Origin of the sequence: Treponema zioleckii (assembly GCF_014737315.1) — a bacterium.
GTDB lineage: Bacteria > Spirochaetota > Spirochaetia > Treponematales > Treponemataceae > Treponema_D > Treponema_D zioleckii.
The window spans coordinates 1-57671 of sequence record NZ_JPUF01000014.1 but is presented as its reverse complement, the minus strand read 5'-3'; the positions used below and the strand labels follow the sequence as shown (position 1 = coordinate 57671).

Annotated in this window: 48 protein-coding genes, 1 tRNA gene and 2 pseudogenes (1 of these 51 running past the window's edge); 12 read left to right on the top strand and 39 right to left on the bottom strand. The window is 36.8% G+C overall.

The features are described from left to right. The 6 genes in view from JI65_RS05495 to JI65_RS05470 are tightly spaced (at most 9 nt apart) and all read left to right on the top strand, a layout consistent with a single transcriptional unit that may run on beyond the window. Positions 1–681, top strand: partial view of a midas domain-containing protein gene (locus tag JI65_RS05495; protein WP_191014379.1) — the end only. 2490 nt of this gene lie to the left of the window's left edge; the window shows 681 of its 3171 coding nt (coding positions 2491–3171); its start codon lies beyond the left edge, outside the window; the stop codon is at positions 679–681. Then, complete coding sequence (locus JI65_RS05490; protein ID WP_191014378.1) at positions 681–1571, top strand: hypothetical protein; 891 nt, start codon at positions 681–683, stop codon at positions 1569–1571. Before JI65_RS05495 ends, JI65_RS05490 begins: the two co-directional genes overlap by 1 nt. A 6-nt stretch (positions 1572–1577) precedes the next feature. Continuing rightward, positions 1578–3113 carry a 6-hydroxymethylpterin diphosphokinase MptE-like protein gene (locus JI65_RS05485; protein WP_191014377.1) on the top strand — a complete coding sequence of 512 codons (1536 nt, stop codon included), beginning with the start codon at positions 1578–1580 and terminating at the stop codon, positions 3111–3113. A 9-nt stretch (positions 3114–3122) separates the two neighbouring features. Beyond that, positions 3123–4685: a motility associated factor glycosyltransferase family protein gene (locus JI65_RS05480; protein ID WP_191014376.1), complete on the top strand. Its 1563-nt coding sequence runs from the start codon at positions 3123–3125 to the stop codon at positions 4683–4685. Next, the gene (locus tag JI65_RS05475) at positions 4675–5259 is read left to right on the top strand and encodes a hypothetical protein (RefSeq protein WP_191014375.1); all 585 of its coding nucleotides are present in this window, start codon (positions 4675–4677) and stop codon (positions 5257–5259) included. Before JI65_RS05480 ends, JI65_RS05475 begins: the two co-directional genes overlap by 11 nt. Continuing rightward, positions 5201–6418 (top strand): hypothetical protein, encoded by a 1218-nt coding sequence (locus JI65_RS05470; protein ID WP_191014374.1) that lies wholly within the window; start codon positions 5201–5203, stop codon positions 6416–6418. The genes JI65_RS05475 and JI65_RS05470 overlap by 59 nt, the downstream gene beginning before the upstream one ends. A 217-nt stretch (positions 6419–6635) precedes the next feature. On the opposite strand, the gene JI65_RS05465 is transcribed toward JI65_RS05470, so the two are convergent. The 4 genes from JI65_RS05465 to ileS are packed head-to-tail and all read right to left on the bottom strand — an operon-like array spanning position 6636 to position 12453. Continuing rightward, positions 6636–7259, bottom strand: coding sequence for a tetratricopeptide repeat protein (locus tag JI65_RS05465; protein WP_191014373.1), 624 nt, complete (start codon positions 7257–7259; stop codon positions 6636–6638). 26 nt (positions 7260–7285) lie between these two features. Continuing rightward, complete coding sequence (locus tag JI65_RS05460) at positions 7286–8320, bottom strand: uracil phosphoribosyltransferase (RefSeq protein ID WP_242457165.1); 1035 nt, start codon at positions 8318–8320, stop codon at positions 7286–7288. Positions 8321–8375: 55 nt separating this feature from the next. Then, positions 8376–9254, bottom strand: a complete 879-nt coding sequence (locus JI65_RS05455) for a hypothetical protein (RefSeq protein WP_191014371.1) — start codon at positions 9252–9254, stop codon at positions 8376–8378. Next, positions 9241–12453 (bottom strand): isoleucine--tRNA ligase, encoded by a 3213-nt coding sequence (ileS, locus tag JI65_RS05450; RefSeq protein WP_191014370.1) that lies wholly within the window; start codon positions 12451–12453, stop codon positions 9241–9243. Before ileS ends, JI65_RS05455 begins: the two co-directional genes overlap by 14 nt. Before the next feature lie 324 nt (positions 12454–12777). Between ileS and JI65_RS05445 the strand changes: the two genes are divergently transcribed. Further along, positions 12778–12850: transfer RNA gene (locus JI65_RS05445), tRNA-Val, on the top strand. 202 nt (positions 12851–13052) lie between these two features. Here the strand turns inward: JI65_RS05445 and JI65_RS05440 are convergent. The 3 genes and pseudogenes from JI65_RS05440 to JI65_RS05430 form a co-directional block, all read right to left on the bottom strand. Further along, the gene (locus JI65_RS05440; RefSeq protein ID WP_191014369.1) at positions 13053–13337 is read right to left on the bottom strand and encodes a hypothetical protein; all 285 of its coding nucleotides are present in this window, start codon (positions 13335–13337) and stop codon (positions 13053–13055) included. Between the two features lie 614 nt (positions 13338–13951). Continuing rightward, positions 13952–14795: pseudogene (locus JI65_RS05435) on the bottom strand (Fic family protein); the annotation flags it as partial. 92 nt (positions 14796–14887) lie between these two features. Further along, the gene (locus JI65_RS05430) at positions 14888–15448 is read right to left on the bottom strand and encodes a restriction endonuclease (RefSeq protein WP_191014368.1); all 561 of its coding nucleotides are present in this window, start codon (positions 15446–15448) and stop codon (positions 14888–14890) included. Between the two features lie 30 nt (positions 15449–15478). Between JI65_RS05430 and JI65_RS05425 the strand changes: the two genes are divergently transcribed. Then, positions 15479–15814, top strand: coding sequence for an alpha/beta fold hydrolase (locus JI65_RS05425; RefSeq protein WP_191014367.1), 336 nt, complete (start codon positions 15479–15481; stop codon positions 15812–15814). Positions 15815–16050: 236 nt separating this feature from the next. Continuing rightward, the gene (locus JI65_RS05420) at positions 16051–16281 is read left to right on the top strand and encodes an alpha/beta fold hydrolase (RefSeq protein ID WP_191014366.1); all 231 of its coding nucleotides are present in this window, start codon (positions 16051–16053) and stop codon (positions 16279–16281) included. Positions 16282–16313: 32 nt separating this feature from the next. Here the strand turns inward: JI65_RS05420 and JI65_RS05415 are convergent, their stop codons facing one another. From JI65_RS05415 to JI65_RS05325, 21 genes and pseudogenes are all read right to left on the bottom strand, one after another. Continuing rightward, on the bottom strand, positions 16314–17429 hold the full coding sequence (locus JI65_RS05415) for a M20/M25/M40 family metallo-hydrolase (RefSeq protein ID WP_191014365.1): 1116 nt from the start codon (positions 17427–17429) through the stop codon (positions 16314–16316). A gap of 97 nt (positions 17430–17526) precedes the next feature. Continuing rightward, entirely contained in the window at positions 17527–17982 is a 456-nt protein-coding gene (locus JI65_RS05410; RefSeq protein ID WP_191014364.1) for a GNAT family N-acetyltransferase, read from the bottom strand. Between the two features lie 76 nt (positions 17983–18058). After that, positions 18059–19318, bottom strand: a complete 1260-nt coding sequence (locus JI65_RS05405) for a glutathione S-transferase C-terminal domain-containing protein (RefSeq protein ID WP_191014363.1) — start codon at positions 19316–19318, stop codon at positions 18059–18061. A gap of 13 nt (positions 19319–19331) precedes the next feature. Further along, positions 19332–20096 carry an amino acid ABC transporter ATP-binding protein gene (locus tag JI65_RS05400; RefSeq protein ID WP_191014362.1) on the bottom strand — a complete coding sequence of 255 codons (765 nt, stop codon included), beginning with the start codon at positions 20094–20096 and terminating at the stop codon, positions 19332–19334. Then, positions 20097–20855: an amino acid ABC transporter permease gene (locus tag JI65_RS05395; protein WP_191014361.1), complete on the bottom strand. Its 759-nt coding sequence runs from the start codon at positions 20853–20855 to the stop codon at positions 20097–20099. Positions 20856–20875: 20 nt separating this feature from the next. Next, positions 20876–21802 (bottom strand): transporter substrate-binding domain-containing protein, encoded by a 927-nt coding sequence (locus tag JI65_RS05390; RefSeq protein WP_191014360.1) that lies wholly within the window; start codon positions 21800–21802, stop codon positions 20876–20878. Between the two features lie 241 nt (positions 21803–22043). Continuing rightward, entirely contained in the window at positions 22044–22316 is a 273-nt protein-coding gene (locus tag JI65_RS17760; RefSeq protein ID WP_422822277.1) for an ABC-2 family transporter protein, read from the bottom strand. Positions 22317–22538: 222 nt separating this feature from the next. Continuing rightward, on the bottom strand, positions 22539–22661 hold the full coding sequence (locus tag JI65_RS17520; protein ID WP_277950585.1) for a hypothetical protein: 123 nt from the start codon (positions 22659–22661) through the stop codon (positions 22539–22541). Positions 22662–22836: 175 nt separating this feature from the next. Then, complete coding sequence (locus tag JI65_RS05380) at positions 22837–23142, bottom strand: TIGR04076 family protein (protein WP_178749920.1); 306 nt, start codon at positions 23140–23142, stop codon at positions 22837–22839. Positions 23143–23145: 3 nt separating this feature from the next. Then, complete coding sequence (locus JI65_RS05375; RefSeq protein ID WP_340138429.1) at positions 23146–24207, bottom strand: AAA domain-containing protein; 1062 nt, start codon at positions 24205–24207, stop codon at positions 23146–23148. Positions 24208–24287: 80 nt separating this feature from the next. Beyond that, a pseudogene (locus JI65_RS17825) lies at positions 24288–24614 on the bottom strand (AAA domain-containing protein); the annotation flags it as partial. A gap of 142 nt (positions 24615–24756) precedes the next feature. Further along, on the bottom strand, positions 24757–25707 hold the full coding sequence (locus JI65_RS05365) for an AAA domain-containing protein (protein ID WP_191014357.1): 951 nt from the start codon (positions 25705–25707) through the stop codon (positions 24757–24759). 9 nt (positions 25708–25716) lie between these two features. Then, positions 25717–26748 (bottom strand): hypothetical protein, encoded by a 1032-nt coding sequence (locus JI65_RS05360; RefSeq protein ID WP_191014356.1) that lies wholly within the window; start codon positions 26746–26748, stop codon positions 25717–25719. A 12-nt stretch (positions 26749–26760) separates the two neighbouring features. Beyond that, a complete protein-coding gene (locus JI65_RS05355) occupies positions 26761–28023 on the bottom strand; it encodes an acetate and sugar kinases/Hsc70/actin family protein (RefSeq protein WP_191014355.1) in 1263 nt (420 codons plus the stop codon). A 12-nt stretch (positions 28024–28035) separates the two neighbouring features. Next, complete coding sequence (locus tag JI65_RS05350) at positions 28036–31143, bottom strand: DEAD/DEAH box helicase (RefSeq protein ID WP_191014354.1); 3108 nt, start codon at positions 31141–31143, stop codon at positions 28036–28038. Between the two features lie 16 nt (positions 31144–31159). Then, positions 31160–34837: an ATP-dependent DNA helicase gene (locus JI65_RS05345; protein WP_191014353.1), complete on the bottom strand. Its 3678-nt coding sequence runs from the start codon at positions 34835–34837 to the stop codon at positions 31160–31162. 46 nt (positions 34838–34883) lie between these two features. After that, on the bottom strand, positions 34884–35231 hold the full coding sequence (locus JI65_RS17070) for a restriction endonuclease (RefSeq protein ID WP_197971905.1): 348 nt from the start codon (positions 35229–35231) through the stop codon (positions 34884–34886). Beyond that, complete coding sequence (locus JI65_RS05340; protein ID WP_197971904.1) at positions 35224–37917, bottom strand: DEAD/DEAH box helicase family protein; 2694 nt, start codon at positions 37915–37917, stop codon at positions 35224–35226. Before JI65_RS05340 ends, JI65_RS17070 begins: the two co-directional genes overlap by 8 nt. Before the next feature lie 2 nt (positions 37918–37919). Next, positions 37920–39398, bottom strand: coding sequence for an ATP-binding protein (locus JI65_RS05335; protein WP_191014352.1), 1479 nt, complete (start codon positions 39396–39398; stop codon positions 37920–37922). Positions 39399–39462: 64 nt separating this feature from the next. Next, on the bottom strand, positions 39463–40389 hold the full coding sequence (locus tag JI65_RS05330) for a DUF2971 domain-containing protein (RefSeq protein ID WP_191014351.1): 927 nt from the start codon (positions 40387–40389) through the stop codon (positions 39463–39465). A gap of 205 nt (positions 40390–40594) precedes the next feature. Beyond that, the gene (locus tag JI65_RS05325) at positions 40595–41686 is read right to left on the bottom strand and encodes an SNF2-related protein (protein WP_191014350.1); all 1092 of its coding nucleotides are present in this window, start codon (positions 41684–41686) and stop codon (positions 40595–40597) included. Between the two features lie 280 nt (positions 41687–41966). Here JI65_RS05325 and JI65_RS05320 point away from each other — a divergent pair, with 280 nt between their 5' ends. The 3 genes from JI65_RS05320 (at position 41967) to JI65_RS05310 (ending at position 44072) form a co-directional block, all read left to right on the top strand. Then, on the top strand, positions 41967–42353 hold the full coding sequence (locus tag JI65_RS05320) for a helix-turn-helix domain-containing protein (RefSeq protein WP_002703356.1): 387 nt from the start codon (positions 41967–41969) through the stop codon (positions 42351–42353). 14 nt (positions 42354–42367) lie between these two features. Then, complete coding sequence (locus JI65_RS05315) at positions 42368–43027, top strand: hypothetical protein (RefSeq protein ID WP_191014349.1); 660 nt, start codon at positions 42368–42370, stop codon at positions 43025–43027. Positions 43028–43307: 280 nt separating this feature from the next. Continuing rightward, positions 43308–44072, top strand: a complete 765-nt coding sequence (locus tag JI65_RS05310) for an HU family DNA-binding protein (RefSeq protein WP_191014348.1) — start codon at positions 43308–43310, stop codon at positions 44070–44072. A gap of 168 nt (positions 44073–44240) precedes the next feature. On the opposite strand, the gene JI65_RS05305 is transcribed toward JI65_RS05310, so the two are convergent. The 11 genes from JI65_RS05305 to JI65_RS05260 all read right to left on the bottom strand — a co-directional run bounded on the left by JI65_RS05305 (position 44241) and on the right by JI65_RS05260 (position 57537). Then, positions 44241–45251, bottom strand: a complete 1011-nt coding sequence (locus JI65_RS05305) for an ADP-ribosylglycohydrolase family protein (RefSeq protein WP_191014347.1) — start codon at positions 45249–45251, stop codon at positions 44241–44243. 140 nt (positions 45252–45391) lie between these two features. Next, complete coding sequence (locus JI65_RS17325) at positions 45392–45853, bottom strand: PcfJ domain-containing protein (RefSeq protein ID WP_242457166.1); 462 nt, start codon at positions 45851–45853, stop codon at positions 45392–45394. Positions 45854–46707: 854 nt separating this feature from the next. Further along, positions 46708–47142 (bottom strand): hypothetical protein, encoded by a 435-nt coding sequence (locus JI65_RS17320; protein ID WP_242457162.1) that lies wholly within the window; start codon positions 47140–47142, stop codon positions 46708–46710. 32 nt (positions 47143–47174) lie between these two features. Next, positions 47175–47939, bottom strand: coding sequence for a FliG C-terminal domain-containing protein (locus JI65_RS17820; protein ID WP_191014345.1), 765 nt, complete (start codon positions 47937–47939; stop codon positions 47175–47177). A gap of 330 nt (positions 47940–48269) precedes the next feature. Next, positions 48270–49127 (bottom strand): patatin-like phospholipase family protein, encoded by an 858-nt coding sequence (locus JI65_RS05290; RefSeq protein WP_191014344.1) that lies wholly within the window; start codon positions 49125–49127, stop codon positions 48270–48272. A gap of 2 nt (positions 49128–49129) precedes the next feature. Then, positions 49130–49750, bottom strand: coding sequence for a hypothetical protein (locus JI65_RS05285; protein ID WP_191014343.1), 621 nt, complete (start codon positions 49748–49750; stop codon positions 49130–49132). A 115-nt stretch (positions 49751–49865) separates the two neighbouring features. After that, entirely contained in the window at positions 49866–50756 is an 891-nt protein-coding gene (locus JI65_RS05280) for a zinc ribbon domain-containing protein (RefSeq protein ID WP_191014342.1), read from the bottom strand. 373 nt (positions 50757–51129) lie between these two features. After that, positions 51130–52323, bottom strand: a complete 1194-nt coding sequence (locus JI65_RS05275; protein WP_191014341.1) for a Wadjet anti-phage system protein JetD domain-containing protein — start codon at positions 52321–52323, stop codon at positions 51130–51132. Continuing rightward, complete coding sequence (locus JI65_RS05270) at positions 52313–55540, bottom strand: ATP-binding protein (RefSeq protein WP_191014340.1); 3228 nt, start codon at positions 55538–55540, stop codon at positions 52313–52315. The genes JI65_RS05275 and JI65_RS05270 overlap by 11 nt, the downstream gene beginning before the upstream one ends. Continuing rightward, complete coding sequence (locus JI65_RS05265) at positions 55500–56144, bottom strand: DUF4194 domain-containing protein (RefSeq protein ID WP_197971903.1); 645 nt, start codon at positions 56142–56144, stop codon at positions 55500–55502. Before JI65_RS05265 ends, JI65_RS05270 begins: the two co-directional genes overlap by 41 nt. After that, a complete protein-coding gene (locus tag JI65_RS05260) occupies positions 56137–57537 on the bottom strand; it encodes a Wadjet anti-phage system protein JetA family protein (RefSeq protein ID WP_191014339.1) in 1401 nt (466 codons plus the stop codon). The genes JI65_RS05265 and JI65_RS05260 overlap by 8 nt, the downstream gene beginning before the upstream one ends. Between the last annotated feature and the right edge of the window lie 134 nt (positions 57538–57671).

The window sequence follows — 57671 nt, the reverse complement described above, 5'->3', positions numbered from 1 at the left end:
GAGGACGAAGAGTCTGACGATATTCCAAACGAGATTTCAGTACCAAAAGTTGATGACATTCTCGTTGAATCAAGTTCGTCTGACTTAATGGAAGAATCTTCAGAGAAAGACGACGTTCCTTACGATGACGCTTCTCCAATCGAAGAATCAGACAGCGACCTTGCATTGGAAGACTTCTCGTTTGACGAACCTGCAGCAGAAGTGGAAGAGCCTTCTTCAAACGATGCTGATGTTGAAGAGATTCAGAACGAAATCGAACCGCTTGATGAAGAAACGCTCGAAATACCAGAAGCCGAAACTGTACCTGAGACAGATTACATTGACGTTGCGCCAGAAAATCCTGATTACGCGGATGAGAACTCGGCGGTCACAAGAAATGAACTTGACTCATTGCTTGCTCCAGACCCAACGATTGCCGATTCTCTTACAGAGAAAAATCTCGATTATCTTAAAGCTGACAGTTCTTTGAATCAGGTTGACGATTTTGCAAGCGAAGCCGGAATGTTCGATTCAACAACAGAATCTACAATTCCTACAGATTTGCAGAAAGAAATCAAATCAGTACTTTCATATATGGATCAGCTTTTGGAAAATCTCCCTGAGGAGAAAATTGCTGAATTCGCTCAGTCTGAACAATTTGAAACTTATCGAAAATTGTTCAAAGAACTTGGACTTGCATAATGATAAACACTACAGAAAATTCAAAAAGTACAACGGGTGGACTCCTAAAAAAAGCAAAGCAGCTTCTTGAAGGCATAACACCCTCGTTCGATGTGTGGGCAAAGAAAGCCGGCTTTAAAATCGCCGGAATTTTAGCCCCATTCGGGGACTATTATTATCTGACAGAAAGTTACGGTATAAAGGCTCGCGGAATTACTTTTTCGGTCTCAAAGAAAAGTTTCTGGAACGAAACGCTTTCAAAGTCATCGGAATGGCAGTGTTTTTCGAAAACTTTTAACGAACTTCCCCCATTCTACTCTTTCTTTGATGAAGATATCAGAGATGATATTGATTCATTGTATTTTCTTCCGTTCGGTGACAAAGAAAATCCTTATATTTTTGTCGCAATCGAAAGAGAAATCGATGATGATTTAAACGTTCCTCAGGCAAGCGAATGTGCTTTAAAGCTCAAAAATATTATTGAATTCAAAAACAATTATGAAAGAATTTTTGAAAAAATCGATGGCTCACTCGACAATGGCTTTGAAATTTCTAGTGCCCAGCTTTTTATTCTTTCAATAAAATCTGCCATTGACAAGGCAATCGGTGACATTGAACTTGAAAGCGAAGAAATTAAGCCAAAACTCATTGAGTCAATTACTGACAAAGCAATGAGGATTGTTTCACCGTTGTTCCGTGAGCCAAACTGTTGTCTTTCAGCAAAAAACGGAGAGATAAAAGTTGTGCTTTTCGCAAAAGACGAGCCAGATGAAGAACTTTTGACATATCATATCTCTTCAACACTGAACGACTTTTTAGGAAAAGAAAACGCAAAATCAATAAATCTTCTTGCGGCTGGAATTTGCCCTAACAAAAAGGGAACCATCGCATTCTTAAAGCAAGGGTTATAACAGATCGTGACTTTTGATTTTAAAGATGCAAGAAACGGAGCAAAAACATGCTCTTATAATGGAAAATTTCTCCATTCCGCATACAATCCTCAGAGTGAAGGTGAAAAATTCGTACAAAACTTAAAAGCGGATTTTTTGCCTTCACTTGTAATTATTATCGGTCCTGCACTTTCCTACTGTGCCACTTACCTGCGAAAAAGATTTCCGAAGGCAACTTTGTGCGCAATACATTTTTCTGAAAAATTCAAGAATGATTTTTCAGAAACGGATGCACTTAGGGATAAAGTTTTTTATTATTCCGAAAATTCTAATTTTGCAGAAAGTCTCCTTTTTTATTTTGGCGAAGAAAAACTATGTTCTTGCATAATTTTTGACTGGATTGCCAGCCGAAACATTTTCCCAGAAAAATCCGACAAAATCTGGCTGGAATTAAAATCTGCGATTTTAAAAAGCCGGGACATAATCGGAACACGCTCATATTTTTCAAAACGCTGGCTAAAAAATACGCTTATCTTTTGTGCAGAAATAAAAAAATGTGCGCTCCTGCAAAAAACAGATTTGCCAATCATAATTTGCGCCTCTGGCCCTAGCCTAAAAAGCTCAATTTCAAAAATAAAAGAATACAGAAAATCATTTTTTTTAATTGCAGTTTCATCGGCATATCGTCCGCTCCTTGAAAACGGGATAAAACCAGATTTAGTGATAAGCACAGACGGCGGTTATTGGGCAAAAATGCACCTAAATTACCCTGGCAAAAAAAAATCAAAAATTGCAGAAGATTTTTTTGCATTGAGCACGGAATCAGCAGTTCCAAAAAATATTTTTGAAGAAAACCTAATACTCCCGCTCTGCTACGACGACGGAATCGGAAGCATTTTCTTAAAATCTTGCGGGATTCCTTACATGCCGGCAGCCAGAAACGGAACCGTCAGCGGAACAGCCTTGGAATTTGCGCTTTCGCTTACGAGCGGGAAAATCTATTTTTGCGGTTTGGACTTAGCCCCTGCAAAAGGATTTCAGCACACGCAACCAAACGCACTCGAAGGTAATTCCGCAAAATCTGATTTCAGAATAAAAAACAAAGAATCAAGACTCGCCGCCTCTCAGTTTTCGTCAAACGGCTCGCTTGAAATTTACAGAAATTGGTTCATCACGAATTCAAAAAAATTCTGCGAGCGATTTTTTAGGCTTTCAGATGATTTTTCATTCGCCTACACGCTCGGCAAAATTAAAGACCTAAATTGGAATCAGTTCAAAGAATCAGAATTAAAAGGTTCAAAAACGGCTGAACGCGATGCCACAAAAATCAATTTAAAAAAAGAAGTTGCGATTTTAAAGTCAACGGACGAACGAAAAAAATTGCTTTTAAAAACAGTTAAACAAAACATAGATTCAGAAATCTTTGAAAACGACGTTTTTCCTATGGAAGCAATGCTTTTACGTCGGGAAGTTTTAGAAGAAAACTTAACTGCGGCAAAAAAACGTCTGAATGAAAAAAAAGCGGAACTTTTGAAAGAAATCGAACGAATTTTAAAATTCTAGGCAAAACAAATGAATGAATCAAATTACACTCAAATAATCGACGCGAAAGACGGAAATAAGATTCCGGAAAAAAATCAAATTGCTTTTCATTCTAAATATAACCCAATCCGCGAAGCCCAAAGTTTTGCAAACCAACTTGCAGAATCGAATTTTTTTATAATTCTCGGTGTGTGCGGCGGGTATCATATAGAAGAAATTTTAACAAAATATCCTGCGGCAAAAATCCTTGCAGTCGAAGAAAACGAAAAAGACTTTGAGTTTTTAAAAGAGATTCCGTGCGTAAAAAAATTATCTCAAAATCCAAAGGTTCTCTTTTGCACGTTAAAAAATCTGGGTGAAAAAGTTTTGAATAACTACAAACCGGCAATCGACGGCAATATTTCAATAACTTCGCTACGGCAATGGGAAAGCACTTTCGCCCAAACTGCGGAAACTGCACGCAAAATCATACAGGATGCGTTAAAAATCCTTGCCGCAGACTTTTCGGTGCAGAGCCATTTTGGAAAAATTTGGCAAAAAAACATTTTTGAAAACCTTAAAACTGCATCGGAACTAAAAATCAACACGAATGAAATCTTAAAAAAAATCCCTACTGAAAAATGTGCAGCAATTATCGCGGCGGGACCTTCGCTCGATGAAAGCATAAAAGAACTTGTAAAAAACAGGAATAAATATTACGTGATTGCAACGGACACCGCTTTTCAAGCATTGATAAAAAAAGGCATAAAAACCGACGCGGTTATTTCTGTTGACGGACAGTTGGTTTCTTATGCGCACTATTTTTTTGAAACGGCTAAAAAAAATCCAGCTGAAGACACTTTATTCATTTTTGACTTGTGCGCAAACCCGTCAGCAGTAAGACGAATTCAAAAATCAACAAAAAATATTATTTTTGCGGAAACCGGTCACCCACTTTCCCAATATGCCTCAAAATTTTCAGGTCAACCATCTTTTATTCATCTTGATGCGGGAAGCGGAACAGTGACAATCGCCGCGGCCAGTTTTGCAGATGCAGTCGGATTCTCTAAAATAAAATTGTACGGTGCGGATTTTAGCTACTTGAACGGAAAGCCCTATGCAAAAGGCACTTATCTTGATTCACTCTACCGAAAAAGCGAAAACCGTTTCTCAAATTCAGAAACGATGTATGACAGACTATTATATAGAACAGAATTGAAAATTTTAAGTGAAAATGTCTTCACAACTGAAATTTTAGAGTCTTATAAAAAATCTTTAGATAATTTTCTTTTAGAAAAGAGATTTTTTAAGAATATGGAGATTTTTGAGAAATCAGAAATAAAAAAAATTGATTTTTTTTCAGAATTTAACTATAAAAGATTCCTTGACATTTATATAGCAAGCTTAAAAAAAGCTTTTAAGGAACAGAATTCCCAAACCGCCGAAGATTATACAAATCAAGCGTTTACGACACTTCTACCTTTATGTGCCTGGTTTGAAAACAAACTTAATTCAGGCGCATTAATACCACACAGAAATTCAGTTGTAGGAAATTCGGTTATTCTTGCATACAATAAAACTCTAGATTATACTAGACTTTATTATGAAACGTAGACCTATCACTTTAACAGCAGCAATAAGCATAATACTTTTTCTACTCGCAATAATTTACTTAATTGCAGGAATTTATATAGAACAAAAGGATGGGCCACAAAAAGCAAAAAGGCGATTCGATACGCTGATGAATTCTACAAAACAAGCAGCGTTAATCACGCCAATCGGATCAACCGATTTTTGCAACCGTTTTATTGACGCAATCGGAAACATTGGCGATTTTAGCACGCTCGAAATGAGAATCAACGAAAAGTTAGTGTATTCTTATCCGCCAAGAGAGTATTCAAAGCCATCCCCAGAACTGGTAAATAATTTTTCTCGAACAGAATATGCAAATGACAATAGCATAAACCTCATTGCATCAATTTATTTAATGAAGCCGGATACTATTTATAACCATGCAAAAGTGTCTTTTTTTCTTGTTTTGCTCGGAACTGTAATTTCGGTTCTTCTATTGGTGATTTTTAAGGAAGAGCCTAAAGAAGGTTTTGAACCTGTTTATGACTTAAAAACAGATGAAAAATCTAATAAAAAAAATAGAAGAACCAAACGATTTAGCCCCAAGCGAAACTGAAAGCGATAAATTGCAGAATTTGCAGGATTCAAAAGAAGAACTTGCAGTTGCAGAAAGCGCCGAACTGCAAGCCGCACAGCCAGTTGCCGAGGAAAAGCCAGCTCATACACACAAGTCAAATGCAAAAACTGACATGCATTTTTCTCAGGAAGCCATTTTTCCGACAGTAAAAACAGAAGAAATCAAAGAACCAGAAAAAATTGAAGAAACTCAGGATTTTGAAAATGATGTGGCTGTAATCGAAAACGACTACGACGATACAATTTCTGACCGGCTTTCTGACGAAGAAGTTGAAGAAATTGAAAATTCAACTCTCGACAGACCTACGGAAAAGAAAAACCCGTTTGAAAATCTAAAACTTGTCGATGATGATTCACTCACAATCAACTTTGACGAAATTCAACCAGAAGATTATGAAAAATCAGACGAGAACAAGGCAAACGTCCAAGTTGAGGAAGCGCCAATTGTAGCAACCGAAAGCATAGCACCGCTTGAACATGTCTCTGAATCTGTTCCAAAAGCTGCACAGACAGAAAATGTTGATATTTCAGACTTTCAGAGTTCAGTTACTGAGAAAGCAGAACCTTTGGAAGAAACTTTCGAATCAGAAGACGAAATTCAATTCGTAGATGAAACTCCGGCACGGCAAGTTGAAGCCGAAGGAACTGAAAACACACAGTCCGAAGCAGAAATTACGGCAGATGCAAACAAGGACTTTATAAAAGATCCAGCTTTAATCGAAACGGATTTGAGAAGGTATCTTAACGAGTCTGACATCACGGGAAATGATGTGACAGTCTGCTTTATAAAAATTGAGCAGAATCTTGAAGAAAATAAGAAACTACTCTTGAATATCCAAAATGCACTTTCGGCAGAAAACGGAATTTATGCTTGCACGGAAGATATTTTTGCAGTGCTCATAAAATCAGATATTGATTCAACTTATAGAGATATTGGATATATTTTTGAATCATCTAAAGATATTTTTGTTGGCGTTGTTTCAAAAAACACACGCGAAATCAGCGCTGCAGATTTGCTAGAAGAAGCAACAAAAGTTCTCGGAAAAGCTACATCTGACCCAGAAAATCCTATTGCAGTATTCAAGGTTGACCCAGAAAAATACAGACAATATATTCTTGCAAAAAACGGAAATAAATAGAAGCAGATTTTTTTTGGCTGACCAAAAACTATGAAAAGTGGCGGTTGGCCATACACAGCCCACTTGCCTCGGAGAGTCACTAAAAGCGCAGTGCAATTTTTTTTTAGCGTCGTTCGATGCTAAACACCATAACAGTACCCATTATAATTCCGCCAAACGGCTCAAAATCATACGAGCCAAATCTTTTGGAGAATAAGCTTTTAGATAAAAGTTTTTTTTATTTTTTCTGCTGATTGGTATCTTTTTTTTCTGATGCTGTCGTCCCGTCAAAACCGTCTACAAGTTCAGCAATTTTTTGCGAATAGGTTTGCAACTGGGAACTGTCTGGAAATTTTTCTTTTAACACAAAATATTCAGTTTCGGCATCTTCGCCCCGCCCTACAAAAATAAGCAAGGCAATGTAGTTTTCAAGAATAGTCTGATCATAAGGATTTTTCTCTTTTAATTCTTTATACTGCATAATTGCTTCGTCAGTTTTACCACTCATGGCAGTAATGTAGGCAACAGACAGAATCAGGCTATTATTTTGAGGATCGCGCTCCAACAGAGTTTTATAAGCCTGCAATGCATTCTCCCAATCTTTTGCAAGTGCATAGGCTCTCGCAAGCTTATAAAAAGCTGTAAGATACAGATTTTCATCACGCATTGCAAGTTTATAATATTCAATCGCCTTGGTATAATTTTTTATTCCAAAATACCCCTCGGCAATTGAATAATACTCGTTTGCCAGATTGCTCAGAATCACCTGACTTTCGCCAGGCACGGTAAATCCAGTGTTTGACGAACAGGAAATCCCTAAAAGAGAGAAAGCAAAAAAAACTGGAGCAACGATTTTTTTCATTAATTTAGCTATGCTCTTACCAGGCTCTAGTCAAGAACGGTCTGCTCAATCTGGCGAAGCTGATTGTGGTACAAAGAAGCGATATTTGCGCCATAATCTGCAATCAAGCGAATAATGTTTCGAGGACTCTCCTTTTTATCGCTTCCATTCAAGCGGTCACCAGCATCTCCAAGACCAGGCATAATATAAGCTCGCTCATTAAGAACAGGATCAAGCCAAAGAGTGTAGCAAGTACAATTAGGCAAAGCCCGAACAACACGCAAGCTGCCTTTGAGAGCTGAAATAACATTGAAGAATTTGATTGAACGAGGTTTTACTCCCTGTGACTGCAAATATTTTACGACAGTTACAAGAGAACCGCCCGTAGCATTCATCGGGTCAGCAAAAATCCAGTCTTTACCGTCAAGTTCCTCCAAATTAAAGAAAGACTTTTTAAGGTTCAGAACATATTCCATATCATTTTCGCTCTTTGTGTCATCACGGTTGATTTTGAACAAAGCAAACGGTGTTACATACTTGTGGCTAGAATATTCCTCAATTTCTTTTGACATGATAATGCTCGGAAGCAGCGCACCACGAAGCATAACGCACATTACAGAATTCTCGATTTTTTCATCAATGGCAGGAATTTTATGAACGGCATAATTCTGAACAGGATAAGTTACAGGAGTTTTTACAACGATATGACCTTTTTTTGCAGTCTGCTCCTCAGTATAAGCGAGTCTAAAAAGCATTTCGTAAGCTCGCTGGCTGTAATAAACAAATTCCTGATGCCCGGTGTTCACATCACGCAATTTTGAAATCACACGACTAGCCTCAGCATGACTTCCCTCCTCGGTCTCAAAAGAAAACACTTTAAGAGAAGGATTTTCCTTGCAGATTCTCTGAAGTTCGTGCCCCATCTTATCAAAGCTTTCTACAATTTTAGCTTCGTTTTTTGGGTCAAAATACTTCATAGTATCATCATACATATTTTTTAGAAGAGCCAAGTCGTCCATATCTTTTTTTGTAAGATATCCGTCAAGATCTTCTGCCTTCAAAATAATTTTATCATCACTCATATTCGTCTCCATAAATAAAAGATAAAACTCCCGAAATTATTGGAAGATAAATTTGTCACCTATTAAACAATGAAAGAATCTCGTTCCAAGTCAAAGAATAATCTGTAATAGTAATTTGAGATACTCCAGTTGGCACGATTTTTGCAGGAGTGCCAAACAAAGCCAACTGCAAAATACGGCTCGCAGCCTTTACAGTCTTCGGATCTTCCATATCAAGAATAATCTTGACACCAAACTCGCCAGTTTTTCCAGCAATCGAAGTCATTACTCCATAAATCGAGCGGACTCCAAGTTTTATGTTCGCATTAAAAAAGATTTTGAAAAATGACTGTGGGGAAGCAGAGAAAAATCGGATTTCGTCACTTCCACCGGTCGTAAGGTACTTATAACACTCAGGATTGAATTCGTCAGGAACAAAAGCCCCATCAGTCTGCACATAAACCGCGTTGGCTGATTTTTCGAATCTGTCAAGCTGAGTTTTTACGTCGTAAGAAATACAAGCAACCGATGATGACGGAAGAGCAAGCTGGATTTTTGAAAGATGCTCAAAATAGTTGAAAGTCGAATAAGCATTCTGCTTCCAACCTTTTTTTTCAGTAAGCGCAAACTTTACGAGCGTAGATGGAAAAGCACCACTTGCCGCAATTTCAAGAGAATTCTGATTTTTCGTTGTAATATACAAGTCATCGATTCGCTTTACAATTGACGCAGAATCAGAATCTGAAGCCCCAGTAAGGGCAGAAACAGTTTTTTTGCAAAACTCACTGTGGGACTGTACGGGAACATACAGATAAATAGCCCCATCAGGACTCAAAAGTGACAAAGGGTCAATTTCGTTTTCCTGAGGCGGCGTTTTACAAGATTCAAACGAAAGAAGGCCAACCGCCGCCAAAGCGACGGCAGCAAGCCTTTTTAGAGTTCTAAGCTTTAACAACAGAAGCACTCCACTTCTTTTCTTCGGATTCAATTTCGGTTCCAAACGAACCGTCTTTCCATTCTGCAGAAACTGCAAGTGTCTCTCCAGAAATCAAATCCTTGAACATATCAAAAGCAGATTTCAATTCAGCGTCTCCGCCAACCGTAAGATTGATGCGATCCGTAACTTCGAATCCACTTTCTTTTCGGAGATTCTGGATTCCGCGGATAAGGTCGCGTACAAAGCCTTCTTTTTTAAGTTCATCGGTAACTTTCGTATCCAAAGCAACCGTCAAAGTTCCTTCGTTGATTACTTTAAGGTCAGCTTTTTCGGTTCGCTCAACAATGACTTTCTCGCTGTCAAGAACTACAGCCTCGCCGTCAACCGTAATCGTAACGTTTTCACCGTCAACAATTTTTGCAATTGAACTTCCGTCAAGCTTTGCAATTTCTGCGGCAGCAAGTTTCATTTTTCCGCCAAGAAGTTTTCCAAGAACCTTAAAGTTAGCCTTTGCACTGTATTCAACAAGATCAGATTCCTTGTCGTGGAATTCAACTTTCTTAACGTTGAGTTCCTCAGCAATCGTATCCTGCATATCGCCAAGAACTTTTCGCTCTTCCGCGTTGCGTGTTACAAGCTGAACGCTTGCCAACGGCTGACGGTTTTTGAGGTTGAAAGTGTTTCGCAAAGAACGTCCCATAGAAACCGCTTTCTGAACGGTTGCCATACGGAATTCAAGATCCTCGTCGCGGAGAGAAGCATTATATTCAGGGAAGTCCGCAAGATGAACGGATTCCTTGTCATCAGCAGTTCTAAGATTCTGCCACATTTCTTCCGCAAGGAACGGAATGAACGGAGCCGCACAAAGAGAGAAAGTCTTTAATGCGTAATAAAGCGCTTCGTAAGCCTCCGCTTTGTCCGAATCATTTTCGCTGCGCCAGAAACGTCGGCGTGAACGGCGAATATACCAGTTATTGAGCTGGTCAATAAAGTTTACGAGAGGATCAATTGCACCGCTCAAATCGTAATCATCAAGAGCCTCGGTAATGTCCTTAATCATCTTCTGGGCAACTGAAACAATCCAAGCGTCCAAAGGATTTGAAGGCTTCTTTGAATCAAAAGCATGCCCCGTACAAGTGTACTTGTCGATATTTGCGTAAGTAATGAAGAATGAATATCCGCTCCAGAGAGGAATAAGAATATTCTTGAGAACCTCACGAACACCGTTATCCGAATAGCGAAGGTCATCAGCCTTTACTACTGCAGAATGAGTAAGGAACAATCGGAGAGCGTCCGCACCGAATTTATTGATTGCCTCAACAGGGTCAGTGTAGTTGCGGAGAGACTTAGACATTTTTCGTCCGTCCTCGGCAAGAACAAGACCGTTTACAATACAGTTCTTGAATGCAGGCTTGTCAAAAAGCTCTGCGGCAAGAATCGTAAGCGTGTAGAACCAACCGCGAGTCTGATCAAGACCTTCCGAAATAAAATCAGCAGGAAAATGCTTTTCAAAATATTCTTTATTTTCAAAAGGATAATGCTGCTGAGCGTAAGGCATACTTCCTGACTCGAACCAGCAGTCAAAAACCTCTGGAATGCGGTGCATTGTGCCACCACATTTTTTACACGGAATCGTGATTTTATCAACGAACTGCTTGTGCAAATCCTCCGGGTAAGTTCCGCTCAAATCAGCAAGTTCCTGACGAGAACCTACGCACAACGTATCTGCACAGTCAGGATTGTCGCACTTCCATACAGGAATCGGATTACCCCAGTAACGGTTTCGGCTGATAGCCCAGTCACGTGAACCTGCAAGCCATTTTCCGAATCGGCCTTCTTTGATGTGAGCAGGCTGCCACTTAATCTGGCTGTTAGCACGCAAAAGCTCGTCATGATGATCAGCAACCTTTACGAACCAAGAACCGATTCCCCGGTAAATGAGCGGAGAACCACATCGCCAGCAGTGCGGGTACTGGTGAAGCACAGTATCGCGCTTAACAAGTTTACCCTCTTTTTTGAGGCGATCCATAATATCTTTGTCGCAGTCTTTTACGAAACGGCCTACATAGTCCGTAACTTCTTTTGTGTATTTACACTCGGCATCCATCGGTTCAACGGCAGGAATTCCAGTCCCCTTAAAAACGAGAGAGTCGTCTTCACCAAAAGCCGGTGCCAAGTGAACAATACCAGTACCGTCCTCTGTAGAAACGTAAGCAGCATTGAAAAGTCTGAATGCACCATCCTCACACTTCTGACCAGTTTTTTCTGCACATTTTGCAGCGTCAGCATAGTCGGCAAAGTACGGGAAAAGAGGCTCATATTTTGCGCCAAGGAAGTCTTTTCCCGGACGCTTGTAAATAATCTCGTAGTCAGTCTCGTTCTTGTAGTATGCGCCGAGCCGACTTTCGGCAAGAATATAATATTCACCGCTAGATTTATCAAGAATCTTTACGTATTCAATATCCGGTCCCATACAGAGACCTTCGTTTGAAGGCAATGTCCACGGAGTTGTTGTCCATGCGAGGAAGAAAGTCTTTCCGTTTGCCATTTCTTTGTCGTCAATGGCAGCCGGAGCTTTCGTGATTTTGAATCTGATCGTGATTGCAGGATCCTGCTTTTCTTTGTACCCCTGAGCAAGCTCATGTGTGGCAAGAACAGTAGCACAGCGCGGACAATATGGAAGAATATATTTTCCTTCGTAAATAAGCCCTTTGTCCCAAAGTGATTTTGCCACCCACCAGATTGATTCCATGTAATCAGGATTCATGGTCTTGTAGTCATTGTCAAAATCAACCCAACGTCCCATGCGGGTAATCGTTTTTCGCCACTCAGATGTATATCGGAGAACCGAAGCCTTACACTTGTCGTTGAATTCTGCAACGCCGTAAGCTTCAATCTCATGCTTTGAATTGATTCCAAGCTCTTTTTCAATAAGATTCTCCACCGGAAGACCGTGACAGTCCCAACCGAAACGTCTCTCAACTTTTTTTCCCTTCATCGTCTGATAACGAGGGATAATATCTTTAATTGTAGACGGAATAAAATGACCAAAATGTGGAAGACCTGTCGCAAATGGAGGTCCGTCGAAGAATACGAATTCCTCGGCCTTAGAACGCTGCTGAATCGATTTTTTGAATATATCGTTCTTTTCCCAGAATTTTAAGATTTCTTCTTCCTGTTTCGGGAAGTCTGCTTTTGAATCAATTGATTTATACAAAATAATCCCTCTTTTAAATTAGAAAATCGTTCTATTTTCGCACATTTTCAGGATTTAATCTATAGTAGATGAATTTGAAATTATGTCATTCTGAACTCAGGCACGCACGAGCAGACACAGATGAACCCAGATACACACTGATAAGACACGGATGAAATATGCTGAAACAACTTCAGCATGACGTTTTAAACTCGTTCACTATATCTGTGCCTCATCTGCGTTCATCACTGTTTATCTGTGTCAAATTTTTTAAAATTTTTTATTTTTTTCTAAAAAACTGTTGACACTCACACGGCAAAAAAGATATACTCATAATCACTTCACGGGCAGTTAGCTCAGTTGGTAGAGCCCCTGGTTTACACCCAGGTTGTCGGGAGTTCGAGTCTCTCACTGCCCACTAAATCCTTGTAAGTTTTCCTTGCAAGGTATTTTTTTTTATTTTGCAGAGTTGATTCAGCATAGTTGCCAACTCTTGATTTGAGGCGTGGCCATCTTCACAAATTCCCTAGTAAAGTTTCGCTTATCGGGTCATGATGTTCACTAACCTTTTTGTTGTTGATGTTATACCCAAAAAAAACTTTTCCAACTTCTCAGGGGTCTCAATATCCTCGAAGATTCTGGACTTCATCATTTTTAATGTCACTGAACTGAGCCAGCTGCAGAAGATAGTCAAACACTTTGGCAGACTGTTTATCTTTAAGACAGTTTTTAATAATCTGAATATCACAACTTCGACAGGGATATGTTTTTCCATCCTTGTAAGTGATGAAATAAACATCTTTACGAGAATCGTATGCTAATTTTTCAATATCACCAGTCTTGTTTCGTCTGCCGTATTTGTCGGTTACGAAGATGATGTCGTGAAGGTCGGAATCGTTTGGCATATTATATCTCTAATTATTTAATATTTCCCAATGTTCGTTTTTATCAGCACTAATTCTTTCTATGATTTTTTGATTTTGCAGCTTCTTCATATTTTCATTTATGCTCTTTCGCGTAATGCCAATAATCTCATCTAATTCCTCTTGTGTAGCAAATGTTTTTTTTCTTTATTTCTTCAAGGATCTTTTTCTGATTTACAGTAATTTTACAGTAACGTTTACAGTCACCTTTGGAGTAACCTTACTTGTTGTCCTTGCATTGTACTTTATATGACAATAACGGTTTATTTTTCGACTGCACTTTTTATTGTATTCTTTCATTAGAAAAATCTTTTTTCCCCTCGCTTTCCAATCATCAGAAATCAGTGAATTTTCGACACAAACTATTTCTGTCTGCTTTATTCGTTTACGCTCCATTCACCGCCTTTTGCTCCGCCAATTCGTTCAATCTTGTTTGCTTCTTTCAGCTTTTCTATGTGCTTTTGAACGGCACTTGGATTTATCTTCAGTTCTTAACAGAGTTCCTTTCTTGAGATTTTTGGATTCTGCTTTAGTAAATCAAGAATTTTCAAGGCTTTTTCTGACCACTTTTTCTGACCACCTTTAATGTCATCAGCATCCATCGAAGCCTTGTATTCTGCAATCTGCTTTTGCAAGTTCTCTATATGATGATTCAGCATAAAATCAACGAAAATGCTTGAATCTTCGTTTTCCTGGCTCAGCGAAAGGCTCTGAATGTATTCGGCACGATTTTCTTTTTTTACAATTGAAGGAACAACGCCGGCTTCATACTGAATCATATTCATAATCAAACGGCTCATCCTTCCGTTCCCATACGTCGCTAACGCTCCGTTTGCGTAATTGGAAATTATTGACGTTTGCTCCTTCGGAGCATAGGCATCTGTCCACGGATGAATTGAAACAATGCGGTAATGAGCTTCAAAACTAAGTTCGCAGATTTTTTGAATGTCTTTCTTGTTAATATTCTTGCGTTCCCTGTTTATCCAATTGCAAAAATCCTGCGACCTATCTGGAACTTTCTGCCACGCAAGATAAGATTTTCCGCCCCTGCCAGCACTTACATTCAAAAGCCGCAAGTCACCTTTTGCAGAAGAAAACTCGCCCGCAATATTCTTGTATATAGAACCGGTATTTTTCATCACAAGAGAGGCAAGAGTGCATAAAAGTTCAATAGGAAAATCTGCGTGAGTTTTTATAAACAAAACTCTGCTCATAAGTGGCTTTGAGGTCAATGTTCATCAGCTGTTCTGCCATCGGCTTGTTTGCACTGATTCCTTCGTCGAACAAAAGCTGATTTTCTATTTCGGTAACAGTAGAACCTTCAATTGCTGTTGAATGGGTGATGATTGAATACAGATAGAATTTGTCATAATCAAGCTGTTGATTAATTCCAAGAGAAAGATATTCGTTTAACGTTTCAACAAGATTCTGATTTGACATCATTGGCTCCTCTATTAGTGGGTGTAAAAAATAATTTCAGTAAATGATAATGTTCTATCAAAAAAGAAACCGTAGATTGCAAACTTCATTTTTTACCCCTTCAACCCAATCACATTCTTTGGTTGCTCAAAGTTATCAACATGGTCATACTTTACACCGCATGTAGAAACTACATTAAACAGCTTCTTAGCACATTCAATCTTGTTAGATTCAATCTTATTAAGCTGCATATCTTCCATAGTTCCCTTAGTTTCAGCAATAAAGAAAACATGTTTTACTTTGTCTTTGTCAAAAGCAATTGCCCAGTCCGGAGCATAATTTCCTACAGGAGTTGGAATCTGGAATGAACGAGGCAAACGTGCATAAACAACAACTTCCGAAGCCCCATCCAAATCCTCTACAAACTTCCATTCAACTGTACTGTCAGTAAATACCAAGTCCTGAATACACTTTGAGGCTTTAAATGGCGTCTTGTCTGGCAAATGCGGCGCAGTAAAAATGCTTGAATCATAAGTATCTTCAAGTTCGTGGTATTCAATATGCTCAACAATCTTTGTAGATTTCTGAGCGTTGATGATATTAATTACATCACGAATAAATTTTTCAGGATTAAATCCAAACTGTTCCATTTCTTTTATAGTCAGTTTACTCAAAATTGTTGCAACAGTTTTGCAGATTCACTTATGGATAAGCTTACTTTTGTAGGATGGGATCAAAGAAGCTCAAGTAGAACATATTATACAAACAAAAATATAGATTCAAATAACTCAACTGCTTTTTTTGATCAAGCCCTTTGCGATCTTGATGAACTTGTTGATTATGCTAGAAAAAGATTTAATAAAGAAAAAGTAATCATCATGGGTTACTCCTACGGAACAATTTTAGGAAGCCAGTATGTAGTATCTCATCCTGACAAAGTTTCGCAATATATTGCTATTGGTCAGGTTGTTTCTGTTAGTACAGGAGATATATTAAGCTATAATGATGCACTTTTAAAAGCAAAAAAAGCAGGAGGATGATACAAAAGCTTTAGAAAATGCTTATGAGAATTATATAAAAGATAAAACTTTGTTAAATATGGTAACTTTAAGACAACAAGTTTCTAAATATCATCCTGTAAAAAAACAAGAAAATCCAATATGGCTCGGAATGACATCACCTTACTTTGGTATTGATGATCTTAAGTGGTTTTTAATGCAGGTTTTAGAGACAAAAAAAATACCTTGCAGTAAACAGTCAACTTTTTGATTATATTATGACATTTGAAGCCCTAGAAAAACCAATAGATTTTCAATGTCCTGTATATTTTATTTCGGGAGCCGAAGACTGGATTTGCCCAGTTGAATTGATTAGAGAATACATAAATCAAATCTCAGCACCACAAAAAGAGCTTACTTTGATTCAAGGCTGTGGACATTCACCACAAAATGCTTGCCCTAAAGAGTTTGCAAAAGCAATTGATAAATATTTTACACATATACAATAAAAGAATTGTTATTAAAACATTTGGCAGTAGAATTAACTTGTTGCTAAAGCAATACAGATATTTGTAGCCTTATAAAATTCTTCAAGTTCAAAATATTCTTTTGTCGTGTGCACATCATTCATTGCATTAGCAATTACAATTCCATGTATTCCTTTTTTATTGAATGTATTGTTATCCGAACCTCCGAATGTATTAATCAATTTAGGAGGTTCGTAGCCAGCTTTTGCAACTGCACTTAAATACTTTTGTACGACACATTCCTTTTTATCTATTTTATAGGCAAAAATATTTTCGATATAACTAAAATCAACGCTTGCATTTAGTTTTACAGCTTCTTCGTTAAATATTCTTTTTATATTATTAATCTGTTCTAGTGCAAAATCATGATTCATGCTTCTGACTTCGCCAGTAACAAATGTTTTTTCGGGAACGATATTTTTTCCTACTCCTCCGCTGATTGTTCCAATATTTAATGTTGTTTCGTCATTAATTCTTCCTGTTTTTATACGCGAAATTGCTTTTGCACTTGCCATTATTGATGAAATTCCGCTTTCGGGTTCAAATCCTGCATGAGAAGCCTTTCCAGTTACAGTAAGTTCAAATGAAATAATAGAAGGAGCAGAAATTGCAGCGTCTCCAACCCTTCCACTTAAATCAAGTACATAGGCAATTTTAGATTTTACTTTTGAATAATCAAATATTGCACTTCCCTTTCCAAATTCTTCTTCAGCAACAAAAAAAATTACTTCGATATCTGGATGACTTAATTTTTCTTCTTTTATTGAAGTTAGCATTTCAATTATTTCAGCAATACCAGTTGCATCATCGGCTCCTAATACAGCATCACCTGCAGATTTTACAATTCTATCTTGAATTACAGCCTTTTTATTCTGTGCAGGCTTTACAGTATCCATGTGTGATGAAAATAATATTGGATCTTCTTCGGTATTTCCTTTTAAAAAACCGTATATATTTCCGGCCTTTGTTTTTCTTCCAGTAATCTGTTCTAACGCATTATCCATTGATACTTCAAGACCTAATTCTTTAAGTTTATCGTACAGATAAAATGCAATCTCATCTTCATAAAAAGACGGACTGTCAAAAGAAATTAATTTATTAAATTCACGTAATAATCTTTCTTTGTTCATTCTATACTCTCTTAATTATAAAAATAGTAATAAAAGTCATTCATGAAAATGCCTAGTTATCAATAATATGTACTATTCATCCTTTTTATTATTGTATTTATAATGATTTTTCCATTAAAAATAAATCATCATGTTTTTTTAATACATCTTGATTATTGCTATATGCATATCCTGTCTTTTCATAAAATTGCAGAGCAGCAGGTATTGCCTCTACAAAAGCTTTCTTTACCCCTAAATCTCTTAACCAGTTTTCGCCTTCTATCATCGCAGTTTTACCGTAACCTTTTCTTTCTTCACCAGGCAGAGTTCTGACACGTTCAATCATGCCATAATTATTATCGTCGATTAAAAATCTTACCGTAGAGACAGGATTATCGTTATCATCTAAAATTAATATATATCTATCCAAATCTTTATCTCCTTCAAATTCCCAATCTACAGTAAAAAAATCCCTTTTGTCTGAATTTGTTCTAGCAGCTTCGGTCACAAACTTATATCTAATATAATAAACCAGTGATTTCTGCCAGTCTTTATCTACTCTTATTGCTTTCATGATACACCCTTTATTATAAATTATATTATATAAACTCTGATTCCGAAGCTGTCATAATTAATTTATCTCCTATTTATTAATTATTTTTAAGGAGACCTTTTAATGGATTAATACTTGCATCAACAGATATATTAAATATTTTGTTGCTTCTTGCTTCGATAGTATCAACATTCCACTGAGAAGGACTTATTTCTGTTATATAGTCTTCAACCGTCTCATTTGCTGGATGCTTAAGGTATACATTGTCTGGATCGCTTGATAATTTTTTTCTTTCATCACCGATTGCCCATTCAGCTTCGTAATCAATTTGAGAAGCAATTCTTGTCAAATAATTACCGAAGCTATATTTTCTGTGTTCCTTATTGTATTCTGTTGATGGAAGGTTTGCATATCGCTTAAATTCTTTTATCGAGAACAAATCCCTTAAATATCCCCAGATATTCGTATATTCGCGGATTCTCTTTTTTTGCGGTCCAACGTCAAGCATATAAAAATCAGTTTCCCATTTTACGAGTGAAACAAAAATCCTAATGTCAGAATCCGTAATATAATCTCCGAATACAAATCTGTTTGTTTCAAGACGCTTGTCTAACTTTTCGAGTGCAGAATGGAATGCATTGTATCCGTCCTTGTATGCTTCTGGAGAAGTTGCAAATGCCTGTCTGTAGTGTCCGTCATTAATATTAGGGAAAAGCCAGTCGTTAAACTCGTCAATTTCCTTCCTGTATTTTACCGGATACAAATCAGGAGCATCGGCCTTCTGGAATTTTCTAAAATTAACTTCGATATAATTGGTTAATCTATGGTAGTCGTTGTTGACTGCTTTTTTTGTAATCGTATCAACCAGTGTCGGAGTCGTTGATCTTCCTTTGTAATCCGGATCTGCATTTTTATAAAATTCTGCAAGAAAATAAGCATTAGTTTTTTTATCCCTAAATCCTTCTTCGTAAGGAAATCCCCATCCGTAAATATTTGTGTCGCCTGTTTTATCAACTACGACTTCATCAATTACATTCTGAAGGCCTAATATATCTCTTACGAGAACAGGTCTGTTGCTCCAGTTACATAGGTATGTCCAGTAAATTGTATACCTGTCTTTTTCTGCCTTGAGTTCGCCTTCCTTGTTTCCGAACGGAGTCGTGAAATAATTGGTCTGTCTGATCCAATATCCTTTTTCATTTAATTCTCCGTCTTTCATCGTTGCGCGGGGTTTGATTCCTGTCTGTGATGCAAAATATGCAGCGAGGTTATCATCATATTCTACATTGTATTGTACGCTGCTGTTTTCCTTTTTAATCTTATCGTTGTGAGCTTGAATTCCACATGAAAATGCCATTTTAATTCCTCCATTAAATTATGTATTCTGGGTCTTTTAATATTTCCATTTTTACAAAAAATTCTTTTGCCCTTTCACTTTTTGGATGTTCAAAAACATCTTTGGGTGAACCGTCTTCAATGATATGTCCGCCTTCAAGAAATAATACTCTGTTGGATATTTTTTTTATAAAATTCATTTCGTGCGAAACTAAAACCATCGTGTATCCCTGCCCTGCAATTTTCTGGATAACGGTTAAAACTTCTCCGATTAATTCAGGGTCGAGGGCACTCGTCGGTTCATCCAATAATATTACTTCCGGTCTCATTGCAAGCGTTCTTGCAATTGCAACACGCTGCTGCTGACCGCCGGACATATGCTTTGGATAATGATTCTGCCAGTTTAATAAGCCGACTTCATCAAGTGCTTCCAATGCTATTTTTTTTGCTTCTTCCTTAGATTTTTTCTGAACGACTAAGAGACCTTCCATTACATTTTCCAAGGCCGTCTTGTGTTCAAATAGATTAAATCTTTGGAACACCATCCCCGTTTTTTTTCTTAATTCAATTGCTTTTTTCTTATCACTTCCTTTAAGCGGCAGTGATACAGATGTCTGGCCGATTGAAATACTTCCTTCTTCTGGTTTTTCAAGCAGATTAATGGAGCGCAGTAATGTTGATTTTCCTGTTCCAGAAGGACCGATTATTCCGATAATATCACCTTTGTTAATAGATAGATTAATTCCGTCTAAAACAATATTATCCTGAAACTTTTTCTTTAATCCTTTTATTTCTATCATCTAAGCAAACTTTCTCCTTGAATTATTTTTAGCAGTATTAATAGATTCAACATTATCAGGAATTTTAATTCTTGATTCTATATTTTTGCTGAACTGCTCCAATATAAATGTTATTATCCAATAAATAATTGCCAAAGCTACGTAACCTTCAAGATACCTGTAATCGTTTCCCGAAATTAATGTATTTTTATAAGTAATTTCGATTACACCACAGGCCGAAGCAAGCGATGTACCTTTAAATAATCCGATAAGAGAATTGACAAGTCCAGGCAGTGCAATTTCAAGTGATTCAGGAATTATTACTCTTTTTAATACCTGCGGATATGACATTCCCATTGCCTGTGCTGCTTCGATTTGTCCCCTGTCAACAGATTCCAAAGCAGCACGAATTGTTTCGGATGTAAATGCTGCCTGATATAATCCTAATGCAACAAACGCATACCAGATTCCATCAATCCTTACGTTAATTCCTCCATTAAATGCTCTCAATATTGCTGACATACCATATCGCATTACATATAGTTGAATGATAAGAGGAGTTCCTCTTATTATTGACAAAAATATTTTTGTTAATGTATTTAATACTTTTATTTTTTTAACGCGTATTACTGCAATTATTAATCCTAATAATGTTGATAATACAAATGCAACTAAAGTAAGCAGCAGCGTAATTGGAAGAAATTCAAGCAGTACAGGAATTCTTTTCCAAAGTTTATCAAATGAGAAATAATCAGAAAAAGTAATACCTGCAAAAGTCATTTTATCACCTGCCTTTTTATCTATTTGTTTTGATTTCCATTGATGTAATAAAAGTCTTCTTTGTCTGGAACAATATCATAGCCGATATATTTCTCTGACAATTCTTTAATCTTGCCACTTTCATACAGGCTGTATATTGCCTTTGAGAAAAGCTCCTGATATTTAAGTGAGTTTGCACTTGTCTTTCCGAACAATAAATGCGATGTTGCATGCTGCGTAATTGCATTTGAATTTTCAGTTGATAATATTGTTTCTTCAATCTGTGCAAACAATGCAGGGAATTCTGTTTTATATGATGCATATACTGGAAGATCACCGATTCCAACATAATCTCCGTCGATTATTTTCTGTAGCTGATCCTGAGTTGTATTAGATTCAACATATTCAAGAATAATCTTTTTAGATGGATTTACTTCGTTCCACCTTTCGATTGCATTAGCTACATTGTTTCCTGCACTAGACTGAACTTTCTTGCCTGATGCAGCTACTTCTTCAAAGCTCTGATAACTTGTACCCTTTGTAGAAATAATTTCGTACTTTGTTTTTGTGTAGGGATATGAGAAATAATAACTTTCAACCCTAGAATCATTGTAACTCCAGTTGTTAACTGTAAAATCAATTACACCCTGTTGGGCATCTGTCAATGCAGTAGCAAATGCTGTTACTCGCAGGTCTAATTCGTAATCCTTAAGGTATTCGGTTTTAAAAGCTTCTATTAAAACGGCAATATCGTATCCACCTAAATAAACACCATCTTTTGTTGTATATAGTGCATCTTTTTCGTTGTCTAAGGTAACGATAAAGGGAGCAGGAAGACCTGCAGTTTCAGCTGTAATTACCTTTTTTCCGCTAGAATGGCATGATGTAAAGCTTGTAATTACTGCAAGAGAAGCTAAAGCCAACGTAAGTTCTAAAAGTTTTGTTAAAAGATCCTTCTGTTTTGTCATCGAGAGTCCTCCTTTTCTATTAACCTAGTAAAACACTATGTAAACTAGGCAATTAGAACTTAGTGCTTATATCCCAGTATGTCAATAGGTTTTATGAATAATTATGCATTTATTTCTGATTTGATTTTATATATTTGCACTATATATAAGAAGAAATTGTTTTTTTTAATATAAAGTCATGTGTGCTTCTTTATAAAAGAAGCACACATGACTTTGATTTTTAATTAGATAATTGTAAAACTTATTGTCCAGAGCTCGAATAATGCCTTAAAGCAATATGCCAAATCTTCCATGAAACTACAAAAAATAAAATTGAAACAGGAATTGTAAGCAAAGATAGTATTAAGTTTGTAGAAGAAAACCTTAAATATATTAAACTTGGATAATAAGATGTAAAACCAATTGGAATAATTACGCTAAACAACAATTGAAAACCTTTGTTAAAAATTGAAAGCAGATATTTAGAAAATTCTTGAAAATCGTAAACATTATCTGTTAAATCCATATTTCCGATTGTCCAAAACTAAACACTAGAAAGCAAAATTGTAATTGCAGAATAAATTAACATTCCACAAATACAAAAAATTGGAATCAGCAATAAAAGCACACCAGAAACTTTTAAGTTTATACATGAGATAACCAATAAGATTATTCCAAAAATAAATTGTCCATATCTGTCTTCGTCAAAACTTTCCACCCTCTGTGTCAATATAGTTGTCGCTATACTTTATAATTTTTATGCTGTCTTCTTTGGATTTAATACTTCAAATTCTGGAGCATTAAATTGCTTTGTATTTCTTTTGCCCCATCGTAAAGGAAAAAGTTCTTTTGCTTTCTTAAATGTTGTTGTATACGTCATATAGCTGCCCCTCCATCAGGCGACATCTATCTTGACACAGAGGGAAACTCTTGAACCGTGCGTTCGGTTGTGCCGTAAGGTGCTTTTACAAAAACTTTGTTATCAGCCATTATGCTGACCGAAATTGAGCGGCGTCGGAATTTCTGGATGATGTAGGCTATTTGCATAGAATTATTTATTCATCCATTACTTCTATTAGGAAGCTAACAGGTCTAAAACCATCATTACAGCTTATCATTGCTGATTTAGGATTCTTCATCCAGCCGTCGTAAATGTTTTCTCCACCATGTGCTAGAGTCATTACAAAAGGAGAAATGCTTTCCCAGGCTGATTCACACATCCCTTCAGGACGCTGCCAGCCATTTGCAATAAAGACCTGTCCTTCCTGAATATCACAGGCGTGTTGAATGGGATTCTCGTATTTTTGCTGCAAATCCTTATAATCTGCTTTACGGATTGCAGTAATTTTTATTTTGTGCATTGTTTATTCTGCTCCCAGGTACTTATCTAATTGTGCTTTTATTTTGTTTTCTTCTCCCGAACCTTTTGTACTTAATCTTAAAAGAGGTAATCCGATTTGTTCAAAGATTGCATTCTTTTTTAAGTCACGCTCAGCTTGTCTAGTTCCCTTTTTATGATAGTTATAGCCGTCCACTTCAATTCCAAAAAGGATTTCTTTTGTTACTCGATTGAAAACTGTAAAGTCCACATGAGCCCAGCTTCGATTTGCAAATGTTGAAAGTTCTTCCGGAAGTTCTCCCATATAGTTTTTATTTACAACATCTTTCAAAGGCATTTCAAATACAAAACTGAACTTTGAGTATTTAGGTTCTTCAAAGATGTTTGTGAGCAACGTACTCATTGCATTTTCGGAATCATATTTTGATATTTTATTGGCAGCCTTAAGATACTTAAATTTAGCTTCTGTATCTTTAGTGTAGAAGAAATCAAAAATTGAATTAACCTTACTATCTTCAATAGTAAAATTGTTGTACTGGATATATTTTAATAAAGCCACAAGATTAGAGTTTTCCGGCTGTTCATTTCCAGACAGGACAACAGCAAGTTTTTTCTTAGCACGTGAAATTGCAACATTAAGCATATTAGCGTCATCAGCAAAACTCGTAATTTCATTATCAACTGTAGAAATAATAATATTGTCTTTTTCTCGTCCCTGATATTTATGAACTGTTGCTGCATCAATACCAGGGATTTGAGAACGTATTGCATCAGTCTGATTATTATATGGTGCAATAATTCCAAGATTTGCAATTTCTTCTTTAGTGTATTTAGGAAGAATCTCTTCTTTGATTACATCAATTTGACGCTGATTATAATGGTCTTTACAGAAGTTACCAGGAGTTGTTTTAATTGCTTCAAGAACATCAGTTTCCCCTTTATCTTCCGTCATTATTAAAAGTTTACCGCCATAAAATTGTTGATTACAGAAATTGATGATTTTTGGATGGCAGCGATAATGCTCGCGAAGTAAAGTTTGAGGTGTATCCGGTAAAACCTGTTCAAGCGATGCAAGAAAACTATTAATATAATTATAGCCTTCTGGAAGTTTAGTTTGTTCAAAGAGTTCCTGTACAACTTTCTTTTTTGTTCTTCTATTACATTTGGAAGCTGCATTTTATCACCTACAATTACAGCATTTTTAGCACATGATAAAGCCAAAGCTCCGGTAACAACATCAACCTGGGAAGCTTCATCCATAATTACATAGTCAAACAAAAACTCTGTCCCCTGCCCGATTGTTCCTCTGGAAGAAAAAGTTGTGCTGAGAATTACAGGATATTCGCTGGCGAAACTTGCAGGATTAAAATATATTTCTCTACCATCCTTGAATTGTGTACGCCCTGTTTTCTCTGAATACTTTTTTGCAACTTCACTCCTAAAAGTCGTTAAGCATTTTTCATAAACATCGTTAGGATTAAAGCCTTTTACAATACTTTCTTTTTCATATAATTCATTTTCAAGCTCTTTCTTTTTAATAGGATAATAAGTAGCTTTAATTGTTTCTATTGCTTGTCAGGATTAACTGTCCAGTTTCCTTTTTCTCCAAGTCCAAAGGAAACCTTAAGTTTTAGATTCAAAAAAATCCAAACTTTTCTTTCTCTTCATAAGTAAATTGAATCTTCTGGAGCAAGTTCATTAGAACATCAGAAGATTTTTTCAATAGCTTTTTATTACTGTAAATATCTGTAATTGAGTTATCAAAATATTTAGATTCAATTTTAAGTGCAGCTAATTCTGATTTGATTGTAGAAATACGCTCATTAGCTTCAAAATATTTTCCCAGATGTTTAATATCTTCATCTAAGAGCGGAGACAAAACTGGCAATTTATTCTTCCAGTCTTTAAGATATTCTGGATAGAATTGCTGCTGATTTTTCAAAAAGTTCTCAATATTGTCTTTCTTTCCATGGAAAGCACAGATAAATCCAAGTCCATATTTATCAGAAGCAAGTTTTTCGTAAACATTTCTGGTTGCATCATTGTTATTTGATACAATCAAAACTGTTTTATCACGCATTAATAGATTTGCAATGATGTTCAGAATTGTCTGAGTTTTTCCTGTCCCAGGAGGTCCTTGAATTATACTTACCTGATTATTCAAAGCTGTACTTACAGCCTTAAACTGACTGTTGTTGCAGCCAAATGGGAATATCAGGGAACGGATTTTTGACTTTACTTCTTTACCTTTTTTAGGATTCAGATATCTTGCTAATACAGAAAATTCATTTACAAATCTAGATTTTTCAAGGTTCTTTACAAGAAGATTTTGACCGTCATCATTTTTAATGTCACTGAACTGAGCCATCTGAAGAAGATAATCGAACACAGTTGCAGACTGTTTATCTTTAAGACAGTTTTTAATAATCTGAATATCACAACTTCGACAGGGATATGTTTTTCCATCCTTGTAAGTGATGAAATAAACATCTTTACGAGAATCATATGCTAATTTTTCAATATCACCAGTCTTGTTTCGTCTGCCGTATTTGTCGGTTACGAATACAATGTCGTGAAGGTCATTCATATATTATTCCTATAACCCAAATTTCCAGATTACTTGCATCTTCTTTTTCTTTGATGTCTCGTCCTTCTTTTCTTCTACATCTGTCTTGTGCATGGTTCCTCTTGGTTTTGGTTTTATTTCTTCCTTATCTTTCAGTTTTTCGAGGTAATTCTCAATCTGATTTAATCTAACTGGAATACTATCAAACTTTGAAAATTTCTCCATATTTGAAGTTATTTCATTTTGTAGTTTTATAAGAGCATTTGTTAGATTTTCCTTTTCTATAGGGTTTAAATCTTTTCTCTTCGTTTCTTCTCGCAGAACAGCAAGTTCTTCTTGTATCTCAATTCCACGTTGTGTTTGTCCAGAAACTTTTGATTCGTTTTTATTATCCGTTTCGGCTTTATTAGCATTTATGATGTTCAATGAATCGGTTGTTGTAGCTTGTCCAATCTTGCTTAAATACGAATCGATTTGAGAAATTTTTATTGGAATATTGTCAAATTTTGAGAAGATGTCTGGAGAATTTGTTAATTCTTCTCTCAAAAAAATTAATTCATTTCTTAGGTCGTTAATCTCAACAGGTTCTAATTTTTGTTTAATCAATGGCTTTATTTCTTTTAGGCGATTTTGTATTTGAAGACCACGTTCAGAGTAAGCAAGTTGAGGTTTTGATGTTGTTCTGGTTGTTGTGTCTTTGTTGGAAACTCGATTGCAATATACCGATGAGTATAGCCAGTTAATACAATTTGACATTTCAAGAGGTCTGCCATAATTGTCAAAATTTACACACATGATTTTATAATCATCAGCAAGTTTATTTTTTAATTCTTTACTTCCTGACTGTCTATATTCATCAATTCTTATATTTACCTCTGCTATATAAGATTTAAAGTTATCTGGCATTCTGGAGGTCAGTTTTACAGAAGAAGTAATTGTTTTGTTATTTTTTTCTTGACTCTTGCTAGTTTGCTTTTGAGGAGTTATCCGTGGTTTTCTCTTTTCCCAATCAATATTTTCTGTAGCTGGATCAAAAAATAATTGTATCAATTCGTTATCCATAAACTTTCTCCATTAATCCCAATACTTTGAGCTACGTTCATATAAGATATCATCATAAGTGGGACCATCAAATTTAGGACGCTCTCTTAACTCTTGCCTATAGAAATCAGGGAATCCCTTTACATTATCAATTTCATCTCTATGACGTGCTAACATTTGAGAAATAACAAGTCTTTGATTTTTTCGGAGTAATTTTTCTTCTGATTGAATAAAATCATTTATGCTCCTTGAGAAAGCCAAATCAGGAATACCTGAACGTTCTAGTTTATATTCGACTGACATATTCTTAATATTATTTAGATACCAAGAATTATTTGAGCCACCTCCTAAGAAGAAAACATCAATCTTATCATACTGTGAGTAATCTACATCCAGATAATGTTTTGATTCATTTAACATTAGTGAAAAGACTTGTTTGAATTCTGTGTTTGATATTGTTTCAGGGGCGGTTTGTAAAATCTCAACACCATATGGCAGGACTTTCTGAGCTAAACAATACATATTTGGATTTTTTGTTGTGTCAGAAGTTATTTTTTGAAATAAAGCCATATCAACTGTACCACCACCAATATCAATAATTGCATAGACTCCATCTTTTACGAAATCTGACTGATGATACAATAACAGTTCTGCTGCAAGTTCAGGATAAACATTTACATTCCAATTAAGTTTAGCTTTTTTTTCTTGCATCTCTGAATAAACAGAATCAAGATTAGTTATTAAAACCTGATTTTGCGGAAGTATAGCTTTTACTTTACAACCTCCAGCCAATAGAATTGCATCTTCTAGAATATCTTGATATTTACCTTTGTTGTTCTTATTTTCTTCTTGATAAAAGTTTTCTAAAGGGACGCCCATATTCACTGAAATTCGCATTTCATCCATATTTATGATATGCAGCTTTTCCTGTATTTTTTTTAGAGTACGGCTTATTATCTGTGCTAGATAGTAGACACAACACATTTCTCCAAAACTATTCTTTGTTTTCTCAACATTGTTTCTAAGTCTTTCTTCAATAATAGAATACTTAAAATATTTTACTTCCTTAGATTCTCCAGCAGGTTTATCAAAATATAATCGTCCATTTTGAATATAAAGAACTGTTTGCTTGAAAAATGGGTCTTGTTCGTTTTCCCATTGTATTGTTTCTATTTGTGGAGTTTGAGAGGGGGCATAACTATAAGAAACCTTTGTAAAGGATGTTCCAAAGTCTATTCCAATGAAAATGCTATTAATTGTTTGACGTCTAAAAGACGATAATTGTGGTGCTGGCATATAGATTCTCTCCTACTCTACTATTAAGACTCCAATTCCTAAGTCTTGAACAGATGGTGCATTCAATTGATTTCTTGATAGTTCGTCTAATTTTTGACTACGCTCTCTATTAATTTTGTCAATTTGTTTTTCTTGCATAGATATTAGGCTTTGTTTCCTTCCTTCAAGTCTCAATGTTTCAATTGCCTTCTTCCTTGATTCAATTTTCTTGTCGGCCGTAAAATTTACAAAATCTACCTGTTTTTTATAAAGAAACTTGCTTCTTCTCATATAATTTGTTTCATATTCTTCAAACTTCTTCCAGGCATGATTAATTAAATCCTGAGCAGAACTGAAGTATGGTTCAAAATCATTAATTCTTATTTCAGTATTAACAAGAGTACTTGCTTTTGTTATTGCAGTATTCATTATCTTTTCGCTTAGATTATCATCTAAAATTGTATTGTCACTAACAGCTATAACAAAATACTTTAATTCGGAAGCTCTTTCGACTCCATCTTTTTGCCATTTTTGGATATAATAAATGTAAGAACCAGCTTTTAACTGGTCAAATGGCTTCATTGTAAGTGCCGAACAACCTGTAGATTTGATAGGTTCTTTATTGATTGTCCATTTTATCCAGTCAAAAATAGGATGGTCTAAATCTGCAATTTCGATATTTCTTCGACGTCTCGATTTTGTATCAGGAGAAAACGCTAATGTACATTCTCCTGAATCAATCGAAGTTGGTTTTGTAAGATGAACCTGCCTTCTAAAATCTCTAAAATTAAAAATTCCATCATTAGAAAGATCGATAACATAATTTGTTTCATTATCTTTATCTTGATAGAATGAGGTTCCTGGGAAATAATTTTTCAGGAAGTCTTTTATTACAAAAATACGTTCATCTACATCTATGCAACGTCTATTTGTTTTTGCAATTTCAATAGAATTGAGTACCATATCACGGTATTCATTAAGAACTCCAGATTCTTCTTCCAAGCGGTTATTCATCATTCGTTGATTGATAAGAACCTGGATTTTTTGTTCTGCTTTTTCTTTCCTATCCTCATCAGTTAATTCTGGATTTAATATTTCTACAGCAAGGTCCTGAATAGGTTGACCGACGATATCTTCCATATCGCCAATTGAGTTTTCAAATATTTTAACACGCTCATACAACCTTTCAAGGATTCTATCCTCAATAGTATTTTGACAGTATAAGTTGTAAATGCGCAACACATCGGCTTTCTGACCAATACGGTCGATACGTCCGATCCTTTGTTCAAGTCTCATTGGATTCCAAGGTAAATCGTAATTATATTCAACACTTGCAAATTGTAAGTCCAAACCTTCAGAACCTACTTCAGACGAAATAAGAACATTGATATTATCGTTTGTTCTAAAATCTTCTAGTTTTTCATCTTTAAGTGAGCCCATACCTCCTTTTATGGCAACTACATTAATCCCATCTTCTTGCAATCTTTCTTCTAGATATTCGTTAGTACCTCTAAAGAATGAGAATACAATAATTTTCTCTTTTGGATTTTTCTCAAGAAGGTCTTTTAGGCTTTCAAGGAACTTATTGTATTTTGAATCAGATTTTTTTAAATCTTCATATCTTACATCTGTAAATTCAACACCAATTTTCTGATAAAATGGTTTAAGATCATTATATACATTCTTACTAGAAGTAATCTCTTCTTCGTCGTCATCATTATCAAACTCTGACGCTTCGTAACCTTCGTCTTCTGATATGTCAAAATCTTGTTCTTTATATTTTTGTAACCAGTCTTTGAAAGCTGCTGGTAAACAGCTGGCCATTTGTCTCTGTCGTGCGATTAAAGCAAATGTCATAATTTCTGAATGCCCCTTTGACATTTCTCGTATAAGTCTTGTTACTCTACGATAAATATCCATTTCATTAGGAGATAAATCGAATTCGACAGCAAATGGTCTTCGTTTTGCAGTATTTTCAAATACAAATCTACGTCTGGTTCTATTAAAGAGGTTATTATAGAAAACTTGGCCTCTCAAGTCTTCAGAATACTGCATTCTTTTTTCATTTGAATAAAAAATATCACTCTTATTCTCAATAATTTCCTGAATAAGTTCATTTTCTTCCTGTGTTGAAAAAGAATTTTCTTCGAGTATATTGTTAAAGTCTTCTATTGTTGAGGAAGGTCTTTGTAAACAGTTAGCTAACTGTATAAAAATTCCATCCTTTTTAAGCATATAATCAAAAGACCATTCATTATCAAATCTTTCAGGCGAAAGAAGATTCATAATAGAATAAAGATTTTCTGAACCAGTCTGAATAGGCGTTGCAGAAAGGAGAACAAGTGATTCTGTTATATCTCTAAGACGTGCCCCAGTTTTAAAATTTGCTGTTTCTCGGTTCCTTAAATAGTGAGCTTCATCAATAATAACTAAATTAAAAGCATATTCTGAATAGTTTGTTGCAAATTCTTCAAAGGCCCTGTTTAAATTTCCTACTTTATCGTATGTATCATTTTTCTTTGTTCTAATGGATTCCATACTGCATATATATGCAAATTGTTCTCTATTTCGGTTTTTCTCTATTAGATGGAATGTATCTAATAATTCATCAGCTTTTACAATTTTGGCTTGAATACCAAAGAGATTTTCCATATCTCTTTTCCACTTTCCCCGTAAAACGGCAGGACACACTACTAGAAGTCTTTTTGCATTTCGGCGGGCTTCCAATTCTTTCCAGATATACATTGCTTCAACGGTCTTACCAAGACCAACTTCATCAGCGATAAGGATTCGTTCTTCTGGGGATTGCAAAAACTTAGTTACAGGCAGAAACTGGTGTGGCAGATATTCTGTTAAAGTGTTATTCATGGAATAGAACATGTTGGTTAAATCACCAGTAAGACGTTGAAAAGCCAAAATGCGTCTATAATCATCAATTCCATTAAATTGAAAATTCGAGAAAGCTTCTAACGGAGTTTTTATTTCTTGGTATTCTTGAAGAATATCTTCAGAAAGATAGACAGCTTCGCCGTTATCAAATTGAACCTGGTATTTTGTTCCATTAACGGTATTAATAGTTCCTTTTACAGTACCAACTTTTCCATCGGTAATTTTTTTTACTCTGTCGCCAGTATTAAACATTTCTTCCCCTCAGCTATCACTTAAAAAGCTTCTCAATAATCGCTTTTACCTCAGAAGAGTCAAATCCTTTTCCGTATTCTTTAGTTACAATAAGATTCTTTCCTTCAATAATTCCATTTGCTGCATAGAGTTTTTCCTTTGCATTCCAGCGATTCTCGTAATTCTTATCATTCATCATACCACAATGTTCCCAATACCAAACATCGCCGCTTTCTTCATCTTCAATTGTAAAATCAGGAATCTTCTTATATCCGCCTACATCTAATTCTTTTTCATAAGTGTATGGGATTTGATTTTCATAAAGCATATTTGCAATTATGACTTCGGATTTTGATCTAACCATTTCGCCTCGTTCTGTTTTATAAACAAGGTTCTCGGCATAATAACGGTCATTAACTTTTACAATGCTTGGTACATGGAAAAGTCTGGTAAAGCGTTTCGCAATCTCTGAATATTTTGAATTGGAATAATCTCGTAAGTTACTTGCATCCTTGTTATAAAGAATAACGAGTTTATTTATCTGTCGCGTAATTGCAGTATATAAAAGTTCCTTAGATAGTAATAAGCAGGGGTCATTCAAAACTAGAATTACAGTTCCAAACTCAGAGCCTTGTGCTTTATGAATTGTCAAAGCATAAGCAAGTTCCAGTATAGCTTCGGCTTCCTCTCCAAAATCTCGCTTTGAATATCCATAAGTTATTCCAGGCTGCGAAGCATATTCAACATTCAAAAACTGACCTTTATTCCAATTAGCCATGGCAATTCCTATCTCACCATTTGCAACCATATTCAGATTATCTTCGCTCTTTGGAAATGCATCACGTTTTTCATTTTTAATACAGATTACTTTATCACCATAAACAATACTTTCTGGTCCCATGCGGTTTGGAATAAAGTAAGTATTATTTGCAAGGTCTAGGTAATCTTTTCTATATTTTTGTTGAATAATGTGATTAAGATTAATTACACCATATGGCATATTTCTAACAGGAGCAAGCAGCTGCCATTCTTCAGCTTTGACAGCACATCCTTTATTAAAATATTGATATCCTTTGATTTTTTCTGTAGAACCCAATGAAAGATTAAAATGCTCAATATCATCAATATTATCAGGCAGGACTTCTGTTATAGATTCAAAAACAAGTTTTTCTAACTCTTCATTAGTCGTCCATCGCTTAAAAGTTACATGTCCATTTGTATCATTTATCTTAAGTCTTGTGAAAATATCTTCATCTAGTTCTACATTGTCGGACTTATACCAGTTAGATAGTTCAACATCAAATCTAACTTCACCTTTAATTCCTCGCTGTCTACGCGTTGTTTGTAAATGACCAAAACCTTTACCAACTCTTGGGAAAATATATTCAGGAATATTCTCGCTTAGCTTCTTTACTAAATCAACAAAAGGTCTTCCTGTTCCAATAGGTGGCAATTGATTTGGGTCACCAACAAAAATAATTCTCTTTGCTTTTGCAAGAGCTTCCATAAGAGCTGCAAACATTTCTTCAGTAAGCATTGAACTTTCATCAATAATTACATTATCTGCAACTTTATCAGCCTCTTGTCCTGTAAGTTTATATTCACCAGTCTTATAAAAATAATGATTAGAGCCCATCAAGAATCCAGCAACTGTTTTTGCATCCGCTGTAATTCCCATTTTTTTCATGGCCTGCATCATTTTTACACGAGCCTTACCAGTTGGTGCTAATAAGAGTACACTTTCATTCTTTATTTGTTCTGCACTACAAAGTAAAGATAACAATGTAGTTTTTCCTGTGCCAGCTCCACCAATTAAAACAGAAAGTCTTGATTTTGCAAGTTCTTTTAATATGGCAATTTTTTCTTCTCGAGCTCTTGCTTCATCCTTATCATTAGGATCGAGTTCTCCAAAAGCCTTTGTAAGAATAGCTTGCCAATCTGCATTTACTTCATGTGGATTTTTTGATTCCAGACGTTTTGTAATTTTACTTTCTATTAATTCATCAGCTTCATAAAGTCTCTTCAACTGGAATGCTTTTTGTTCGCTTTCAGGATTGTTCTTTTTCGCCATTTCAACGAACTTAATTTGAGCTTCAAGAAACTCTTTACAGCCAAATATAATATCACCAGTAATTTCACAAGAAGGTTCAATCGGCAATTCAGTAATGGCATTTATAGTCATCCAGATTGGATATAATGAATGACCATTTCCTGATTGATTTTCCAGATAATCAACAATTAAAGCTCTTTTTCGTCTTTTATCTGTTCCATTTTCCAATTTAGAAGAAGCTGCCAAAGGATACTTTTCCTGTATTATTTCATTTGGGAAAATTGCCATATCGACAAAACGAACCGGAACTCTTAATTCAGGCATAAGATATCTAGTTCTTTCATAAATTGTATAAGGATTTTCAAGAATATCTTTATCTGTCCATGTTTTATTAAATTTATTTCGCTTTTCAGTATTAAAAAGATAATCGTACCTGTTATATTTTGGATTTAGTTCAGATAAACTGAATCGACTTAATAATTCAAACAATGCTTTTCGTTCTGTAGATAAAGCTTTCCAAGCATCAACAATTTCTGGTGTAATTGAATTAGTTAATTCTTCAGGCAAATATGAAGCTTTCTTTGCAAACAAATCTTCAATACAAGAAAAAACAGTAACACTGTTTTCCTTTGCATAATCCTTAATTTTTTCAGAAATAGGAAGTCCCTTCTTTACACCAAAAGCATAAAGCATTTCACCCAATCCTGGATAACCGCCTCTTTCTTCCCAGACTTTCTTTAATTTGTTTTTACACCAGTTAATATATTTTTGAGTAGGAATTTCGATATCATCAAATTGACCAATATATTCAAATGCCTTTATAATTCTAAGTAGAGTATCAATAGTTCCGTCATGGCTCAAATGCTCTGTAGCATAAGAGAACTCATAATGATAATCTTCCGAAGCATAAACAGTTGCTAGTCTAATATCAAAATCTGAGTGGTCTTTTGCATATTCCATTAATTTGTAATACGGCATAAGAAAACCGTTTTCACCATTTTCTCTAATAGAATGGCGAATCATAGTTTCCCACGTATAAGACCTCAGAGTCCCGGCATCTGTGTGATTATGTTCAACTGATGGTATAACTTCTTCAACAAAACCAACTGCAATAACAATACGTCTCGGGTCATCTACAAACGGAACTTGTTTAGCATAGGCAAAAACAAGAGATTTATTTGGAATGATATTTTCATAAAATCTTTTGAAGATTGCTTGGTGATTTTCTGCATCCTGTACCCAAGCATTTTCAAAATCTAATTGTGGTTCTCTGCTTGCCTGATAGTCAATGTCATACTTTTCAAAATCTTTACCTCTCTTCATAGTCCACAAGAAAGGTCTCGCAGGTAAAGAGTAAGGAACAAAATGTTCATCTGTATCTAAGAAGTGCCCATGTGTTTTTGGATTATTCGCTTTATACGGATGAATTACAGTTCTAACTAATTCATCTGGAGACATAAAGGCAACACCTTCAGCAATACAAGGAACTTGTTTTTCAATACCTTTTAATGGCTTTCCTGCGATTTTTTCTTCTTCAACTTCATTTTTGTTTTCGTAAATATTTTTTAAACGGAGACAATCAGTATTTCCACATGGATGATTACAAACTTTTCCACACCAACCATTATCAGTCCAAGGTACACGAATAGTAATATTTTGAATCATAATTATCTCCGTATATTTTTTGATTATTTGCCAATTTATAAGAAAACTATTTCATCACAATTTCCATTAAACTCTTATAACTATCAACAACATCATATTTGATATTATCAGAGCTTAATGCTGCAAAATGTTTTCTAGCACACTGTATTTTAGCATCCTCAATTCCACGAAGCTGTAAAGTTGACATAGAACCTTTTGTTTCAGCAATAAAGTAAATATGTTTAACTTTTCCTTCATAGAAAGCAATTGCCCAGTCAGGATTATAATGTCCCATTAGTGTAGCAATAAAAAATCCATCAGGAAGTTTTACATAAACAGCAACTTCATCACTGGTATCTAATTCTTCTGCAAATTTTCTTTCATTTGATGAATCATATACAACATGGTCATACAAGTTGTTTTTTTGTCTTTATTGCATTAACATCAAGCTTTCCTTTGATTTGAGCATCTGCAAAGATTTCTTTCATGTCGTATGTTTCATCAAGAACATTATATGTAATGTGTTCAATTACAGCTGTTGCTTTCTGTTCATTAATCAAGTTACCAGCTTTAATAATAAATTCTTCAGGATTATCCTTAAACTGGTCAAATGTTGAAGCAAGAATTCCTTTAAGAATTCCTACAATTGTTTTTCTAGTAAGATTTGTTTCTTCAACAAGTTTTCCAATCAAATCATATTTTACAGAATTGTTAATGCTTATCTGAGCATTTTCTGTAGAATGACTATCCATTACAAAAGATGTACCATCAGCAAGCTTTTCTTTAGACTGAATTTCTTCCATACTTCCACTTTTTACTGTGTAAGTAACTTTCGCAACTTTCAAATGTGTATCAATAGCAACAATACACTTTTTGATTAACTCATCTGTGTCAAAATCAACTGCATAAACTGTCTTATGATTAATTCTTGACCATAATTCTTTAAACTCTTTGGAAGCTGCCTGCTTATTATTTAGAGAAAGAGTAACATTATTCTTTCTTGTATCTTCTGGAGCAAGTAAAGATGGATTATAAACAGAATCCAAAATATTAATTATAGAATCTGCATAGTCTTTAACTTCTTCTGCAACTTCAACATTGCCATTTGCTTTGTCATCATAATATTTGTCTGTGAGCAAGCCCTTCTTGTCTATGTATTGATTCATAACAAGGTCATAGAAGACAGCATCTGCCATTTCTTTATCTATAACTTTCTTGTTACCATCTTTATCAATAAGTTCTCTACCTTTGAACAATTCTGCCGTAACTTTTACAGGCCTATCACCAATACTTTCTGCAAATTCGGTTTGAAGTTCTTTTGCAAATTTTTCATAACTTTCACTGGCAATTACAGTAAGACAGTTAATATTATGAAGATCATTTCCAAGAAGGCTTTCATCCATTCGCTCACCGTTTTCATTAATACACAGACGAAGACCTCGGCCTACTTCCTGGCGTTTACGAACATCACTTCCGCTTTGTTTCAAAGTACAAATCTGGAAAACATTTGGATTGTCCCAACCTTCTCTTAATGCTGAATGACTAAAAATAAATCGGACAGGAGATTTTTTTGGATCACGGTCAAGAAGAAGCTCCTTATCCTTCATAATAAGGTCATAAGCATCAACGTCGTCTGAAGTCTTTTCTTTTTTGTCACTTAATTTTGATTCTGTAAAATTACCCTTTTTATCTTGGCTAAAATAGCCCGCATGAGTTTTCTTTGTTTCAATTGAATCAAGATAAGCAATGTATTCAGGATACAAATCTAATTCTTTCTTTGTTTCTTCAACAACTTCATCATATATGGTTTCAAACATGTCAGCATATTTACCATTGCTGTAATCACTACCTTTGCCATAAATACGGTAATTTGCAACTTCATCAATAAAGAACAATGAAAGAACTTTTATACCTTTGTAGAACAGCTGGCGTTCACGTTCCAAATGAGCTTTGATTGTTTCTCTAATCTGGATAGCACGAATATTGTCTTCATTTTCTTTTCCAGTAACTTCACCGGCAAAAAGCTTAATGCCATTCATAAACTCAATTGAGTTATCACGACCATCAATGCGTGTAACTATAAAGTTATTCTTATACTCTTCACGGCCATTGGAATTATCATAAAGGTTATAACCTTCATTTACAGTACGAGTTATTTTCTTAGTTCCTGTAGCTGTATTGAAATTAAATTCGATAGTTGCAGTAGGATTTCCAGAACTAAGATTGATTCCTGCTAAATATATATAACTGTCTGTAGAAGATGTTCCATTCTGAGTAATACCAGTAACTCGAATCTTTTTTACCAAACGCTTGTTATATGCTTCCATAGCATCCAAACGGTAAATCATATTGTAATTTTCACGATGAGTTGCTGAATACCGTAAAGTCATTAAAGGATTAAATTCTTTAAGCCGGAGCTTTGTTTTTTCACCTTCAACAGACTGTGGTTCGTCAATTATGACAATTGGATTTGTTTTAGCAATAACATCAATCGGTCTTCGGCTACGGAATTCATCAAGCTTCATGTAAATACGGCGGGCATCTTTTCCAGTAGCATTGAATGCCTGACTATTAATAATCATAACATTTATAGAACTATCTGAAGCAAAGTGTTCTATATCAGTAAGTCTTGTAGAATTATAAATAAAGAAACGTATCTTCTTCTGGTATTTTAATGCAAAGTATTCTTCTGTTGTCTGGAAGGTTTTATAAACACCTTCTCTAATTGCAATTGGAGGAACAACTATAATAAATTTACACCAGCCGTATGCCTGATTAAGTTCATACATAGTTTTGATGTAAGTAAAAGTTTTACCAACACCAGTTTCCATCTCAATGGTTAAGTTATATCTACCAAATAAATGGTCATCTGGCTTAAGCTGATTTTTACGTTGAATTTCATTTATCTTATAAAGTATTTTAGGATCTGTTAAATCTTGAATTACAGGATTATTATTCCATCCTGTAAATTCAAGTCCTTGCATTACATTTCCGGCATCTATAATATAAGAGTTTGTAGCATAAGGCTGTCCTTCAAAAACATCTACAACAGCTTTTGCAGCATCTGTCTGGAAACTTTGGTCTTTATATTGAATCTTCATATTTATTCCTTTTCTGCAATATCTTTTATAATCCAATGACCTGATTTCGTACTACCCGAATATGCAATCAAGCCTTTATCTTTTAAGATTGAAAAATGTGTTTTTATTGTCCTTGAAGAAACACCTAATATTTTGGCAAGAGCTTCTGCAGTTGCTCTCGGGTTTTTCTTTATTTCTTCAAAAGTATTTAATACAGAATCCGAAAGATTTTCGGTGAAGTTCTGGTGAAGTTCTGGTGAAGTTTCGGTGAAGTTCTGGTGAAGTTCCACTGATTTTTTAGGGACATTTAGGGACATTTCTGCTGTCGTTTTAGGGACATTCATGTCAAACAAATCTTTTCTAGTTCTTCTTATAATCGCAGTAAAACTTTCATCATCAGAAGAATATTCAACTTCGCCCAAACCATGCTCATGGCATAAATCTGCAATGCGTTTTATTCCTGTTCCCCATTTTTCCACAATGCCCATGCGTAAAAATGTATCCGCAATAAGTTCATTTCGAATACTGGAACTTCCCTTTAGCATTTTTTCAATAGTAAGTCCACCGTACAAACCTCCAGGGCTTGTAATTTCTAACCTGTCGTCAAAAATGCATATTTGAATGTATGAATGAGAAAGATAGTTTCTGTGCATGACTGCATTTACAATAAGTTCACGAATTGCTTCAGCAGGAATTTCTGGAATATCTTTCCGGTACAAACCTTCAATTTTTGCTCCAATGTTAATATGCTGCATAACAAAATTGTAGGCGTTTTCAATCTGTTCATAAATTGGACCAGAATATTCCTTTCGGTCAATAAAAAAAACTTTGTCTGTCCCACGAAACACTCCACACTGAACTTGTGCAAAATGAATATCACTGGTTTCCAAAAGTCTGAATGCTATTGAAGGAAGAAGTTTTCCGTTTTCACCTTTAATAAGTCCCCAGCTTTTTATGTTTTCCAGTGTAACAGGATTTTTACCGTTCAATTTTTCTATCGCCTTGCACAAGTGTAAGGCGGACTCTTCTGTGACAGGCTCGTGATTCTCAAAAATCTTATCATAAGACTTACCCTCACCCCAAAGCATTAGTTCTTTTACTTTTTCACGCTCAGCTTTTCTTGTAGTTGCCGCCACACGGATATAAACACCATCATTCATTCCTTCTGCTTTTAGAAAATATGGCTGATTCTGCCCAGCAACAATCTGAACAACAACGACAGTTTTATCTTCTATGGTCTCAAAAGTAATGCGTGGTATCACTTGTGGCTCAACAGTCTCGCTTATCATATCCGCAAGAGAATCCATAAACTTAAATACATTTTCGTTTTCAATACCTACAATCTCATGTGTTTCATCATCAACACCAAAAAGAATACGACCGCCATGACAATTAGAGAAAGCAACAACAGTTTTCATAAGTTTTGAGTCTTTTGATGGGATTTCCCGCTTGAATTCAAGAGTTTCTGTTTCTCCATTTTGGATTTCTTCTAAAAGTGTCATGTGGATACCTCCTGGTTTTAGTTGTTTCTAGTAATTAGAAGTTCTGCCATAAGATTATTCACTCCTATCTGATTCTAATTTCAGATCTTTTTATCTTTACATTTTCAAGTTTATTCGCACGTAAGAATTCTTTTAATCCAATTTCAGCCAATTCAGATTTGTTGTACGGACTAATCATTATTTCTTCAACAATTTTATCGAACGGGAAATTCTGAAATTCCATATATGGATATATCGTTCCATTTTTATTCATAAATACCTTTTTGGCGTTTTCTCTATTTATTTCAGAATTATCCATTTCATCCACAAAACAAAATCCTAATCTATATTCACTCTCACTACGAAAAGCTTCATCTTTTACAAATGCCAAATACTTAAATATTGAACCAAATTGTGAGATAGATGAATTTCCATTTATGAATTCTATTTTTAGTGCATTTTTTATATATTCTATTGCCTCCTCACCATAAAAAACTGGCATTCTATGTTCTGTGGAAAAAAGTATACCTTTAGACATATAGCTATCACGAATACTATAAAAATAATTCATTAATTCATTTCCTTTAATTTTAATTCTGTATCCAGGATTATTTCCAGAATACATATTCCACATATCCTTATTATCACCTAAAACTGTTAATGAAAGTATATAATAATGATAATTTTGGCTTTCACATTGTATGCAATTAACTGTACCATTTTTTCCTGGTGAAACAGGTTTTAAATATTTAATTTTTCCTTGCTCAATTGATTTTAATTCAGATTCCCATTGAGAAATATAATCGATATATTTTGGTTCTTGATTTTTAAGTTCATCTAAAACTTGACTAAAAACTTTCTTTCCATATTCAAGTTCATCAATATCATTTAAAAAACGATAATCACTAAATCTTAGAGTCTTGTTTTCTATGATACTTTTTAGTCCATCTGCTGAAGTATAATGATATAAAGTTTCAAATTCACCCATTTGATAATCTTGTATTTCTGTCATAATTAATTTCCTTATAAAACATTAATTGTTAATGAAAGAATTTTATTCTTAATATCGAAAAATATAGAATCATCATTAATTTCATCCCACGTATCGTCTGATTTTTCGACAGCATTATCAAGTAAACAATTAAGTTCTGAAATGATTGAATCTTTTTCAGCTGTTTCTAGTGAAGAAAGCATCTTTTCAACAGAACTAATGTTTGCTAACTTCGCTCGTATACAATTAAATCATAAGTATCCCAGCGTAATCGTCCTAAATCAGTTCCATTTGAAAAACCTTTGCTACGGCCAATATCAGTATGATAAAGAACTTTATAATTGAGTCGATCCTCTATAAGTGGATTATTAGAATAATTATCACGGTATGTATTCCAGTTATCTGAAAGCTTTTTCGGACTCAAAACAAGAACATTTTTATTACGTGTTTCGTAATACTTTATTACAGCCAATGCAGTAAATGTTTTACCAAGACCGACGCTATCTGCAAGAATACATCCGTTATATTTTTCAAGTTTATTTATGATTGCAAGACAAGCATCCTGCTGGAAGTTATAAAGTTTATTCCAGATTGCGCTCTGCTTAAATCCTGTAGCTTCTTTTGGCAGAACGTCTTCACTAATATCATCCAAAAACTCTTTGAAAATATTATAAAGTGTAACAAAATAAATAAACTCTGGTGAATTCTCATTATATGCAGAACTAATGTTTTCAATTACCTGTTCGGTAACGTCTTGCATAATATCTTTATTCTGCCAGAACTGTTCAAACATCTGCAAGAAACCAACACTCATAGGTGATTGCATTTTTGTAATTGCAAAGGCTGCATTATTTCCTTTTTCAACACCAAGTTCAACAGCAGTAAATTCTCTTACAGGATTGTATGCAGTTTCATCTACGTTCATAAAACTTGGCATATTCTGTTGAGTAGAGTTTGATTTGAAAACCGCTTTCTTTTTAATCCATTCTGCACATTCTTTTGCAATAGCCTTCTGATTAAGTTCATTGCGAAGCTTTACTTCAAATTCTGTTCCGTAAAGACTGCGCTCACGATTTAATCGTGGAATATAAAACTCCCGCTTTTCTTTTTTGGTCTTTTCAGTCACAAATGTTGGAGAAGTAAAAATAAAACGGAGTTCATCAATATTCTTCAATTCATTTTTCAATTCCTGATACGCGTAAATCGAAAAACATGCAGCTGCAATAGATATTTTACTACCAGGTTTTATTTCTTCTTTTAAACTTTGACTTAGAGTTTTGTGTACATTATCAATGAATTCTGGTGTTGTAATTTCCATCTTTTAATTCCCTATTTCCATCATACCATACATTCCATTTCCTGTGGATAGCTCATTCCACAGCCTCTTTTCTCGCCTTTCCACAGTGTGTGGAAAGCCTTATCCATACACAATGGATTTGTTTATATTTACAATTTGTAAATATTTTTATATTTTTAGTATTGACTCTATAAAATATCTGTAATATATTATGAACAAGAAAGAAAAATAAGGCGGAAGTAGCAAACCGCCTTGCTAACAAAAATCCTACGGTGAAGTCCGTAAAAACGGGTAGGTATTTATGGCTACAGAAATCGCAAAGTTTCTTAGGAAGATTCGCATTGACAGCGACGAGAGCTTGGGCGATATGGCGGAAAAAATCAATCTTTCTGCCGCTTATCTTTCGGCAATAGAAAACAACAAGAGGACTGCGCCGGAAGATATGAAGGAGAACCTCTATAAGGCATACAGCCTTTCGGAGGAACAAAAGCTTGAGTTTGCGCGGCTTGTCGCGGAATCAAGGAAAAAGGTCGAAATCGGCCTTTCGGGTATTCAGGAGGAACTTTTCCCTGAATATGTGGACACTGCTGTTATGTTTGCGCATGACCTGTCGCAGATGAACAGAAAGCAGCTTGCAGAAATAAAGGATTGTCTGCAAAGAATCAAATCGGAAGCTGGGCCTATGTAAAAGGAGGTTACTAAATGTCGGATCAGATTTCAGTGGTTGGAACGGTCATCCTGATGATGATTGTGGATTTTAAACAGATGGCAGTTGAGTTCAAAAAGTTTTTCGGGCTCAGCTCCACGCAAAACTTTCCGGCGTTAAGCATTGCGGAAAATACGCTATGCCAGGCCGACACAAACTTTGAGTTCAATGTTATTGCCGATGCTGACTGGGACTGCAAGGAGAGCGTGCAGGCATATTACAAACATCGCGCAAACTTGCATGAAATTTGCATCAAGGAATCCGTCTACGAAAGAGCCCGCAGCGGAGACCGAAACGCGCTCTACTCCATTGCACACGAAATTTCACACTGGGGTCTGATAAACTATTTTAAGCTGAACCTTGGCCTTCAGGAATTTGAACGGCTTGATACTGTTTCAAAAGCTGTTTTTATGAACATTCACGAAAACATTGCGGATTTGCTTACATCTCTGCTTGTGTTCAGCGAAGAGGAGCTTCTGAAAGCGCAAAGCGCAGGAGATTTTGACTTCGGCTCATGTATGGGCAAAGACCAGATTTCTCTTGCGCTCTTTTATTGTCAGAATCATAAAGTTCTTGCGGAGAATTTTATGAAGAATATCGTTCCAAAAATCATGGCTCAAAACAAACAGACTGAATTACAAAGGAGGATTGGTTAGATGGCCTGCAGGCAAAAAAATAAGCTCCCGTTTAATTGGCGTTAAACAGAAGCTTTGCATAGATTCTATAGCAGAATCCAAAATCGATTGTACTATTCTACTATAAATCTATGCTTCCCGTCAAAGACTTTTTTTCTTGATGCAGTGCGAAGAAAATCAGAACGCTCTGCACTCAAAGTTTTTGGTCTCCCGCCGTCCCGTTGGTGCGGCTTTGACAAAACAACATTAAATCCGGTGGTTGAGCATGTCAAAACCACCATTTACAGGAGCATAGACAATTATGGCTACTACAACTTTTAAAAATGCAGACAGCATCTTAAGCGTGACTCTGCGTAAAAATCAGTTCTCGGCAGAAGAGAATTCGTTCATTGGACGTGTAACAAGAAACACAGTGACTCTTGAAAACCTAATCGCATCGATTTCAAAAAAGAACGAGGGCGTAAGTCCCTACATGATTCAGCACGTGGCAAATCTTTTGGGGGACGAAATGCTTTCTGCCTGCCAGAATGCAAAGGCGGTGGACGTTCTTGGGCTTGGCACCTTGTACATAAGCGTCGCAGGAAGTGTAAGCGGAGAAAATCCGGGGGAATCAAGCATTCCGGGATTCAAGCTGAACTTTACACCCAGCAGCCGTGCCCAGGAAGCCGTGGACAGCCTCAAAGTCGATAAGGTCATCATCGCGGATTCAAGCCCTGTAATCGACAGAATCATCAACACCTTCAACCAGAACGAAGAGCGCAATCTTCTTAAAGGTAAGGGAGTCAAAATCACCGGCACAAAGCTCAAGCTTTTAGGCGATGACGCAGGAATTTGGTTCGCGCCGCTTGACTCGGAAGGCAATGTCAATAAAGACGAAACAACCTGGGTGCAAGTGGGTAAGGAAACGGTAAGTTCCAACAAGCCCAAGACACTTGAGTTCTACGTTCCCGACAGTCTTTCGGAAGCGAATTACAAAATCGTAATCCGCACCCGTTACTGCTCCGGCGACAAGGAGTTGAAGGCCCTTGCAAGTGCTGTAAGTAAAACTGTTACGGTAGCGGCTTAGAAGAAAAAATCTTCGTTGCCCAGTAAGGCGGAAGTTCCTGTATGGGGCTTGCCGCCTTTCCGTAGCGCAAGCCTAGGAATGGAGCGCACCTAGCGCGGAAATGCCAAAAGTCCGTGCCGCTCTGCTTTTTTTTTAGGACAGATTTTTCTTCGGCGGTAGGTTCAGCGTTTAATCCTGACGCAAGAGAGGATTTTCATAAACCAAAGCCGCCTCAAGTTTTTCTGCAATCCGGTCAAGCATTTCTTTTCCGCGAAGTTTTTCAATCCAATCTTCCGGGAAGTCTCCGTAATAAAGACCTGCAAGCCCTCCAGATACAGCGCAAACAGTATCAGCATCATCTCCAAGATTCACTCCCTTTATTATGCAGTCGCGATAATTCTCCGTATAAAAAAAACACCAGATTGCGGCTTCAAGAGTGTCCACAACATAGCCAGAAGATTTTATAACATCTTCTTTGGACTCAAGAAAATCAGGAGCAAAAAGTCGTTCCCAATATGTTGCGGCATCCGTAAATTCTTTGTTGCGTAAAATGTATTTTCTGATTGTTTTTGAGGCTAATTCCCGTAAATCAGATTTTTGTCTTCCATTTAGCAATTCAAGAAGAAAGGTACAGTAGATGCAGCAGCCAAGTTTCGCAACAGGATGCGCATGGGTAAGGCTTGAAACATTTTGAATTACTTCAAACGCCGCATTCACGCTTTCTTCATTTTCAAGCAGATTCAGCCCGAACTTTTTTTGAAGATAAAATACTATCGGACTAATCCGCATGAGTGAGCCGTTTCCGTTTTGGTCTATTCTTTTTCCGCCGCATTCAATGGCAGGAATTCCTTTTCTAAAGTTGAAGATGGCCACAGAGCAGGCTTGCCCCATGTCAAAGGCTCTTTTCTCCGTCGTATATTTGTTGTCAAAAAGCCAGGACTCAAAGCGTTTCATAATGTCCGTATAGTCAACATCTTTTCCGAGAGCCATTGTATCTGCAAGGCTGTCCGCAAGTGCAAGCGTCATGCTTGTGTCGTCAGTCCACGTGCCAGCCGGTTTGCTGTATGTACCGTGGCCCACCATATCGGTGAGATTCAGCTTTTTTACGTCCTCGCGTTTTAAAAATTGCACAGGACATCCGGCCGCATCTCCAATAGCTACTCCGTAGATAATCTTTTTTACTGCATTTTCTTCGTTCACTTTTACTTTTCCTTTCTCATTTCTCCACAGTCAAAATCAGCGTTTGCACGAACACTGCCCGTGATATTTTTTCAGCGATTTCATCGATTTCATCTTTTGAAAGGACTTCGTTTTTATCGCTCATTTTTCACATTCTACATCTATAACATACTCTCGTTATAAGAAAAATTAAGTCCGTGCCGCTCGTGCCATTTTTTTAGGACGGATTTTTCTTCGGCGGTAGGCTCGGCGTTTCGGTCAATTCGTTCCTGCAAGATTTTGTTTTCGTTCACTTCGATGCATATTTTATAGTCCCCGTCTTTTGTGGCGTAAACAATTGTGCATTCTTTTTGCCGAACGCTTTCGGCATAGCTTGCCACGCAGTTATGAAGTGCCGTTCCGATTTCGCTCATCTGCACGTTCGTTTTCGGGAGCCTAAAGGAATAGCCGTCAATGTCGTCCTCAAGATTTTTCTGCTCGCCTGTGTATTTAAAGGTAATCTTTCGATTCTCCGCGCTGTAAGAGATTTTTGAAAGGGCGTCATGGTTAAAGCGGGTAAATCCGTCTTCCAGAATATCCTTCCGCAATTCTTCCGGCACATAACGAAAATACTTCCGGAACATGCAGAGAGCATCGTCCTTCATAAAATAGTCCACTCCTTCGCTTTCTCTGAGAAGCGTGTTCATCGTCGCAATCTCGTCACGCTTTTTTATGCTGTATTTTGAAAAGAAAACAAGGGCTTGTCGGTCAAGATATTTGATTTTCACCCGATTTTCTTCGCTTTCGAGCACTCGGTTGTACAGATTGACGTCGCGGAAGCCCGAATCATGAAGGCGCATACATAAGAGAAGAGCCATCGGATACTCGGCAAAAACTTTTCGCAAAACACGGTGGTCTTTAATGTGAGCCTTTTTTAAAAATTTTTCCAGAACTTTTGTATCTGAGCGGTCATAGGTAAAGCAGAAGTTCAACTCATGCAGTTCCTGATCCATAAGAACTGCGTAAAGATTCGGCTCGCACGGAAGCATTGTAAGCATATACATTTCAGAAAGGTAACGAGTCTTATTATTCTCTTCGTTCAAATATTTTCTTGCCGCCGGGTTTTCTGAAAGCCCCGTGATTTTTTTTACAAGGACCGAAAGTTTTTTGTGTGCCTGGCAAAGAACGCTCTCTGGATAAACACAGAATTCCAGATTTTTGAGAAAGTTCAGAATTTTTTCATGCCGTTCAAAAGGCAAAAGTTCTTTCTTGCTGTTTTTGTTCACGCGCCACGGTTCAGAATCTTCTTTTTTCTCAGAATCCCAGCCGGACTCAAAAGAAAAGGAAATCTTGCCGTTTTTCATGTCAAAAGAAATCGTTTCAGTTAAAAATCTAGGCGTTTCAATAGTCTGCGAGGAATACACAGAAAATGCGGATTCAATCTGCCTGCTCAAGGAAGCTCTTACTTCAAGTTCTTTTCGTGCGAATCGTTTGAAAGTCAGTGAGAGCGTGAGATTTTCTTCATCAACGCAAAGTTCTCCCGCAAAATAATCTTTCTGACAGTCCTTCGAGTCCTTAAAATTCCGCGAGTTAAAAAAATAATGGCTTTCGCTTTTTGCCATGCACAATAATCAGCCATCTCGCAGGGAGAAAGGTCTTCGATTGCAATACCGCCATCGCCAGAAAGAACGCCGTTGCCGGTAAACTTTGGCTTTGCAGGCTTAATAGGAAATTCTACGAATTCCGCCGGAAGGATTTCTGCCGTTTCATCTGGAACTGAGTCCGCTTTTTCCCAGAGATTTTTTGACCAGTCAAAAACAACTGTGTCTGGAACGAATTGATTTTTGAACCGCACAGGGATTATTTTCTTTTCGTTTTCGCTCTGAATAAAATCAGCGCTGCCAAGTTTTCTATAAAAATAAATCTTTTCCATAAAATAAAATCCTCCAAAGCCCAACATTTGACTTAAATAAGCTCGTCGCCAATGCAGCTGCCAAATCTTTTTAAAATCACGATTTCGCCCGATTCATTCAGCCTTTTCAAAATCTCGATGAGTTTTTTCTGCGCTTCAATCACGTCGCTTTTTCTGACTGGCCCCATAAATTCCATGTCTTCCCGGAGCATTGTCGCCGCCCGCTGGCTCATGTTGCGGAAGATTTTGTTCTGAACTTCCTCGCCCGTTCCTTTGAGAGCCTTTGCCAAATCATAAGAATCGACTTCGCGGAGCCATTTTTGAATGCTTCTGTCGTCAAGGTCAACGAGAACATTCATGTTCACAAGATAATACTCAACGTTCATCGAAAGAAGCGGATTTGCCTCAAAAAGATTTTTGTTCTCGCTGTCAATCGCCGAAAGAAAATAAAAATCATCGTTCTGAATAATTTCGTGGGCCGCCTTTTCGCCGTAAAAATCAGCGTTCTTTAAGAGCGTTCCCACCGCGCTCATAATGTCTGGGTCAGAATTCTTTTTTTCGCTAAAAGTGTTTAATATAGAAGAAACTTTTTTACGCACGTTTTCAGGCAATTTTTGAAGTGCCGCATCTCTGCGCTCTTTTGGAAGATAAACCAGAAGCCGGGCAAGATTTTCTTCATATCCGCCCGCAATAAAATCTTCTATTATTTTGAACGTTTTTTGATTCGCCGCGTCAAAGCGCGCCATGACTTTTTTGATAAGTTCTTTTGATTCGCCGTCGTTCGTGTCGTCGATTATTACAGTGTGCTCTTTCGCCATGTTTTACCTCCGATTGTTCTCTTTTATTGATGTAAGGCTTCCGGCTACGTGTACAACATTAAAAGTTCGAACTTCGAGTTTTTTATCATAATTTTTCTGTTCACTAATAATGTATCAGATGGAGGGCGAATCGTTAAATTTAAATCGTTAAATTTCAAGTTTTTACAAATTCAATCATTCCGAACTTGTAAAGTCTGTCATTCCGAACTTGATTCGGAATCTCTTCGCCATTCCTGTAGCATAGATGCTGAAACTAGTTCAGCATGACGATAGCCGAAAGGCTCAACAACAGATTCGGAATCTGTCCAACAACATAACACAGCAAAACTTTTACTCAAACCAATATGAGGAAACAGGTTTTAGCCCGGAGTTTTTTAGAATCTGAACGGTGTCGGAGTAGCCGAGAGCCATTTTACGTTTAATTTCAGAATAAGAAAAATCCAGCATTCCGCCAATCCAGCCCATGCCTTCGCTGGGAATAAAATCCACAATGCTGTAATCCGGATATTCCCGACTCCGACGATGATTCGGACTGTACTCCAAATACACAACAAAAATCTGCGCCGGATTGTAATTTTCGATAATCGGAATTATAGGGCAATTGTCGCTGGCCCCGCCGTCAATATATTTGTAGCCGTCGCTCAGGCGCACGCTCTTCGTAAGAATCGGGAACGCGGAAGTCGCAAGGAGTTTTCTTCGAATTTCATCTTCGCTGTCTTCTTCGTTCAGTAAAAATCGGTGGGAATAATCGATGCCAAAAAACCACTTTGTAATCAGTTTTAGCCCCGTAAATCTGGCCCGCGTTGCAGTAACCCACACTTTTGGATACGAGTTTTTTCGCTGGATTCTAGAAAAACAAACTTGATTCATAATCCATAAAAGTCCGTCCTCAGAAATAAGCTCGTAATCCATATTCAAATATTCGGGAACAAGGTTGAGCCATATATTTTCAATTTGGCTCATAGGCGCAACCGCAAACAAGCCAGCGTTCAAGCCGCCGACGCTAGTTCCAGAAATCACAGTGACTTTTTGGGCAAGCCCGTACTCGGTCAAAGCCTTCCACACGCCAACTTCGTAAGCCCCCTTTCCGCCCCCGCCAGAAAGCACCAAACCGAATTCCTGTGAAAAAGCTGCGCAAGAGGAAAAAAAGAGAAAAGTCAAGAAAAACGCCACGATAATTTTTTGCATTTTTAATACCAATAATTCTCATACGGCGTGTAAAATCCCCAACTACTGCCGTCATAGCCGTAACTTTCGTTCGTAAAATAAAATGGCCCGGAAGTGCGGAGATTTCCTTTGCTCGAACGCTCAAAGAACCTCAAATTTTTCTTTGCCACAGATTCTGGAATCAGGTTTTCGCGGCGGCAAAAGATTCTCCCGCCTGAACGGTAAGTTTTTATGCCGAATTCATTTTGTGCGTCATCGGCATACGGATAGCAAACTCCGTAGATTTCAAGATACATGGAAAATCGCTTTCCCCAAATGTCGTCCAAAGTTGTGTTGCGCTGGCGGGCACATTCCTGCCACAATGCGGTGTCGTCTTTTTCGGGGAAGATTCTGTGAAGGTAAGTTTTTCCGTTCAGAACAAACGGATATTCCCATTTGTAGCCGTCGTCCGAAATCCAAGTGCCGCGAAGTTCTTCAAGGCTTGTGATTCCGTGCCAAACTTCCGCAGGCTCAGCGTATTCGTTCTCGGAAAGAGATTTTTCTTTTTGTGACTCGGCAGGAAGCGAAGGGTCGGATGTTGAAACACAGGAGAAAAAAACAAAAATCAAGCAGACTAAAAAAAAGCAGAAAGTTTTTTGAATCATTTTTACTCTCCTGTATTAAATGGTGGTTTCGAACACTTTTCGACAGCTCTAAAATTAGATGCTGAAACAAGTTCAGCATGACAATACCCGAAAGGCTCAACAACAGTCGGTTATATTATTTTTTCGTCCAATATTTGTTATAACTTGTTACTTTTGCAGAAATTTTATACTGACTTTGTGAAAGAATTCCAAGCGTAGGGTTCCAGACACAGAAATAATACGTAGCTCCTGGAGTTAGCGACGACGTACTTAAAAAATACCCCTGACCTTTTTTGTAAGTTCCAGAAACGTAATAATAGTGATTTCCATGTGTAAAAGCAGTAGCGTCTTCAAGCGAAGATGCAACGATAAATTCAACACTATGAAAATTAGAGCCAACATCAGCATCTATCTCTACGAAAGTTGAATCATACGGAAGTGTAAATTTTAGATACTCTCCGCTCCAATTCGCAACATAAATATCCTCGTTTACGAGCACTTGCTTTGCCCTAGCCTTTTCCTGGGCAATGCGTTCTTCCTCATATCGTTTCTGTTCAAGTTTCGCTTCGAGTTCACGCTCTCGCTGTTGTTCTTCTGCAAGCTCACGTTCATGCTGCTGACGCTGGAGTTCAATTTCTTTAAGGTGATTTTGTTGCTGAACCATAAAGAACGCAATACCGCCACCAAGCACTGCGAGAATTCCAAACAAAATCAAAATGAGGCGAAGTTTTTTACCTTTTTTCGCTGGCTTTTCTTCAGAAGCAGATTCGGCTTCAGAGTTTTCTGCTTCAACAGTTTCTTGTTCAGCATTTTGAGATTCCGCAGGATTATCCCCAACAGGCTCGTATTTTGTACCGCAGTTCGGGCAAAACTCAAAAGCTGAATCAAATTCAGTTCCGCACGAAGCACATTTTTTGAGCGTTTTTTCTTCGACGTATTTTGAGCCACATTTTGGACAGAACGCAAACGCAACATCAAATTCGTTTCCGCACGAAGCGCATTTTTTCAATTTTTTTTCTGAATCCATTATTCACTCCTTGGATTTTTCACTATACCCCCCCTAGTAGTTTGTCAAGTGATTAACAAAAAATTCATCAATGCCCGCCCTTTCGGGAGTATGCCGTTATGCAGCAAAAAAGTGTTCAGAATGGCTGTTTGGTTGTGGTTTCGAACACTTTTCGGCAGCTCTAGAATTAGATGCTGAAACTAGTTCAGCATGACGATACCCGGCAGGCTCAACAACAGATTTTTTTCCGACAGAGCGTCATTCCGAACTTGATTCGAAATCTCCTCACCATTCCTGGAGCATAGATGCTGAAACCAGTTCAGCATGACGATACCCGAAAGACTCAACAACAGATTCGGAATCTGTCCAACATTTGGGTAAAAATCATGCAGATTTATAAAAGGATTTCGGATTCTTGTTCAAGCTTGCAGTTGTTTTCGAGCATAAAATCAATTGTATCGGAAAAGTCGGGAGAATCTTCTTTTAAGAGAGATAAGCGTTTTTTGTCATTCGGCGTTAGCGGAATCCAATAATCTTTGAATTGTTCGAGGGTTTTATAGTCCATATTGAAAGATTCAAAGTCTATTCCCGTTTTTTTCCGCAAATGGCGGAGAATGTAAAATCCGCCCGCATCAATGTCACCAAAATGCTTGAAAGCGGATGCCGGGTTGCACTTTGCCACAAGTTTTATAAAGTCGCGCTTTACGGAATTATGAAATCCGCCAAGATAAATCACAAGCTCATTTTTAGCCTGATATTTGTGGAAGTTCGTGAGGTTTTCAACTGTAATCACGGATGCGTTTTTCAGTTCAACAGAAGAAAGGCTTTTTAAAGTCTGAGTGGAAAAAGCAATGTCGCCCTGCATTTTTGACAAGTCAATCGTCTGCCCGGCAAAGTTCAGGATTCCCTGCCCTTTTACCATCACATAAGTCGGCGTTTTGATTACGCCATGCTCTTCAAAGACAGTATCCTTGTCGTCGTAGTCGCCGTAGTTGTATAAAAGAGAGCGCACAGTATTTTCAATCGATTCAAGTTTTTTGGAATCGTTGAAGAGCTTTACGGATAACTCGCGGATGAATATTTCGTTCTGATTTTCAAGAAGGGCAGTTGCGGCATTCAGAATCTCTCTGTAATCATCGATTTTGCCCTCAAAAAACTGGACTGATTTATTTTCCGCCAAACGCTTTTTTTGCTCTTCAATGTACAATAAAAACGGTAAATAAATTTCAGGCGAGAGATTTTTGTAAGAATCAAAAACTTCGAGTAGATTCTGATTCACATTTGATTTTGGGGTGCGATTTAAAAAATCGTAAATTTGCGGAACAGAATCAAGTTTCAGGAGAACGACACAAATCTTTCCGCTCCGCTCTTTTTTCAGGCTTACAAAATCTTTTTGTTCGAGCGCCGAAAGACACGCATTGATTTCTTTGTAGAACTCATATTCGGAATCATCATCGTACTTTGCGAAAAGTTTTGATACAGAAATCTTAAAAGTCTGCTGATTTTTGTTCTCACCGATGAAAGTCTTGCTGTTTTCAAAAGAATCCAAAAGTGCGTTGAGGATTTTCGACTCGATTTTATTCGCCATAATACCTGAAATCCTCCACGAAACTTACAGTATCCTCTCGCATCACCGTAAGAACTGAATCAACATTTTCTTCGATATCCTGAATTTTCGGGCTTGGAGCCACAAGAATCGTCTGAAACTGCAGTTGATTAAAAAATTTCATCACGCTTGAAATTCGCTGCTCGTCCATGTTGTTGAACGCTTCGTCCAAAAGCAAAAGCCGCACGGAATTGTCAGAGCGGTAAATGTTGTTGAGCGAAGCCGCCATAATCACATAGAACGGAACCTGCGACTCTCCGCCGGAATTGCTCTTGGCCTTTTCGGAAAGTTTTTGCACAGTACCGTTTTTCTTGTGAATTTCAATGTCGTAATCAAGGTAAGTTCTGTAATCCGTATATTCGCGGACAGTCTTGTCGCTAGAATCCCCAGCCTTGATTTTTGTAAAAAGCTCGTCTATTTCTTCTTTAAATTCGCTCTCGAAATTATCAGAAAAAAGATTTCCGCTTCCCAAGTTGTCGTCAGCCATAATCATCTTATAAAGATTTTGCTTTTGCTTATTATGAGAAATAGTGAATTTATATGTATCTTCACCGTAATTTATGTCCTTGAGTGCTTTTTTGAGATTTTCAAATTCGTAATGAGCACTTTCAATAGATTCCTTCATTTTTGAGAGAAATTCGTTTCTGAAAATGTCCTCGCACTTGTCTCGAGACTTTCGAATTGTTTCTTCAGTGCGGACTATTTCGATAGTGTTCAGTTTGTCAAACTGATTTTTAAACTGCGCAAAGCCTGCAAGCCCCGAAATATAGTCTTTTCCGAAAGTGCTGTTGTAACTTCCCTGCATCTGGCAAAGTTCGTTCAAAAGAGTGAGTTTTCGTCCATCGAGAGTTTTTTTGTACGATTCAAAGTTTTCAAGAATTTTAGAAATATCAAGCTTTTTTCGCTGGTCAAGATATTTTTCGTTTGCTTCGTTATAAATCGTGGATTCTTTGTCCTGATACTCGAAAAATTCCTTTGAATCCTTAGAAAGTTTTTCCTCAATCTCCGAAACACAATTCTTGCTTTTCTCTACCTCATTTTCAAGATTTATTTTCTGTCTTTCAAGTTTTTTTATAGAATCAGAAAGTTCTTTTAACTGTAACCTAGCTTGTTCAATTCTCTCCTGAAGCAAAATCGTGTCCGGATCTTTTTGGATTTTTTCAAGTTCGGCTTTTTCGTTTTGCAATTGTTTCGAGATTTCTGCAAGTTGATTCGGGGAATTCAAGTATTCTTTTACCATCGCAAAATTCACATTTTCATACGATTGCTCAACTTGCTCAAACATTGCGATTTTTTCACGCAGCGACGGAAGTTTTTCCTGAAAGTTTTTTCGCTGGGCTTTTGCATTCGCAAGCTGAACTTCGATAGCGTCTTTTCCGATGAACGGTTTTGCATAAATTTTCGGGTCGATTTTTCGGGAAACATAATTTTTGTAAACCATGCAGTCTTTTGTAATCGAAGAAGAATAGTTCTCAAGTTCCCGCAAATCCTCGCAGCAAATCACTTTACCCAAAATAAAATCCGCATAACGGCGGGCATATCGGTTTTCAGTCTCAACAAAATTCGCAAGAGAATTCGATTCAACCTCGCTTTCCGGGAGTTTTCTAAAATTGATGATTCCCTGATTGTAGCTTTTTTTGTTCGCGTTATAGATTTCGAGCGCAAGATTGTAATATTCAGGCTCAACGACCAGATAAAAACGCTGGGTATTCAAATATCCCTCGATGGCGTTCGTCCAGGTTTTGTCGGTAATCGAAAGAAGTTCCGCAAAAATATAGACGGGAGAATCGATTCCCTTCTCCTTGAATTCACTCTGGATATTCTGCCGCAAACGCTCAGTTTCTTCTGGAAAGCGGATATTTTTGCTTTCAAGCGAGGCAATTTCAGAATCAAGCTTTGCGATTTGCCCCGAAATGTCCTGTCGTTCGCTTCTGAATTTTATTTTTGACTCACGGATACCTTCAATCTCGTTCTTGATGAAAGTGTCAAGATTCCCCACAATCTCGGCTTTTTTGCTTTTATCAGAAACGATTTCGAGACATTTCAACTCTTCCTGTGAAACTGGCACGTCCTTTATTTTCAGGAATGCGCTCAGACACTCCCGAATGCTTTTTATTTCTCTTAGCAGTTTATTTTTCCTGTCTGTCTGAATTTTTTCGTCTGCTGAAAGTTTGTTTACTGATTCCTGAATTTTTTCGGTGAGCCGTTTGTAATCGGAATTGTTAAAAGTCTGGTTCAGTTCAATAAGCTTTGCCTGTTTTTCATTTTGCAGGCTTTCTTTTGATTCGAGTTCGCTTTTTACATCTCTTAATTTTTGCTCATCAATACGGATTTTTATTTCGTATTCCGCTTTGTCACTTTCAAGTTTTTCGCGCTCTGCGATTTTTAGAAGCATGTCGTTTACTTTTTGATTATGAACGTTCTCGTCAATTACAGAAAATTGCGAAAGAATCTTTTCAAGTTCATTCCGTTCCAGTTTTGCTTTTTTCAATGTCTGCTCAAACTCATTTAAGACATCAATGCTCTCGCGCAACGACTGAACATCAATCGTTTTTTCGGTGAGCACATATTTGTTTATAAAATCCTTTACATTATCCACAGGACGGAACGCGAGGGCTTTTAACAAAACCTCGAAAAATTTCTCCTCAAGATTTCCAAGCCTGTAGCGGAGATTATTTTTGTATTCGCCGAGATTTTTTATAAAAGAGATTTTTTCGCCATTTTTACGGAATTCTTCAGGCATGGAAGGCTTTTCGTCTTTCGTGACAAACGAAAAATCTTCGAGCTTGCCGTTTTCAATGTACCAGCGTTTGTCTGGCGTTTCGTTTTCGTTTCCAGATGTAATGTGAACTCCAATCACAAAAAAACGATTTTCCTTTTCCTCAAAAAATTCCAGCGCAATGTTGCTGATTACGTTTCCTTCGCGCAAATAAGTTTTTTCCGTCGTGCCGATTTTGCAGCGTACATAGCTTTTCAAGTCCCTGTCTGAATTTTCGTTGGCAGCTTTGTTGAATTTCGTGGAATTCCCGGTGAGCACCATCTGAATCGCGTCGAGCACGGTCGATTTTCCTGCGGCATTTTCTCCGCTTATCAGGACTGAGCCTTTGTTTATCGGAAACGTCTCGTCCCCAAAATACATCCAGTTTACGAGTCGCACCCTATTCAGTTTCTTCGTCGATATTGTCGCCTTTGCTGTCATCGTCCCCCTCCTCGTATTCAGCCAGCCTGTCTTTTACGCTTTCATACAAATGCGTTATTCCCTCATTCGGAATCGCAATCATTATCGAAGGAAAGATTTCGATTCTTGTTTCTCCCAAAGAAATGTCGGAAGTAAGGTTTCTTATGAGATTGAACCGCTTAAAGAGCGCGATTGTTCTCTGCTCCAGGTTTTTATCGAGTTTCTGCTTGTTTTTGATTTTCAGAACATTGTATTTGTCACGAATATCCTGAACGGCAATAATAACGGTGTCACCGTCGGTTGAAAGGTCGTTCCGCTTTTCAAGATACAGAAGCTTTAAAATCAAAAACATGATGCTCTCGAATTTCGTGAACTGAAGCCGCCCTGTACCGTTCCGATTGAAAATTGAAATAAGACCAATCGCTTCATCAATTCGGATGTCGTAGCCGAGCAAGTCAAATACAAGAGAGAATTCTTCTTTATTGTCCTTGATGTAAATATAATCCTGCCGGGTGTCGTCCTTTTTCTTGAGGATAAAACAATGATTCAAAAGATTGTTCGCAGCTTTTGAAAATTTTTCTTTTTGAGATGCGGAAGCGCCAATCATCTCCAGAGATTCAAACATTCACAGTCTCCTTTTTGTTTTTTCTGATAATCTCAAAATCCGTGAATTCGCATTTTTCAGTTTTGACTCTTTTTCCGGTCTTTTTCACGGAATAGACTTTTGAACCGAGCGCAAAAAGACGTATGTAAATCAGCTTTTCAAAATCTTTACGGCTTTGAACGGGAATCTCGGAAGCTAGGAACATATTCCTTCCATTAAATTTTTCAGAAACGAACGATTCAACTTTTTTTCGATAAATCCTTGACATTTGCCTGTCGAGCATCAGCTTTTTTTTCAGCTCACGTTCCTGCACCGAAAGCACTTCGGAAGTTCTGATAGATTCAATTTCATCGTAACTTTTTTTGGCGGGAATTTTTTTTACAGATTCCTCGCTCACGAATTTCTGCACAAACACGTTGAATAAATCAGGCGCAATATTTTCTTCTGAATCTGAAACTTCTGTAAAATAGCGGAGAATCATGTTTATTTTTCCGGCCTGATTTGTTCCAGAAGAAAGCTCAAACTTCGCACGGGATGCGGCATTCTTCATGTAGCGGTTATTTTTGCGGTCTATATCATCGATAACCCTGTCAAGATTCTCAAAAGCGTCTTTAACACCGATTATCATTCCGATTATTTTTTCTTTTGCAAGCTCGGAATCTTTTTCCTGCTCAATTTCCATGTAACCGGCAACAAGGTCATCCAGAATTTTTTGCGTGCCAAGCATTTTGTCAAGATTTCTTTTTATGGACTGCCGGAATCTGCCAATATTTTCGCTCGTTTTCAAGCGGTAAAGAGATTTGGAGACGATTTCTTCGTTGTAACTTTCGAACAAATCAAGGACGCTTTTTAGCTCACGATTTTTCGTTTGTTTGTCGATATGCTTTTTTATCGAAATATTCAGTTTTTTAAGACTTGAAACGAGCTGTTCCGTGCTGTTGACCACGTTTTTCAGAATGAACTGATACGGTTTTGAATACAACTCCTCGTTCTGCAAAACCGCATGAATCTGCGAGATAAGCCCCTGATATTCAGTTTCTTCATTTTTGATAACATCATTCATTGTGCGGATAAAAGGAACTGCGACTTCCGTCAAAACTACATTCTGCTTGTAGTCCTTTTCATCCTCAAAATCGAGCCAGCCGCAGTTTTTCAGATAGTTGATTACTTTCTGAGCTTTGCTTCGAGCGTCACGCTCAATGCTTTCACTCTCATCGTCAAAACTGATATCGTCCGTGCGGGAATTGAAGTAATCGGTCAAAGTCGAAACGATTGATTCCCTATCAACACCATAAGAAATTTCGGTTCTATAAGAATTGTAGATTGCAAGCAGGCAGTCGGCGTATTGGTCTTTATATTGGCTATTAAGCGGCTTAAAAAAATCAGCAGGAACAACGGAAAAAAGATTTTTCAATTTGGAATCCTTGTATTTTCGTAGTAATCAATTATATTCATCTCTAAAAGTTAAAATTCAACTCTTTTCAGAGTAATCATTATAAAACAAGTTTCTCTCAGAACCAAGAAGCTTTATTCCCTTTTACTTTTACT

Excerpts from the sequence above, each read along its gene's own strand:
- JI65_RS05490 (WP_191014378.1), top strand. The coding sequence starts at position 681 with ATGATAAACACTACAGAAAATTCAAAAAGTACAACGGGTGGACTCCTA.
- JI65_RS05480 (WP_191014376.1), top strand. The coding sequence starts at position 3,123 with ATGAATGAATCAAATTACACTCAAATAATCGACGCGAAAGACGGAAAT.
- JI65_RS05475 (WP_191014375.1), top strand. The coding sequence starts at position 4,675 with ATGAAACGTAGACCTATCACTTTAACAGCAGCAATAAGCATAATACTT.
- JI65_RS05470 (WP_191014374.1), top strand. The coding sequence starts at position 5,201 with ATGAAAAATCTAATAAAAAAAATAGAAGAACCAAACGATTTAGCCCCA.
- JI65_RS05465 (WP_191014373.1), bottom strand. The coding sequence starts at position 7,259 with ATGAAAAAAATCGTTGCTCCAGTTTTTTTTGCTTTCTCTCTTTTAGGG.
- JI65_RS05460 (WP_242457165.1), bottom strand. The coding sequence starts at position 8,320 with ATGAGTGATGATAAAATTATTTTGAAGGCAGAAGATCTTGACGGATAT.
- JI65_RS05440 (WP_191014369.1), bottom strand. The coding sequence starts at position 13,337 with ATGCCAAACGATTCCGACCTTCACGACATCATCTTCGTAACCGACAAA.
- JI65_RS05425 (WP_191014367.1), top strand. The coding sequence starts at position 15,479 with ATGGATAAGCTTACTTTTGTAGGATGGGATCAAAGAAGCTCAAGTAGA.
- JI65_RS05420 (WP_191014366.1), top strand. The coding sequence starts at position 16,051 with ATGACATTTGAAGCCCTAGAAAAACCAATAGATTTTCAATGTCCTGTA.
- JI65_RS05415 (WP_191014365.1), bottom strand. The coding sequence starts at position 17,429 with ATGAACAAAGAAAGATTATTACGTGAATTTAATAAATTAATTTCTTTT.
- JI65_RS05410 (WP_191014364.1), bottom strand. The coding sequence starts at position 17,982 with ATGAAAGCAATAAGAGTAGATAAAGACTGGCAGAAATCACTGGTTTAT.
- JI65_RS05405 (WP_191014363.1), bottom strand. The coding sequence starts at position 19,318 with ATGGCATTTTCATGTGGAATTCAAGCTCACAACGATAAGATTAAAAAG.
- JI65_RS05400 (WP_191014362.1), bottom strand. The coding sequence starts at position 20,096 with ATGATAGAAATAAAAGGATTAAAGAAAAAGTTTCAGGATAATATTGTT.
- JI65_RS05395 (WP_191014361.1), bottom strand. The coding sequence starts at position 20,855 with ATGACTTTTGCAGGTATTACTTTTTCTGATTATTTCTCATTTGATAAA.
- JI65_RS05390 (WP_191014360.1), bottom strand. The coding sequence starts at position 21,802 with ATGACAAAACAGAAGGATCTTTTAACAAAACTTTTAGAACTTACGTTG.
- JI65_RS17520 (WP_277950585.1), bottom strand. The coding sequence starts at position 22,661 with ATGACGTATACAACAACATTTAAGAAAGCAAAAGAACTTTTTCCTTTA.
- JI65_RS05380 (WP_178749920.1), bottom strand. The coding sequence starts at position 23,142 with ATGCACAAAATAAAAATTACTGCAATCCGTAAAGCAGATTATAAGGAT.
- JI65_RS05365 (WP_191014357.1), bottom strand. The coding sequence starts at position 25,707 with ATGAATGACCTTCACGACATTGTATTCGTAACCGACAAATACGGCAGA.
- JI65_RS05360 (WP_191014356.1), bottom strand. The coding sequence starts at position 26,748 with ATGGATAACGAATTGATACAATTATTTTTTGATCCAGCTACAGAAAAT.
- JI65_RS05355 (WP_191014355.1), bottom strand. The coding sequence starts at position 28,023 with ATGCCAGCACCACAATTATCGTCTTTTAGACGTCAAACAATTAATAGC.
- JI65_RS05350 (WP_191014354.1), bottom strand. The coding sequence starts at position 31,143 with ATGTTTAATACTGGCGACAGAGTAAAAAAAATTACCGATGGAAAAGTT.
- JI65_RS05345 (WP_191014353.1), bottom strand. The coding sequence starts at position 34,837 with ATGATTCAAAATATTACTATTCGTGTACCTTGGACTGATAATGGTTGG.
- JI65_RS05340 (WP_197971904.1), bottom strand. The coding sequence starts at position 37,917 with ATGAAGATTCAATATAAAGACCAAAGTTTCCAGACAGATGCTGCAAAA.
- JI65_RS05335 (WP_191014352.1), bottom strand. The coding sequence starts at position 39,398 with ATGACACTTTTAGAAGAAATCCAAAATGGAGAAACAGAAACTCTTGAA.
- JI65_RS05330 (WP_191014351.1), bottom strand. The coding sequence starts at position 40,389 with ATGACAGAAATACAAGATTATCAAATGGGTGAATTTGAAACTTTATAT.
- JI65_RS05325 (WP_191014350.1), bottom strand. The coding sequence starts at position 41,686 with ATGGAAATTACAACACCAGAATTCATTGATAATGTACACAAAACTCTA.
- JI65_RS05320 (WP_002703356.1), top strand. The coding sequence starts at position 41,967 with ATGGCTACAGAAATCGCAAAGTTTCTTAGGAAGATTCGCATTGACAGC.
- JI65_RS05315 (WP_191014349.1), top strand. The coding sequence starts at position 42,368 with ATGTCGGATCAGATTTCAGTGGTTGGAACGGTCATCCTGATGATGATT.
- JI65_RS05310 (WP_191014348.1), top strand. The coding sequence starts at position 43,308 with ATGGCTACTACAACTTTTAAAAATGCAGACAGCATCTTAAGCGTGACT.
- JI65_RS17325 (WP_242457166.1), bottom strand. The coding sequence starts at position 45,853 with ATGTTCCGGAAGTATTTTCGTTATGTGCCGGAAGAATTGCGGAAGGAT.
- JI65_RS17320 (WP_242457162.1), bottom strand. The coding sequence starts at position 47,142 with ATGGAAAAGATTTATTTTTATAGAAAACTTGGCAGCGCTGATTTTATT.
- JI65_RS17820 (WP_191014345.1), bottom strand. The coding sequence starts at position 47,939 with ATGGCGAAAGAGCACACTGTAATAATCGACGACACGAACGACGGCGAA.
- JI65_RS05290 (WP_191014344.1), bottom strand. The coding sequence starts at position 49,127 with ATGCAAAAAATTATCGTGGCGTTTTTCTTGACTTTTCTCTTTTTTTCC.
- JI65_RS05285 (WP_191014343.1), bottom strand. The coding sequence starts at position 49,750 with ATGATTCAAAAAACTTTCTGCTTTTTTTTAGTCTGCTTGATTTTTGTT.
- JI65_RS05280 (WP_191014342.1), bottom strand. The coding sequence starts at position 50,756 with ATGGATTCAGAAAAAAAATTGAAAAAATGCGCTTCGTGCGGAAACGAA.
- JI65_RS05275 (WP_191014341.1), bottom strand. The coding sequence starts at position 52,323 with ATGGCGAATAAAATCGAGTCGAAAATCCTCAACGCACTTTTGGATTCT.
- JI65_RS05270 (WP_191014340.1), bottom strand. The coding sequence starts at position 55,540 with ATGACAGCAAAGGCGACAATATCGACGAAGAAACTGAATAGGGTGCGA.
- JI65_RS05265 (WP_197971903.1), bottom strand. The coding sequence starts at position 56,144 with ATGTTTGAATCTCTGGAGATGATTGGCGCTTCCGCATCTCAAAAAGAA.